We start from the raw sequence: 49,416 nt of genomic DNA on the forward strand, positions 1-49,416 counted from the left end.
CCCGCGCTCCCCCCCCCCCCCCCCCGGCGCGGCGGGGGTCCCCCACCCCCCCCGGGCCCCCCCCCCCCGGGGGGTGGGGGCGGGGGGGCCGCCATACGGCTGTGGGGTGAAGCCGTGGGGGAGTTCCAGGCGGTGCCTTGCCAGCAGGGGGGTGTCGCGGAGCAGGTCTCGGGTTGGGGCGTCGGCGACTATTCGGCCGGCGTCCAGGATCACCGAGCGTTCGCACAGCTCCGCCGCATACGGCAGGTCGTGCGTGACCATCAGCAGGGTTACCGGCAGATCGCGCAGGATCTCGGCCAGCTCACGGCGGGCCGCCGGGTCCAGGTTCGACGACGGCTCGTCCAGCACCAGGATCTCCGGGTGCATGGCGAGCACGGTGGCCACCGCCACCCGGCGACGCTGCCCGAACGAAAGGTGCTGCGGCGCCCGATCCCGGTGCTCGCTCATCCCCACCGCGGCGAGCGCCTCGTCCACCCGGGCGGACAACTCCGCCCCACGCAGACCCAGGTTCGCCGGCCCGAACGCCACGTCCTCCGCGACCGTGGACAGGAACAGCTGGTCGTCCGGGTCCTGAAAGACGATGCCCACCCGGCGACGCACCTCGGCCAGGGTGGCCCGGTCCGGCGTGACCGTCAGCCCGCCGACGCTCACGCTGCCCTCGGTCGGGGTGAGGATGCCGTTGAGGTGCAGCACCAGCGTGGTCTTGCCCGCGCCGTTGGGCCCGAGCAGCGCCACCCGTTCGCCGCGCGGCACATTGAGGTCCACCCCGTGCAGGGCGATGTGCCCATCCGGGTACGCGTACCGAACGCCACGAACGTCCAGCGAGACAGCGGTCTGCACGACACCGATCATGACAGCACGACGGCGGTGACGGCGACGGAGGCCGCCAACACCGGCACGGTCGCCGCGACCAGCCACTGACCGGCGGTCGCCGCACCGTCGCCCTGCCACACCGCGGGCATCCGCCCGGTGTAACCCCGGGACAGCATCGCCAGATAGACCCGCTCGCCGCGTTCGAACGCGCGCAGGAACAGCGCGCCGATCCCGGCGGCGAAGCCGCGCAGCTGCCACAGGAAGCGCGGGTCGTCACCTCGGGAGATCCGGGCCACCCGCATCCGCCGCGCCTCGCCGATCAGCACGTCGAGGTAGCGCAGCATGAACGTGGCGATCTGGGTGAGCACCTGCGGGCAGTGCAGCCGGTCCAGCCCCACGATCAGGTCCCGGGTGGTGGTGGTCGCGGCGAGCAGCAGCGAGGCGAGTACGCCCAGGGTGCCCTTGGCCAGGATGTTCCACGCCCCGTGCAGCCCGTCCTCGGACAGCCGCAGGCCCAGCACCTCGACCCGGTCGCCACTGCCGAGGAACGGCAGCGCGACGGCGAACAGCACGAACGGCAACTCGATCAGCGCCCGGCTGAGCAACCACCGCGGCCCCACCCGGGCCAGCGCCGCCACCGCCACCACCAGCAGGGCGAACGCGCCGAAGGCCCAGAACGCCGTACGTGGGGTGGCCACCACGGCGATCGTGAAGACCACCATCGCCACGATCTTGACCTCGGGCGGGAGCCGGTGCACCGGCGAGTCCGTCTCGCGGTACAGCACATGCCCGTGACCGGCACCCATTCCGCGTACCCCCTGCTCAGCCGTTGGCGTCGGCGTGGCGCCGGCCGTCGGTGGACGTCCCGGCGTCACCCTCGGCGGGCGTCGTCGCGTCACCGTCGGTCGGCGTGGTGCCCCGGCGGCGCAGCAGCCAGAAACCGCCGGCGCCGATCGCGAAGGTGACCAGCACCCCGAGAACGCCCGAGAGACCGGTGGAGACGAAGCTGTTCTGCACCCCGCGCACGCCGTAGTCGGCCAGCGGGCTGTCGGCCAGCTCGTGGTCTCGGGACTGCTGCGCCGGGCAACTGCCACCGACGATGTTGTCGTCGGCGTCAACGGTGCAGCCCTTGAGCAGGGAGGAGTCCAGCCCGTCCGGGTGGGACGAGGCGTAGTTGCTCACCACACCGGCGAGCAGCAGCGCGACCAGCAGGCCGCCGGCCAGGAAGGCCCAGGAGCGGTTCTTCATCGGACACCTCCGGCGACCGGGACGGTGGGGGTGGCGGGGGTACGCAGTGAGCGCAGCGCGTACACGAGGTCGGGGCGCACCTTCGCGACGGTGAGCACGGTGGTCGCGGTGATCAGGCCCTCGCCGATGCCGATCAGCAGGTGGACGCCGGCCATCGTGCCGGCCAGGCCGGCCAGGTTGCCGCCCAGGTCGGTGGTGCCACCCAGCCAGTACTGCAGGACGAAGCCCTGCGACGCGACCACCACGCTGAGCATCGCGGCGACGAACGCGGTCACGGCCAGGCCGGCCCGCGTGCGGGGCAGCACCCGCAGCAACACTGCGATCAGCAGGTACGCCGCGGCGGTGCCGAGCAACGCCATGTTGGTGATGTTGAGGCCGAGCATCGCCACGCCGCCGTCACCGAAGATCAGCGCCTGCACGACAAGCACCACGGACACGCAGAGCGCGCCGACCCACGGGCCGACCAGCATGGCGGCGAGCGCGCCGCCGAGCAGGTGACCACTCACGCCGGCCGTGAAGATCGGAAAGTTGAGCATCTGGACGGCGAAGATGAACGCCGCCACCAGGCCCGCCATCGGGGCCAGCCGGTCATCCAGGTCGCGCCGGCCGCGCAGAACGCAGAAAGTCAGCGCGGCGAGAGCGATCGCCGCGAAGATCGCTGCCACGGGACCATCGATGATCCCGTTCGAGATGTGCATCGCCAGTGTTTCCACGCGACCTCCCACACGTCAGCGGGCCCGACCGGGCCGGCGTGGGTCAGCCTATTTCCCAAGTCTCGTTGTTGCCAGAGTCTGGCAACAACGCATGTTCTTGATCACCCGCTCAGGTCGGGGCGGCTTCAGCCGGCGGCGCGCCGCCGACGTCGACACCGGCGGGTCCGGCGGTATCGTCGGGCCATGACTGCGCCCGACCGCCTCTCCCCCGGTGACCCCGCGCCCGAGTTCACCCTCGCCACCGACACCGGTGACCAGCTCTCCCTCGCCGACCTGCGAGGCCGCAAGGTGGTCCTGTACGCCTACCCGTCCGCGATGACCCCCGGCTGCACCAAGCAGGCCTGCGACTTCCGCGACTCGCTCGCCTCGCTCCAGGCCGCCGGCTACGAGGTCGTCGGCATCTCCCCGGACAAGCCGGAGAAGCTGGCGAAGTTCCGCGAGCGCGACGCGATCACCTTCCCGCTGGTGTCTGACCTGGACAAGGCGGTGCTGACCGCCTACGGCGCGTACGGCGAGAAGCAGCTGTACGGCAAGACCGTCACCGGTGTGATCCGCTCGACGTTCGTGATCGACGCCGACGGCAAGATCGAGCGAGCGCTCTACAACGTCAAGGCCACCGGGCACGTCGCCAAGCTCCGCCGCGACCTCGGCCTGGACTGACCTGTCGTACCGGGCCATTACGGTCCGTCAGTGGTCCGATACAAGTACACGCCCGAAGCGCTGGCCACCGCAGCCGCCGCCGCGCGCAACATCACCGAGGTGATGCGGCTGCTCGACGTACGCGTCAGCGGTGGCTCGCACGCGCACATCAGTCGTCAGCTCAAACGCTTCAACATCGACACGTCGCACTTCACGGGGCAGGCGCACAACCGAGGCGTGCGATGGCGGCGGATGTCCCCCACAGATCTGCTGGTAGTGCTGCCCGAGGGCTCTCGCCGGGTCCCGGGCTTCCGTCTCAAACGCGCCCTGGCAACAATCGGTCTCCCCGAGAACTGCGAGGTGTGCGGCACCGGTGCGATGTGGCAGGGAGGCAAGCTGACCCTGCACGTCGACCACATCAACGGCGATTTCCTCGACAACCGGCCGCGCAATCTCCGACTGCTGTGCCCCAACTGTCACAGCCAGACCTCTACGTACGCTGGTCAGCGACGGCCTGCCCTCGTCGAGCCCGAGGTGGTCTACGATCCTGATGCGGTTACTCCAACCGGCTTCCGGATAGGCAGGCGTTTGCCTTCCCGGCAAGAATGGCCGTGGACGCTGGTGGAGTACAGCATCAAGGGGCCGTAGCCCAACGGCAGGAGGCATGCGGTTTAGGTCCGCACCAGTGCGGGTTCGAATCCCGTCGGCCCCACCTCATCGTCGGCCTGACCAGGCGGCGCGGCGCGACGAGCCACAACTGTCGGGCGCGTCACGGTCGCGGGTCGTTTGCCTGGTCGTCGGGTCAGGATGGCGAGCGTGAGTCTGCGCTTCGTCCTCGACCCCGACCTGACCCCGCAGCTGCGCGCCGAGATCGTCGCCCTCTGGGTGGACGTCAGCAACGCGGGTGGCGCGGTCGGCTTCGTACCGCCGGTCACTACGGCCGACGTCCACGTCACCGCCCACCGGGCCTTCGCCGGTATCGCCGACGGACCGGACCGCATGCTGGTCGGGTACTCCGGCGACCGGCTGGTGGCTTTGCTGATCTTCAGTGACAACCGTTTCCCGCTCAAGGCGCACTGGTGTGTGTTGAAGCGGGTGATGGTCCACCCGGACACCCAGGGCAGCGGCTACGGCTCGGCGCTGATGGGTGAGGCCGCCCGGTTGGGCAGGGAGTTCGGCCACGAGGCGCTGCACATCACGGTGCGGGACGGGCTGGGGTTGGACAAGTTCTACGGCCACCTCGGGTATCGGGAGATCGGCCGGCTGCCGGGCGCGTTGCGGGTGGCCCCCGGTGACGACCGGGACGAGATCCTGATGTGGCTCGACCTGACGTCGGTCGACTGAGCAGTCAGCCCGCGCACGAACGGGCGTTCGCCCCGGCGGGGCGGGTGGTCGGCGTGTCGGTGGCTGGCGCACTCGCCCTCGCGACCTCGACCGGACGGCGGGCGGGCGTCGGCGTACCGGTGGGTCGGTTGCCGGGCGGCCGGGCCGACGCGGACGGGCGCGGGGTGGCCGCCACGACGCCGCGCGCGTACATCCGGACCGCGCTGTTCTGCACCTGGCCGGGTGCCATCCGGATGCCGCCGACGGTGGCCCGGTTTCCGTACACGTCGCTGATGCGGACGCTGAACGGGCCGGCCCCGGCGCCGGAGGCGATCAGCCAGTAGTTGTAGTCCTGCCGGGCGGCCGACCGCCACGGACCGCTGTCACCCTGCCGGACCTCGACGGAACGCAGTGGGTTGCCGTGGTTGCCGACGCGGACGGCGAACCACCACTGCGACGCGCCCTCCTTGATCCGGAAGGTGAGTGGTCCGGGCAGTGGCGGGTTGACCACCGCACGGTAGGTGACGGCGACGAGGCCCTGGACCGGGTCGGCGATCCGGGCGAACGCCTCGCGGGACAGATCGAGATGCCCCGGCGCACACTCCGGGCACTGGTCCATGATCAGCACTCGGACGGCGCCCTTCGGGCCGGTCACGTCGAGGAATCCACCACAGGCGGCACCGGCCGAGTACTCCGTCGGGCCGAGCGCGACGTAGAGCCGGTTGGCCGGGGCCGCCGGGTTCGAGCAGTTGCCGCCGGCGCCCTTCGAGTCGTAGAAGCTCGCCTTGCCGCTGTGCGTGGTGTTGCCGGTGGGCGGCGCGGCGGCGAGCGTCCGGCCGGCGGCACAGGCCGGGGCGGAGCCGGACCGCAGGGTCAGGGTGAGCCCGAGAGCCGCCGCGAGGACGGTGACGCCGGTGGCGACCAGCCAGGGCCTCGGGCCGGACGACGACGCCGGCCGGTCCTCGGGAGCTTGGTCCAGGTCGATGTCGATGTCGACAACGCTTCCGTCCGTCACGACGGCGATGCTGCCGGACCCGGGCGCGGGCGGACAAGCCGGCTAAGCCAAAGCTAAGGGAGCATCGACGGACGGTGACCGGAGCGTGCCCACAGCAGGACCAGCAGCGCCCCCGGTCAGGGCTCGATGACGACCGATGCCCCAACGGTCAACGGTCCCCTGTCGAGCGGCACCAGGTGCAGTCCGAAGAGGAGCTTCTGCTGGACGTTCCGGTGCCGTCCGAGTGTGCGCAGTGGCTCCTTCGTGCGTACCCCGGTCTCCTGGTCGGTCGTGGTCACCACGCAGCGGTCGCACGGCCCGGCGGCCCGGAACCGCCGGTCGCCGATGCGCAACTGCCGGCCGACCCAGTCGTCCTCGGCCCAGGCCGCGGCCCCGTCGACCACCAGGTTGGGCCGGAACCGGGCCATCGGCACCGGCTCCTCCCCCGCCTCGGCCAGCCAGTCGTTGAGGGCGTCGAGGGAAGCGGCGTTCGCCAGCAGCAGCGGGTAGGCGTCGGCGAAGCTGACCTGGTCGCCGGTGTCGTATTCGCGGTCCTCGGCGGCCAGGTGGCGGGTCGGCTGGGCCAGCCAGACCAGTCGGACCGGTCGGCCGAGCAGCGCGCCGAGCCAGTCGTCGGCGGCCGAACCGGCCGGTAGAGCGATGACCGGGAGCTTGCGGTTGCGGAAGGTCCGCACCGCGACCGGGTCGCCGCCGGCCGGCTCGGGCACGTCGAGGTCAGGCTGCCCGTCGGCGCGCAGCGACAGACCCCCCGGCCACACGCTGGCGCGCAGGCCGACCATCCGGGTGGTCTCCCGCTGGGTGACGCCGACACCGTCGGCGTCCACGACCATCCAGCGCCGGTCGCCGGACAAGCCCCACGGCTGCACGAACGCGCCGTCGTGGTCGAGCCGGTGACAACCCTTGACGGGGTACGTGTGGATCGACGTCAGCAGCACCCGGCTACCATGCCACGCCGATGCCGTCGCCGGGGTACCAGTGGTTGGCGGGGCTTTCCCGGTAGGCGAGGAACCGCCGGCCGGTGCGCTCGGCGTGCTCGGCGAGCACATTGGTGCTGGTGACGTTGTCGGTGAGCAGCACCGCGCCGGGGGCGAGCTTCGACTCGACGGCGTCGAACTCGCGCTTCTCGTGGGCACGGCTGTGGTCGCTGTCGTGCAGGAACAGGTCGACCGGGCGCTCCAGTGCGCCGATCGAGGCGATCGAGTCGCCGATCACCAGGTCGACGACCTCCGACCAGGGTGCGACCCGGGCGAGGTAGCCGGCCTCCGGGTTGATGTCCAGCGAGGTGACCCGACCCGGGTTCCCCTCCTGGGCATTGCGCAGCAGTGCGGCCGCCAGGACGCAGGTGCCCAACCCCTTGTCGGCGCCGGTCTCCACCACGTGCGCAGGTCGGGTGGCGCGGACGATCGCGTACCAGCCGATCCGGCGGGCGTAGCGGACCTGCTTGTCGGCGAGGCCACGGCGGGCGGCTCCGGCGGTGGCCTGCTCAATATGGTGTCTCAGCAGGTCATCGGACTCGATCTCGGCAAGGTAGCCGCGGACCTGCTTGACCGGGAGGTCGCAGACGATGCTGACGAACCAGGCCAGATGGTGGCGGCTGAGCTTGGTCAGCTCGTACGTGTAGTTGTGATGCTCCCGGGAGGTGACCAGCCACCGGGCCGAGATGCGCAGCACCTTGGCGTCGTGACGGGCGACCCGGGCGAGCCGCTTGGGGAAGGCGGCGACGGGGGCGAGCCGGGTACGGGCAATCGCCCGTCGGAGCTTCGTTGCGTCCACGGAAGGTTCATACCAGGTTCAGGCGAACGTTCGTCGGAGAAGTTTTTTGGTCAGGATGTGAAGCCGTATGGCCCGTACGGGGGTACGTGGCTGTAACCCGCAATCAGTAGCATCGCGGCATGCAGTATCGCCAGGAGTACGCGGAGCCCGAGACCCAGTTCCTTGACGTGCAGTCACCTGAGCCGACTGAGGCGACGCGTCCGCGGCGTCGCCGGTGGCGGAAGATCGCACTGATCACGTTTGTGGTCATTGCGTTGCTCGGCGGTGGTGGCATGGTCGCCGGAGGCCTCTACTTCCGTTCGATCAATTCGGGGATCGAACGTGTCGACGCGTTCGCAGGCGTGCCGGAGGAGTCGCGACCCCAGGTCGTCGCCGACGGTGCCATGAACATCATGATCCTCGGCAGCGACTCCCGCGATCCGGACAACAGCTCCGGCTCCCGGACCGACACCATCATCCTGGCCCACCTTCCGAAGGACCGGCAGAGCGCGCAGCTCATCTCGATTCCCCGGGACAGCTGGGTCAGCGTGCCGGAGTCGCCGCAGGGGCGGGGCGGCCGGGACGCCAAAATCAACGCGGCGTTCGCATGGGGTGGCGTTCCGCTGATGGTGCAGACCCTGGAGAAGTTCACCGGCGTCCGCATCGACCATGTGGCCATGGTGGACTTCGCCGGTTTCAAGGAAATCGTGGATGCCCTCGGTGGCATCGACATCACCGTGGACAAGGGCTTCACGTCGAAGCACTCGTTGAACCCGGACGGCCGGCGGGAGTTCGTCGCGGGACGGCAGACCATGGACGGGCCAACCTCACTGGACTACGCCCGCGAGCGGTACGCCTTCGCCGACGGCGACTTCACCCGGATCAAGCACCAGCAGCAGGTCATCAAGGCGATCCTGGACAAGGCCGCTTCCGGCGGCACGCTGGCAAGCCCCACCAAGTTGAACGGGTTCGTCCGGGCCACCGCCGATGCCGTCGCGGTGGACGAGTCGATGTCCCTGGTCGACCTGGCCATGCAGCTTCGGCACCTGCGCAGCGGCCAGCTCGGCTTCTTCACCTGCCCCACGACGGGCACTGGTCGAATGGGCACCGAAAGCGTCGTCCTCGTTGACAAGCCGAAGGCCGAGCGTGTCTTCGACGCCGTTCGTCGCGACTCGGTGGAGGATATCGCCACAGCAGTAAAGTAGGCAGACGAATTCGCCCCTTTGTCTATAGCGGCCGCTCTGACCTGGTCGTATCCTTCCTTCGCCCTTCGGCTTGATAATGCCTAGTCCGAAGGACTAACGGGGGAAAGGTTGACCATGACAGGTCATTCAACGACGAGCCATTCCGGCGCACCCGCACAATGGGCCGGTGAGTCCGGCCCGGCGGAACGCCCGGCCGGGCCGGCGACAGCGTCCAAGACCGCGCCGGCGCCTCGCCCCGGCCTGGAGACCACCGCGGTCCTGCCGTACGCCGGGTCCAGGACGTCGTCGCGGACGCGCTTGCTGCGGGCCTGGATGATGACCGTCCCGATCGACATCGCGGCGCTGCTCTTCCCGCTGGTGATCTCGCAGGACTACTGGCGCGGCACCCTCGTCAATGCTGGGCTCACCATGGCCATCTTCGCGGCCGGCGGGCTCTACCAGGCTCGCCGGCACGTGAGCATCCTGGACGAGCTGCCGAGCATCGTCGGGCGCCTGCTGGCGTCCGCCGCGGTGGTGGCCATCATCGCGGCGGAACGCCACTCGTCGGTTGAGTACGTCGGCGGTTTCATGCGTGGCGTCGCCATCTCCGCCGGTCTGGTGATCGTTGGCCGGGCGCTCAGCCGCGCACTTACCATCCTGGTGCGCAAGCGTCGTTGGGTGGAGCACAACGCCATCATCATCGGCAGCGGCCCGATCGCCTTGGAGCTGGCCCGGTTGCTGCGCCGCTACCCGCAGTACGGCCTGCGGTTCGTAGGCTGCGTCGACGTGACGGCGCAGCAGGATTCCGCGGCGCTCCCGCTCCTCGGCGGCCTCACCGAGCTCGAAAAGCTGGTCCGGGTGCTCAAGTGTGAGGTCCTGGTCATCGCCGACCCCGACTGCCCGGAGTCGGAGCTGATGGAAACTCTCCTGCGGCCCGGCAGCTCGCGCTGCGACCTGTGGGAGGTGCCGCGCCTGTGGGGGTCCCGCTCTCAGGGCGGGTACCCCGACCACATCGGGGCGATCCCCATCGTCAAGGTCAGTGACATCTCGCTCTCCGGTCCGCGCTGGGCGATCAAACGGGCGTCTGACGTGCTGTTCGCTGGCCTGGCCCTGTTCCTGCTGAGCCCGGTGCTGCTGCTGTGCGCGATCGCGACGTTCATCGACGGTGGGCGGGGCATCTTCTTCTACCAGGAGCGGATCGGCCGGTTCGGGAAGCCGTTCAATGTCGTCAAGTTCCGATCGATGCGCCCGGTCGACGAAACCGAGTCGCAGACGAACTGGTCGATCGCGAACGACCGACGGGTCGGCCCGATCGGGCGGGTCATGCGCCGCACGTCCCTGGACGAGCTTCCTCAACTGTGGAACATCCTGCGCGGCGACATGAGCGTGGTCGGGCCGCGGCCGGAGCGGCCGTACTTCGTGGAGAAGTTCTCGGCGGAGTACCCGAACTACGCGATGCGGCATCGGGTGCCGGTGGGGCTCACCGGGCTAGCGCAGGTCAGTGGTCTGCGCGGTGACACGCCGATCTCCGACCGGGCGCGGTTCGACAACTACTACATTGAGAACTGGTCGCTCTGGCTGGACGTCAAGGTCGTGCTCCGCACGGTCGCCGAGGTCTTCCGGGGCGGTGGCCGCTGACGGCCAACGTCACCGTGAGCTGAGCAGAGGCAGCAGGTGGGCCCGGTAGCCGCCTAGGTAGCGATCCGGGTCCCCAGCCAACACATGGGCGAGGACGGTGCCAAAGACGTCCCGGAAGTCCGTCGTCGCCTTGAGGTCGCCGTCGTCCAGATCGGCCAAGCTCGGCTGCTCGCCATAGAACCCACCAGCCACGCCGTGGCCGAGTACGAACACCGGGCCGGCCGTGCCGTGGTCAGTGCCGTCGGAGGCGTTCGCCCGGACCCGCCGGCCGAACTCGCTGTAGACCACGACGGTGACCCGGCGGCCAGCCTCGGTACGCCCCATCCGGTCCACAAAGCCGCTCAGCGCATTATCCAGGTGCCGCAGCAGCGTCTCCTGCCACACACGCTCGCCAGCGTGGGTGTCGAAGCCGCCGAGACTCACCGAGTAGACCCGCGTAGGGACCTGAGATTCGACACACCGGGCGACGAGCGCCAACTGGGCGGTGAGGGCGTTGTCACCACCTGTTCCGGTCGCAGCGACGCCCTCCCCGCCGGTGTGGCCCTGCTCGTCGGAACCGCTGCCTGCGGACTTCGTCACCACGCGGTTCATGGTGATGAGATCCGCGTAGGCGGCTGCGGCCCGCGCCTGCATCTCCGACTCACCGGGGTCGATCTGGCCAAGGGCCGAGACCACATCGGCCGAGACGCCGGGCGGCAGGGTGAGCCCTCGATAGCTCACGCAGGCGCCGATGCGGGACTTGCCCACCAGCATCGGAGGCAGGGCCGGCTCGAAGCTCACGGCCGTCTCGGTGGCAGCCTTCGTCCCGTCGAGCCACCGCCCCACCCAGCCGGTAGGGGCGGGAGTGCCGGGGGACGCGGTCTGCCAGATATCCATTGACTTGAAGTGACTCCGGTCCGGCTTCGGGTAGCCGACACCGAGAACGATGGCCAACTGCTTGGCGTCCCACAGTCGCTTCATCTCCCGAAGCATCGGGTTGAGGCCGAGCGTCTGGTCGAGCTGCAGCACCCGCGCCGGCCCGTACGCCAGCTCCGGCCGGGCGCTGTGGTAGGCCGCGTCCGTGTACGGGACCACGGTGTTGAGCCCGTCGTTACCGCCGTAGAGGGTGACCAGGACGAGCGTTGGCAAGCCACCCTCGGTGTCGCCAGCCTTGGCCTTCTCCGCAGTCCTGAGCAGCTCGTTGAAGCCCAGCACGCCCGCGCCGGCCGCCAACGCGCCCCCGCCGATCACCCCGGACGAGATGAGGAACCGCCGTCGAGTCAACGCATCCATGTCCACACACCCACTCTGGTCAGGTCACCAGATACTCGGGGCTGACCAGCCCGAGCGTCAGCTTCAGTCGGTCGTTTCGGGCGTCGCGCAGCACCGCGTACGTCCGGTCGGTCCATCGGTCGACGCAGAGCAGGTGCGCGACGGCCTCCGGCGTCAGCGGGCCTAGCCGTACCAGGTCGACGAGCATGCCCGCGATCGTCAGCCGCACCTGGGCGGCGGCCGAGGTCAGCCAGGCGGCACCCGCCGGCCACCCGCCGACACTGGGCGGAGCGAACGGACGCTGCCCCAACCCTTCCATGGCCCAGTAGATCTGCGTGAACACCTGGTCGGGCATCGCAGCCGGCCGGAGCCCCAGGTGACGCATGGCGCCGACGAGCCACTCGACCGGCTGCTGGACCATCGTCCCGCGGGTCTCCTGGAATGCCTCATCGGCGAAGAGCACCCTGAGCATCGCCATCGGCGCCGGGAACGCCGCCGCCATCGCCTCCCGGGTGCGTTCCGGGATCGGCCGGCTGGTGGAGGCGTAGCGGAACCACAATCGGGACGCGATGAACCGCTTGCAGGTCGGCTGCTGGAGCAGAAGGTCGACGAGGCTCTTGGCGTCAAAGTTCCCGGTAGCGCCGAGGATCGTCTTGCGGCCCGTGTCGCGGTGCTGGGGATCAGAAACCGGCGTCTCACGGTCGAGGATGACCCGCCAGCCCGCCAACGCGCGACCGGCCTCTTTGATGTCCCGTTCGGTGTATTGCCCGACACCGAGCATGAACAGCTCGAACAGCTCGCGGGCGAGGTTCTCGTTCGGCGCGGCCTTCTTGTTGTGCTGTCCGTCCAGCCAGTAGACCAGCGCCCGGTCGAGCACCATCCGGTGCGCCAGGTCGGCGAAGTCTCGCGCCTCTCGGAACGCGCGCAACTGGCCGAGCATGAGCTGAGGGCTGCGGACCTTCGCCACCGAGGTCGCCCAGTGACCGTGCCAGAAGAACAGCAGTTTCTCGACCGCCTGATGGTCGGCCACGGTCATCCGGTCGAGCCACCAACGCGCCAGGGAGATGGTCTGCTCCGTGCGACGCCGGTCACCCTCGGCTCGCTGGGCGTCGGTGGCCCGGGGCAGGAGCGTGAACGGATCGGGCCCCAGATTGGGCGTCGGTGCGCTGGTCGCGCCGACATCCGGGCCGGCCGGAGCTACGACACCGGACAGGGTCGATGCGTAACCGAGTCGACGTGCGGCACCTACCTCCGCTGCGGTGGGACCGAAACCGGCCCGCCTAAGCAGGAGGACGATGTCGTCGGTCATGCGTCCACAGTAAGGGAGCACCAGTGTTCCCCGCAGACGGGCCGATATCGGTCCCTCGTCGACACGAACTGACCGAAGAGCCATTTCATCCGCGTTACCCGGACACCCATCGGCTCCCAAATCTGGCCATACTGCGCGGACTTTCGTACCCTGCGGTGGTACCCGTCCAGACGGGCGCCAGGCCACCATTGACAGGAGGGTCGGCGTTGAGGTCTATTAACCCGGGTTTGACGGGCAGCCCTCGCTGCTGCCCGTCTGCGGGCGCGCCCGGCACAGCCCCGTTGGGCTGGCGGAGCGCGCCACACCGAACGGGGATCGGGAGGTAACGGTGGTGCGTCCCGTCATGCACGCACCACCGCTGCCGCGCGGTCTGCACACCTGCGGCCGCAGCGCAATCAAGTGGCCGGACGAATCCGGAAGAGACACGTGACGACACCACCTTCGCCCCCGGACCCTCTCTCCGGAGCCGGGTCGGCAGCACCGACGATTCTGATCCTCGGCACCGCCGAGTGGAACTCTCCGATCGCCACGAACCAGCACTACGTCGTACGGGAACTGGCCCGTGACTTCGACACCTACTTCGTGGAGTCTCTCGGTCTCCGGCGGGTGCGGCTCGACGCGAAGGACGTCGCCCGCATCGTCAAGCGACTGCGGCACTCGGTTGTCGGACACGAGAAGACGACTACCTACCGCCCCATTCCTGAGCGGGCCACGGTCATCTCGCCACTCATCGTGCCGATTCATCAGGCACCGACGCGGCTGCCCAACCGGCTGCTGCTGGAACGGGCCGTGGCCGAGTGGCGGCGCAGCCCGAGTCCGCGGATCCTCTGGACCTTCACCCCCGTTACGTACGGCCTTGAGCAGTACGCGGACTACACCCTCTACCACTGCGTCGACATCTTCCAGGCGTTCCCCGGCATCGACGGCTCGGCCGTGTCCGCTGGCGAACGGAGCCTCGCGGAGCGTGCCGACCTGACGATCGGCACCAGCGGGGCCGTTACCGCCCACCTGAACGACGTCGGGTTCAGCGAGATCCTCACCCTTCCAAACGTCGCCGAGGTCGACGTCTTCTCCGCCGGCAGCCAGCCGGCGGCCCAAAGGCGGCCCGCCGCGCTGTTCGCGGGCAACCTCACGCCACACAAACTGGACTTCGAACTGCTGCGGACGCTTGCCACCGCGCTTCAGGGGCACGGCGAGCTTCTCCTCGCCGGCCCGATCGCAGCGGGTGGAGGTGGATTCGACCGCGAGCTGGCCGAACTCGAAAGGCTCGGCGCCCGATACCTGGGAATGCTCCCGCTCGACCAACTCGCCGCCGAGGCGGGTACGTGCAGCGTGGGGTTGATCCCGTACTCGCTGAACGATTACACCGCCGGTGTCAGTCCCCTCAAGTGCTACGAATACCTTTCCTCCGGTCTGAACGTGATCAGCACCCCCATCCCGGACGTCGTGCAGGCGGCTCGGGCGACCGAACACATCACTGCCGCGACCTCAGCTGGCGCCTTCATCGACCAGGTGCTGGCCACGATCCGGCCCCCTTCGGACGACGTGCTCGCGGCCCGCGTCCAGTACGCCAGCGACTTCGGTTGGAGCTCCCGGGGAGGTCTCCTGCGCGACATCGCGAACCGGATGCCACGGCGCGCCGACGAGGTGGTGACGCGGCCGGCGGACGACGCCGGAAGGCCTCGTGGCTAGGGTCCGCTCAGCCGGAGCCTGGGCGATCGCGATCGGATCGGCGCCTTGGGCTGCGGCCTGCCTCGTTCTCTTCCTCGCCGTGCCGCAGTTCTACCTGTTGCCTAAGGGCAGCACGGACGTCGCGGCGTCAACGGTGGTCACCATCCTGCTGGTGCCGGGAGTGCTGTTGGCGGCCCGGCGCGACTCCGGTGTCGGCCTACTCCGCCTCGGCCTGTTCCGCGTCCTGATCGCCCTGCTCGTGGTACGGCTGCTCGCACTGGCCTGGTCGCCGGACCCGCGGGCCGGTCTGCCCTTGATCGCCCTGCTCGGCCAGTTCATCGTCACGCTGACGCTGATGCTCCAGGCCGTCCGCCAGGATCCCGGCCTGCTGCGCCGGATTGAACGTTGGTACTGGCCCTGGATCGTGGCCGAGGCAGTGCTCGTACTCATCTTCCGGGTCCTGCCCGGCGTGGAGGACGCGTTCCTGCGCTCGATCGCCGGGATCGTCAGCGGGCAGAACACCATCGCCGCCCTCTTTACGGGAAGTCCGAACAACGTCTTCGACGAGGCAAAGTCCGGCGGGGTGTTCGTCAACGCGAACGTCGCCGGGTTGTTCCTCGGTGTGAACGCGGCCGCCGCGTTCGCCGTCGCGACGATTACCGGCACCCGCTGGACGCGGATCGTGGGCTTTGTCGCGCTGGCGGCGGTGCCTGTCACCGGCTCGAAATCGGCCACGCTCCTCGCGGTCGCCCTGCCCGCTTCCGTACTCGCCGTTCAACGCTTCACTCGGGCCCGACGGACGGCCGAGTCGGGCCCGCCTCGGCATGGCAGTCACCGCCGCCCGTCGGGGCGCGCGAACCGCCGGCTGTCGCTCGGGCTCGTCGGCGCGGGTCTGCTCATCGTTGTCGTGGGCGTACTGCTCGCCGCCGATCTCGGCTTCGCTCAGGCGCTGGCCAAGTCCTTCGGCGACCGGACGGCTATCTGGGGCTTCGGTGCCGAGGCGTTCCTGCGGGATCCGCTCCTCGGCCTCGGTTACGGTGGCTGGGACGCTGGCTTCGGGGCGTACGCACGCGAACACGACATCTACCGCAGTTTCCCGCCGCACAACGTCCTCCTGGCGGCATGGGCCGCCACAGGCCTGGCTGGGCTGGTGCTGACCGCCGTGTTCTTCGCGCTCGCATTGCGGCTCGCCGTCCGGGCCGTGACGGCCGGCGGGGATCAGAATCGGACCTTCGCACTGTGGACCACCGCCGCGATCGCGTGGACGCTGATCCACGGGTTGGGCGACAACACCGAGATCTTCGGCGACATCCATCTCCTTCCTATCCTTTCGCTGCTGGTCGCCTACCTCCTGGTGGGCAACCGCGAGGAGCCGAACGACCATGCCACTGCCCACCGTCGGGATCCTGCGACATCAACAGTTCCTGCCGTCGGAGACGTTCATCCCGAACCAGGCCCTGGCGATGCGCACCTTCCGGCCGTTGTTCGTGGGCCGCGACCCGGTCCCGACCCGGCCGGGAACCGAGTCGGTTAGCGTCGCCGAGTTCGGCAGGTCCGCGATTCTGTCGTACACGCTGACCCGCCGCTCAGAGGCATTGGTTGGCGCCCTCGCAAAGCGTGGCACCGCATTGCTGCACGCCCATTTCGGCGTCGAGGGGGTGTACGCGGTTCCCACCGCGAAGGCGCTCGGAGTACCGCTGGTCACGACGCTGCACGGCTTCGACGTAACGGTCAGTCGGGCGAAGATGGTGACGTCAAAGAAACCCTCGTGGTTGAACTACGTCACCTGGCGTCACTCTCTCTTCGCAGAGGGTGCCGTGTTCATCTGCGTGTCCGAGCACATCCGACGACGCGCGGTGGAATGGGGCTACCCCGCCGAGCGGTGCCACGTCCTACCTATTGGGGTGGACATCGATGCCATCCAGCCGTCCGATCCCGTCGAGGCACCCCGGATCCTGCACGTAGCGCGGCTGGTCGAGAAAAAGGGGACGCAGTACCTGCTGCGGGCATTCGCCGAGGTACGCAAGGCGGTTCCGGCCGCCGAACTGGTGCTCATCGGCGAGGGTCCGCTGCGCGATTCCCTCAGCTCGCTTGCCCGGGAGCTCGGGGTTGAGGCGGGGGTGCGTTTCCTGGGTGCGCAGAAGCACAGTGACACCCTCCAGTGGTTGAGTCAGTCGACGCTACTTTGCCTGCCGAGCGTGACGGCCCAGGACGGTGACCAGGAAGGGCTGGGGATGGTCCTTCTGGAGGCGGCCGCCTCCGGTAAGCCGGTGGTCGGGACCCACCACGGCGGCATCCCCGAGGCGGTGACGGACGGGGCGAACGGCTTCCTGGTGCCCGAACGAGACGTCGCCGCGCTCGCAGACCGGCTGATCGAACTATTACGCGACAAGGATCTTTGTAAACGGTTCGGCAAGGTCGGACGGCAGACCGTCGAAAACCGGTTCAACCTGAGCCGACAGACCGACAAACTCGAGTCGTTGTATAGGGACCTATCGTGATCGAGTCAATTCTCATCCATTCCCGGTCAACGCCGCACCACCACACCGGTGGAATGGAAACTCTCGCCTGGCGGCTGGCCGCCGAATGGGCCCTGCACGTGCCGCGGGTGCAGATTGTCACCACGGCGATCCCGGGCCGGACCGGAAGGTTCACGGAGGACGGTGTCGAGGTGACTTCGTTGGCGGGCACCCGTCCCGGTCGCTACTCGCACGCCTGGTGGGAAGAGTCCCGAGCACACTGGGTCGCTACCGGAACCCCGCCGAGTGTGGTCTTCTCGGTAAGCGCCGGCTCCTACTCGGTGATCCGGGAGCGGGCCCGGCACCCCCGAACGCCGTTCGTGCTTCAGGTGCACGGCACGTCCGCCATGGAGTTGGGCTCAAAGCTGCGGGCACCCAGCGCTCGTTCCCTGGCCGGCACGCCCAAGAATGCCTTCGGCCTGGTCCGTGACCTGGCCCGGTACCGCGATTTCGACCGCCTCGTCGCGGTCGGCGAGAACGTGGTCGAGTCGCTGACCGCGGCACCCCAGAACTGGGCCGCGTCCCCGGGCAAGGTTCGCTTGATTCCCAACGGCGTCCGAGCCGAGGACCACGCGTTCGACAGCGCAGCCCGGGCCCGGATCCGACGCGAGCTGGGAATCGACGAAGAGACCGTGATCGTCGGCTGCGTCGGTCGCCTGCACGTGCAGAAGCGGGTCGATCGTGCGCTGCAAACGGCGGCGACCCTGCGCGACCGCGGCCTCGGTGGCCGGTACCGGTTCGTGATCGTCGGCGACGGCCCGGACGAGGGCAGGCTGCGGGGCGTGGTCCGCAAGCTCCAACTGGAGGACATGGTCCGGTTCACCGGACGCGTCGAGGCGGACGCGGTACGCGACTACTACTCCGCGGCCGACGTGTCACTGCTCACCACCGCACGTCTGGAAGGGCTCCCGATGGCGGTGCTGGAGGCGTTGGCGTCGGGCCTGCCTTGCGTCGTCACCGCCGGGTCAATCCGGTCGGAGGCGCTGAGCCGAGTGCTGCACGAGGTCGACACGCCGGATTCCGAAGCGCTCGCCGACGTGGTGCAGAAGGTGACCGCTGACCGGGGACCGCGCGCCAATCTACTGCCCCCCACCTTCCTCCTCGACCATTGCGCACGGGACTACCTCGCTGACTTCGCGCACCTGATCACACAGCGCCAGGACTGAGAATGGGCAAGGTCTTCTTCCGTCTGGTCCTCGGCGGCATCGCCGGCAAGATCCTCGGCCTGCTCCGCGAGGTCCTGCTGGCCGCGCTCTTCGGGGCGGGGCGGGTGGTGGCGGCCAACCGCATCGCGTTGACGGCGACGTTGATCCCTATCAACTTCTTCACCGCCGACGCTCTCTCCGCAGGGTTCCTGCCGCTGTACGTGCAGTACCGCCAGGAGCGGCCCGCGTTGGCTCAGGCGCTCTACCGTGCGGTACATCTGCTGTTGGCCGTCTTCTCCGTGGTTCTGGCAGTGGCCCTCATCTTCGGCCGGGACCTGTGGGTCGGGCTACTCGGGCCCGGGCTCGATCCACACACTGCGAGCATCGCGGCGACCATGCTCGGCATCGCCGCGCTGGGCGTGCCGTTCTACGTCCTGTACAACCTGTACACCCTTGTTGGCCTGGCAAACGACGACGTCCGCCTGATCAACCTCCGGCCCTCCTGCCAGAGCATCGGCCTGATCCTCGCCACGGTGATCGCCTGGATGACCGGACACGTGTCGGTGCTGGCATGGGGCTTCACCGTGCCGTACATCGTGCTGTGGTGCCTGGGCGCCTACTGGCTCCGACGCCGGGGCTATCTGCGCGAGGAGGGGGATGCACCCGGTCCCCGCCACCCGGACCGGGCAGCCACCAAGGTGGCGCTCGGGATGTTCTGGCGGCGGCTGCGGCCCCTGCTGCTGATTCCCGTGATCCTCCAGGGCTCGATCGGCGTCGAGCGGGCCGTCGGCTCACTACTCGGCGTAGAGGTGGTGGCGGCCACCGAGTACGCGCGTTTCGTGGTCGACTCGTGCATGGCTCTGCTCGCCGCGCCGCTGGGCCTGGCCGGCCTGGCTTCGTTCTCGCGTATGAAGGCCCATGAGGTGGGCGGCGGGCTCCGCCGCTTGATCCCACCGGTGATCCTGGTTGCCATCCCTCTCGCCCTGGTCCTCTCTCTGAACAGCCGGGGGATCGTTACCCTCCTGTATGCCCGAGGCGAGTTCGACAACCGGGCGGTGGACGTCTCGTCGGTGCTGCTGTTGGGCTTCGCACTCGGGATCTGGGCACACGTGCTCGGCTACACCTTTGTCAAGGTGCTGAACGCCCGAGGGTCCAACTTCCAGGTCGCGATCGTGATGGCGCTCTCCTTCGGCATACCCATCGCGTTCAACCTGCTGCTGTACAAGCAGTGGGGCGCTTTCACGATCGGTGCCGCTTCGTCGCTCGGCGGCGTTCTGATGTTCCTCATCTCGGCACGGTTGCTGTCGGTGCTGGGTTTCAGCATGCGTCTGCTCGCCATTGCGCTGCCCGGCGCGGCCGCCGCCGCTGCCGCCGGATACCTGTTGGCCGGCCCCGGGCTGCTGCGCCTCATCGCGTCCTGCGTGGCCATCCTGCTGATCTGGGTCGGCTATGTGGCGGCCGTGCCCCAGCTTCGGCGTACGTTCCTGTCATTTGTCCTCAAGAAGCTCGGTCGCGGCGCCGACGAGACTTCCCAGGAGGACCTGGTGGCGATCAAGTGAGGAATTCATGACTGCGCAGACCGGTCTGATGACCGGGATGAACGGCACTCCGGACCGTCCCGCCCTGCCGCCCGAGGTAGCTCCCCGCGAGACCGCATCTGGTCCGTCGCGCCGCCCTCGCGGCGACCGCCTCTACATCCTGGATCTGTTGCGCTTCTGCGCCGCCCTCGCGGTACTCGGCTTCCACGTGTTTGTCGACAACGACAACCGTGGAGCCTGGGGCAGGAGCGTGACTGGGATCTTCGGCGATCCCATCGTCACCGTTTTCCGCTACGGCTGGATGGGCGTCGAGTTCTTTTTCGTCATCAGCGGGTTCGTCATCTGCATGAGCTGTTGGGGAAGGTCGGTCGCCGACTTCGCCGTTTCACGGGTGACCCGCCTGATGCCCGCGTATGTCCTCGCGGTGCTGGCAACCTCGGCCGCCCTCACGCTGTGGCCGCTCGAGAGCGGTTCGCCACAGCCGTCGCACGTCCTCATCAACGCGACGATGCTGCAGACCTTCGTCGGCGTTCCCAATATCGACTCGGTGTACTGGACCCTCTTCGTCGAGCTGAAGTTCTACCTTCTCTTCGCGGTCGTCGTGTGGTTCGGGCTGACCTACAAACGTGTCGTGCTCTTTTGCGTGCTGTGGATGACCGCAGCCCTTTACGCCGAGTACTCGCAGGTCAAACCACTGATCCAGTTCTTCGAGGCGGGCTTCGCCCCATACTTCATCGCCGGCATCGCGCTGTACCTGATCTACCGGTTCGGCCCGAACCTGGTGTCCTGGGGGATCCTCGGCACGTCCATGGTCATCGGCGTGATCACACTGGGGCGGCGGGTGGAGGGACAGAACGCGGAGCGAACTGTCATCTCGTTCGAGGTCGCGCTCCCCGTGATGTTCTTCTTCTTCGCGCTGATGGTGGCGGTGGCGCTGGGCTGGTTCTCCTGGCTCAGGTGGAGTGGTCTGACGGTCATCGGGGCACTCACGTACCCGGTGTACCTGCTGCACATGCAGTTCAGTCGGATAGTCGTGAACCGGTTCCACGACTCGGTATCGCCGTGGCTTCTTGTGGCCGGTTTCCTGGCCGGCGTGCTCCTGCTCGCGTACCTGACTAACCGGTTCGTGGAGCGGCCACTCGCCAAAGTGCTCCGACGAAAGCTGCGCGAGGGCTTTGCGCAGATCAGCGTGCAATCGGCGACCAGTAAGACCCCCAGCGAACAGCGGACGGCGAGCAGCGATCGATAGGGCCGTCCGGTTCGGCCGGACGCCGCAAGTCCCCTGCCATGAGGAGCTAACAGTGGTAGACCACTTTTCCGCCGTCCCCCACCCCGGCGCGACGCGCCCGCTCGACCACCTGGCGAGCGCTCGTGTCGCGCTCGTCCACGAGTGGTTCGGCGCCACCGGCGGCTCGGAGAACGTCTTCCGGCAGATCAGCAACCTGCTGCCCGACGCTGAGCGTTTCGTGCTCTGGAAGGACCACGACGCCGTCGAGCCCAACCTGCGGGAGTCGTGGATGGCGCGGACACCGCTGCGCCGGTCGAAAGCCGGGGCGTTGCCGTTGATGCCGCTGGTGTGGCGGACGCTCAGCCAGGAGCGGTTCGACCTGGTGATCTCATCCAGCCACGCCTTCGCCCACACCGTGCGCCTCGGTTCCTCGGAGCACACCCGCTACCTCAGCTACGTGCACTCCCCCGCCCGGTACATCTGGAGCCCTAACTTCGACGGGCGGGGCTCCAACCCATTGCTGACGGTGCCACGGCGCGTGCTGCAGACGGCCGATGTCCGGCTCAGCCGCCACGTACACGGTTACGCCGCCAACTCGGAGGAGGTGCGGGCCAGGATCGCCCGCTACTGGCGGCGCGACGCGGTCGTCATCAATCCGCCGGTGGACGTCGACTACTTCGCCTCGGCACCCGTCGAGGACCAGAATCAGGCACGGGAATACCTGCTCGGGGTCGGGCGATGGATCCCGTACAAGAACTTCGATTTGATCATCCAGATCGCCGAGGCGGCCGGCCTGCCGGTGGTCATCGCCGGCTCGGGTCCAGAGGAAAGCGCGTTGCGGCGTGCCGCGGAGCGGGTCGGGGTGCCGGTGACATTCGAGGTGCGGCCCTCGAAGGAGCGGCTTCGCCAGCTCTACTGGGGTGCGCGGGCTCTGCTGTTCCCGGTTCACGAGGATTTCGGCATCATCCCGGTCGAGGCCCAGGCGTGTGGCACTCCGGTGGTGGGTCTTCGTCGCGGTGGCCTGCTGGAAACCGTCGTTGACGGAGAAACCGGCTTCCTCGTCGACTCCGTCGACCCGCAGAGCTTCGTGCCGCTGGTCCAACGGTTGTCGGAGCTGTCGCAGCACCGCATCCGAGCACACGCCAACGGATTCTCGGAGCAGCAGTTCGCGGCGCGGATGACGGCCTGGATCGCCGACGCCGGACGATGAGTGCCGATGGCGCGGATGTGCGGGCCACGCGCACGCACATCCGCGTCAACGTCAGAAGATGAGGACGTCCCGCAGGTAGCTCGCGATTCGGCGCAGCTGGTTGGCCTCCTGCGCCGGACCGGTCAACCGCAGCACGAACTGCCGGTCGGTGACGCCATCCGGGCCGCCACGGTAGTAGGCGACGACGACCAGACCGTGTCGCTGCTCGCCGTCGGCGTTGATGAGCGCCTCGCCGTAGGTGGTGGCTTGGCCGCTGCGGACCCACCGCGCGCCCCACGCCTCCTCGGCCATCCGCATGGCGGACTGGCGCCGCTCGTCACACGGCTGCGGGCAGTTCCGAACGATCAGCTCGCCGCCCATCGTCCCCGCCCCAGAAGCCGCCTGCCCGCAGTTGTACTTGGCGAACCCCTCGGCCTGGCCGCCCAGCGTGCAGGTCCAATCCAACGGGACCTTGACCGGGAAGCCGAGCCCTTCGAGGTTGGTCAACGTGCGCACGTTGTCCCGCTCGTTGAACCTCGGCCACTGGGGCGGCCATTTGCCTCCCTGCGGCGGTTCGATGCCGGGCAACTGCGGCGGTGCGGCCGGCATCGAGGGCGGCGCGGCAGTGGCGGTGCCCGCAACATCCGTCGGCTTGCCGTCCGAGCCCTTCCAGAGCGCCACGCCGCCGGCGCCGGCCAGTACCACCAGGACCAGGGCGGCGATTCCGACCCAGAGGCCGGTCCGACGGCGCTGCGGCGCGGACGGGGTGATGCGGCGGGCCGGTGAGACGAACGTGTCGGCGCCCGGCCCACTCGTCGGCGCTATGAAGGCGGCCGGTGGTGACGAGGTCACCGCAGCCGGCGAGGCGGGTACGCCGGAGATCGGGTGCGGGGCTGCGGGCACCAGCTGACCCGGGATCGGGCCCGTCTGCACGGCCCACGGGGCCTGAGGTCCACCGGAGACCGGCTGCGGCGGGGCCGAGACGGGCGGCGCGGACACCAAGGGCGGCGCGGACACCAGCGGTGGGGCGGACGTCGGTGGGGCGGCCGTCGGGGCGGGTGTGTAGTCGACGCCGAGGGCTCGGAACAACTTTTCAGCACCGGGGCCGGCCTCGGCCGGATAGGCCACCCACGGCGCGGCGACGGAGAAGTCGGCGTACGTGTAGGGGACCGGGTCGGGCGACTGGGCCAGCAGGTCGGCGGCCCCAGCGAACGCCTCGCGCCAGCCGGGTGTGGCGGCAACGGTGGCGTCGAGCACCGCCACGGTGACGAACCGGCCCTGCTCGTCGATCGCGGCCCACGCCTTCCCCACCGGTGACCCGCCGAGCGCGTGGGTGAACCTGTAGGGGCCTTCCGGCTGCATGCGCACTCCTCCGTTGAACCGCCGTGCGGATAGTACCGACCGTCGTCCAACCCGGCCGGCCCCGGCCGGTGCCCTTTGGCGGGTGGGCCGCCCCTTGCTTCGTGAAAGTTTCTATGCATAGAGTCAGCTCATGAATGAGGGAACTGACGCGGCACCCGCTGACCGGGTGCTCGACCTGTTCCAAGGGGTGCGGCTCACCCCCACCCAGCGCCGGATCGCGCACTGCCTCGTGCAGCACGCCCCCGCCGTGGCGTACCTGTCCGCCGCCGAGGTCGCCGAGTTGGCCGGGGTCAGCCAGCCGTCGGTCACCCGGTTCGCCGTCGCGCTCGGCCACGACGGCTACCCGGCCCTGCGCCGCCGGCTGCGTGACCTGACCGCCGCCGCTCCCGGCGGGTCGGCGGACGGCGGCAACGAACTCCAGCAGGCGGTACGCGCGGAGATGAGCAACCTGGACCGGCTGGCCGGTCAACTCGCCGACCGGGATCGGATCGCCGAGATTGGGCGGCTACTCGCGGAGAGCCGCCCGCTGCCGGTGCTCGGCCTGCGCGCCGCCGCGCCGCTGGCCGCGTACTTCGCCTACTTCGCGGCCAAGGTGCACCCGGACGTACGGGTGCTCGACGACGGCGGCAGCCTGCTCACCGACCGCCTGGAGCAGGCAGCCGAGGCCGGGGCGTCCGCCGTGCTCGCCTTCGTGCTGCCCCGCTACCCCCGGGAGACCCTGGACGCGCTACGCGACGCCCGCGCCGCCGGGCTGACCGTGGTGGCGATCACCGACTCGCCGGTCAGCCCGGCCACCGAGCACGCCGACGTGGTGCTTCCCGCAGCGGTCGGCGCGCAGCTCGTCTTCGACCTGCACACCGCCCCGATGACCCTGGCCATGGTGCTGTTGCAGGCGATCTGCGACGCCGCGCCGGCCGACACCCAGCGCCGATTGGAGGCTTTCGAAGCCTCCGCGGCCCGCCGTCAGTTGTTCCTCGGTTGACCGGAGGAGACCAAAGATGACCCAGCCCGTCCGTGCCGCTCGGGGCAGCCAGCTCACCACCCGCGGGTGGCCGCAGGAGGCAGCCCTGCGGATGTTGATGAACAACCTCGACCCCGAGGTGGCCGAACGCCCCGACGACCTGGTGGTCTACGGCGGCACCGGCAAGGCGGCGCGGGACTGGCCGTCGTACCACGCGTTGGTCCGCACGCTGACCGACCTGCGCGAGGACGAGACGATGCTGGTGCAGTCGGGCCGCCCGGTCGGTGTCATGCGTACCCACGAGTGGGCGCCCCGGGTGCTGCTGGCCAACTCCAACCTGGTCGGCGACTGGGCGACCTGGCCGGAGTTCCGCCGGTTGGAGCAGCTCGGCCTGACCATGTACGGGCAGATGACCGCCGGCTCGTGGATCTACATCGGCACCCAGGGCATCCTCCAGGGCACCTACGAGACGTTCGCGGCCGTCGCGGCCAAACGATTCGCGGGCACCCTCGCGGGCACGCTGACGCTGACGGCCGGCTGCGGTGGGATGGGCGGCGCGCAGCCGCTCGCGGTCACCATGAACGGCGGCGTCTGCCTGATCGTCGACGTGGACCGGACCCGCCTCGACCGGCGGGTGCACGACCGCTACCTGGACGAGGTAGCCGACTCCCTGGACGACGCGATCGAGCGGGTCCGCGCGGCGAAGCGGGATCGCCGGGCATTGAGCGTCGGCGTCGTCGGCAACGCCGCCGAGGTCTTTCCGGAGCTGCTGAGCCGTGGCGTCGAGATCGACATCGTGACCGATCAGACCAGCGCGCACGACCCACTGGCGTACCTGCCGGTGGGGGTGGAGCTGGCCAACGCCCGTGACTACGCGGCTGCGAAGCCGGCCGAGTTCACCGACCGGGCCCGGGCGTCGATGGCGACGCACGTCGAGGCGATGGTCGGCTTCCTCGACGCCGGCGCCGAAGTGTTCGACTACGGCAACTCGATCCGGGGCGAGGCGCAGCTCGGCGGCTACGAGCGCGCCTTCGACTTCCCCGGTTTCGTGCCCGCGTACATCCGGCCGTTGTTCTGTGAGGGTAAGGGTCCGTTCCGGTGGGCGGCGCTCTCCGGCGACCCGGCCGACATCGCGGCCACCGACCGGGCCATCCTGGAGCTGTTCCCGGAGAACGAGTCCCTGGCCCGCTGGATGCGGCTGGCCGGCGAGCGGGTCGCCTTCCAGGGCCTGCCGGCCCGGATCTGCTGGCTCGGCTACGGCGAGCGGGACAAGGCGGGTGTGCGGTTCAACGAGATGGTCGCCTCCGGCGAACTCTCCGCCCCGGTCGTGATCGGCCGGGACCACCTGGACACCGGCAGTGTCGCCAGCCCGTACCGGGAGACCGAGGGGATGGCTGACGGCTCCGACGCGATCGCCGACTGGCCGCTGCTCAACGCGCTGATCAACACGGCCAGCGGCGCTTCCTGGGTGTCCATCCACCAGGGCGGCGGCGTGGGCATGGGCCGGTCGATCCACGCCGGGCAGGTCTGCGTGGCCGACGGCACCGCGCTGGCCGGGCAGAAGATCGAGCGGGTGCTCACCAACGACCCGGCGATGGGCGTCATCCGGCACGTCGACGCCGGCTACGACATCGCCCGCGAGGTCGCCGACCGCACTGGCGTCCGGGTCCCGATGACCGAGGGACCCGCGTGACCGACAACCTTCCCGCCCGGTTCCGGGCTCTCTGGGACGACATCGCGCCGGTCGGACGGGACGCCGACAGTGGTGGCTACCTGCGGTACGCGTTGACGGAGCCGGAGCTGGAGCTGCGGGCCTGGTTCCGCGCGCAGGCCGAGCATCGCGCCATGCCGGTCACCGAGGACGGCAACGGCAACCTCTTCGCCCACTGGGGTGACCCGGAGGCCTCCGACGCGGTGCTCACCGGCAGCCACTTCGACTCGGTGCCGCACGGCGGGGCGTACGACGGGCCGCTCGGCATCGTCAGCGCTTTCCTCGCCGTGGATGAGCTTCGCGCCGCCGGCGTCACCCCGATCCGGCCGCTGGTGCTGGCCGCGTTCGTCGAGGAGGAGGGTGCGCGTTTCGGCGTACCGTGCCTGGGGTCGCGGCTACTCACTGGCGCGCTGCCGCCGGAGCGTGCTGCCGGCCTGCGCGACGCGGCCGGGGTGAGCTTCGCCGAGGCGCTCGGCGACCGGCCGACGGGCGCCCGCCCGGAGTTGCTGGGCCGGTTCGGCGCCTTCGTGGAGCTGCACGTCGAGCAGGGCCGCGCGCTCGCTGAGACGGACGCGCCGGTCGCGGTGGCGAGCGCGATCTGGCCGCACGGTCGGTGGCGCTTCGAGGTCGTCGGCGAGGGCAACCACGCGGGCACCACCCGGATGGTCGACCGCCGCGACCCGATGCTCACGTACGCGTTCACGGTGCTGGCGGCCAACAAGGAGGCCCGGCTGCGCGGCGCACACGCCACCGTGGGCCGGGTCGCCGTCGAACCCAACGCCACCAACGCGATCCCGTCGAAGGTGACCGGCTGGCTGGACGCCCGGGCCGCCGACCCGCAGACCCTCGCCGGGCTGGTCGACGCGGTGCGGGGCAAGCTCGCCGAGCGGGCCCGCCGCGACGGTACGGAGGTGACCGTCACCGAGGAGTCGGCCACCCCGCTGGTCTCCTTCGACGGCGGGCTGGCCAAACGGCTGGCCACGCTGCTCGACGCGCCGGTGCTGCCCACCGGGGCGGGGCACGACGCCGGGGTGCTCGCCGCGCACCTGCCCACCGCGATGCTCTTCGTGCGCAACCCGTCGGGGGTGTCGCACTCCCCCGCCGAGGCCGCGACCGACGACGACTGCGCCGCCGGGGTACGGGCGCTGGCCCGGGTGCTGGAGGAGCTGACATGCCGATGACTCCGACCCGCTGGCTCGCCGAGTACGCCTGGCTGCCCGAGCACACCGAACCGACACCCGACGTGCTGATCGAGGTCGAGGGCGGCCGAATCACGGCGCTCACGCCGCTCGTCGGGGCCGGAGGTCCAGCCGCCGGAGTGGACGTGTACGCCGACGCCGTGCCGCTGCCCGGGTTGACCCTGCCTGGCCTGTCCAACGTGCACTCGCACGCGTTCCACCGGGCGCTGCGCGGGCGGACCCACGGCGGTCGGGGCGACTTCTGGACCTGGCGCGACCAGATGTACGCCATCGCGGACCGGCTGGACCCGGACACCTACCTCGCCCTGGCCCGAGCCGTGTACGCCGAGATGGCCCTCGCCGGGATCACCTGCGTGGGCGAGTTCCACTACCTGCACCACCGGCCCGACGGCGGCGCCTACGACGACCCGAACGCGATGGGCGCGGCGCTGGTGGAGGCCGCCGCGCACGCCGGGATCCGACTCACCCTGCTGGACGCCTGCTACCTCACGTCCACTGTGGATGGTCAGGCGCTCGCCGGGCCGCAGCGCCGCTTCGGCGACGGTGACGCGGCCCGCTGGGCGGAGCGGGCGGCAGCGTTCCAGCCGATGGACTCACACGCCCGGGTCGGCGCGGCCGTGCACTCGGTGCGGGCGGTCCCGGCCGATCAGCTCCGCACGGTCGCCGACTGGGCCCGGGAGCGGCAGGCGCCACTGCACGTGCACCTCTCCGAGCAGCCCGCCGAGAACGACGAGTGCCGGGCCGTGCACGGGCGCACGCCCACCGCGCTGCTCGCCGAGCACGGCGTGCTCGGGCCGGACACCACCGCCGTGCACGCCACGCACCCGACCAGCGCCGACCTCACGCTGCTCGGCGAGAACCGGACCGGGGTGTGCCTCTGCCCGACCACCGAGCGGGACCTCGCCGACGGGATCGGCCCGGCCCGGCGGATGGCCGACGCGGGGATCCGGCTGAGCCTGGGCAGCGACAGCCACGCCGTGATCGACCTGTTCGAGGAGGCCAGGGCGGTGGAGCTGGACGAGCGGCTACGCACCCGCCGCCGCGGCCACTTCACCCCGGTCGACCTGTTGACGGCGGCCAGCGCCGCCGGGCACGTCGCGTTGGGCTGGGCCGACGCCGGAAGGATCGCCGTCGGCGCCCGCGCCGACCTGGTCACGGTACGACTGGACAGCGCCCGCACCGCCGGGGTGCCACCGCTGGGCGTGTTCTTCGCGGCGTCCGCGGCGGACGTCGAGCAGGTCGTGGTCGACGGCCGGGTGGTGGTGTCCGAGGGCCGGCACCTGACCGTGGACGTGCCGACCGAGTTGTCGGCGTCGATCGAGGCAGTGACACCAACATGAGCAGTCTGCTGGTCGACAACATCGGGGAGCTGGTCACCAACGGTGCCGGCCGGGGATCGCTGGGCATCCGCCGCGACGCGGCCGTGCTGGTCGAGGAGGGCCGGGTCGCCTGGGTCGGGCCGTCCACGCACGCGCCGGCCGCCGACCGTCGAATCGACGCCGGTGGGGCCGCCGTCCTGCCCGGCTTCGTGGACAGCCACGCCCACCTGGTCTTCGCCGGCGACCGCGCCGCCGAGTTCGCCGCCCGGATGGCCGGCCAGCCGTACACCGGCGGTGGGATCCGGACCACGGTCGGCGCGACCCGGGCCGCCACGGACGACGAGCTGCGGGCCACCGTGCGCCGGCTGCGCGGGGAGGCGCTGCGCCAGGGCACCACCACCATGGAGATCAAGAGTGGGTACGGGCTGACCGTCGCCGACGAGGCCCGCTCGCTGCGGATCGCCGCCGAGGCCAGCACCGAGACCACCTTCCTCGGCGCGCACGTGGTGCCCGCCGAGTACGCCGACCGCCCCGACGACTATGTCGGGCTGGTCTGCGGGCCGATGCTGGCCGCCGCCGCACCGCACGCGAAGTGGATCGACGTGTTCTGCGAGCAGGGCGCCTTCGACGTCGACCACGCCCGGGCGATCCTGGCCGCCGGTCAGGGCGCCGGGCTGGGCGTTCGCATCCACGCCAACCAGCTCGGCCCCGGCCCGGGGGTGCAGCTCGGCGTGGAGCTGGACGCGGCCAGCGTCGACCACTGCACCCACCTCAGCGACGCCGACGTGGCCGCGCTGGTCGGCACGGCCCACAGCGACGGGTCGGGGACCCGCACGGTGGCGACCCTGCTGCCCGGTGCCGAGTTCTCCACCCGCTCGCCCTACCCGGACGCTCGCCGGCTGCTCGACGCCGGTGTCACCGTCGCGCTGGCCACCGACTGCAACCCTGGCTCCTCGTACACCTCGTCTATGCCGTTCTGTGTGGCCCTCGCGGTCCGCGAGATGCGGATGACCCCGGCCGAGGCGGTCTGGGCCGCCACCGCCGGCGGCGCGCAGGCACTGCGCCGCGACGACATCGGCGTGCTCACCCCCGGCGCCCGCGCCGACCTGATCGTGCTGGACGCCCCCTCGTACCTGCACCTGGCCTACCGGCCCGGTGTTCCCTTGATCCGCCAGGTCCTGCTCAACGGAGTGCCGCAATGACGACCGTGACCATCCAGCCCACCGGAATCTCCGCCGACGACGTGCTCGCGGTCGCCCGCGGCACCGCCAAGGTCGTCCTCGACCCGGCCACGATCGACGCCATGGCGACCAGCCGGGCCATCGTCGACAGCATCGAGTCGTCCGGCCGCCCCGTCTACGGGGTCTCCACGGGCTTCGGGGCGCTGGCCAACACCTTCATCGCCCCGGAGCGACGGGCCGAGCTGCAACACGCGCTGATCCGCTCGCATGCCGCCGGGGTGGGTGCCCCCATGCCGCGTGAGGTGGTCCGGGCGATGATGGTGCTACGCGTACGGTCTCTCGCCCTGGGCCGCTCCGGGGTCCGCCCGCTGGTCGCCGAGGCCCTGATCGACCTGCTCAACCACGACATCACCCCCTGGGTGCCGGAGCACGGTTCACTGGGTGCCTCCGGCGACCTGGCACCGCTGGCGCACTGCGCGCTGGTGCTGCTCGGTGAGGGCTGGGTCCTCGGCCCGGCCGGCGAGCGGCAGGACGCGGCCGACGCGCTGACCGCCGCCGGAATCAAGCCGATCGAGCTGGCCGCCAAGGAGGGGCTGGCGCTGATCAACGGCACCGACGGCATGCTCGGCATGCTGCTGCTGGCCATCCACGACGCGGCGCACCTGTTCGCCATGGCCGACGTGACCGCCGCGCTGGCCATCGAGGCGATGCTCGGCTCGGAGCGGCCGTTCCTGCCCGAGCTGCACGCCATCCGGCCGCACCCCGGCCAGGCGGCATCGGCGGCGAACATCCACCGGCTGCTGCAGGACTCCCGGGTGATGGACTCACACCGCGACGACCTGGCGCACGCCGTGCAGGACGCGTACTCGATGCGCTGTGCGCCGCAGGTTGCCGGCGCGGCCCGCGACACCCTGGACTTCGTCCGCACGGTCGCGGGTCGGGAGCTGGTGTCCGTGGTGGACAACCCGGTGGTGCTGCCGGACGGCCGGGTCGAGTCGACCGGCAACTTCCACGGCGCGCCGCTCGGCTTCGCCGCGGACTTCCTCGCCATCGCCGCCGCCGAGGTGGGCGCGATCGCCGAGCGCCGGGTGGACCGGCTGCTCGACGTCACCCGCTCCCGGGAGCTACCGGCGTTCCTCTCCCCCGACGCCGGGGTGAACTCCGGGCTGATGATCGCCCAGTACACGGCGGCGGGGATCGTCGCCGAGAACCGTCGCCTGGCCGCCCCGGCCTCGGTGGACTCGCTGCCCACCAGCGGCATGCAGGAGGATCACGTCTCGATGGGCTGGGCGGCGGCCAAGAAGCTGCGCACGGTTCTGGACAATCTGACCAGCCTGCTCGCGGTGGAGCTGCTGGCCGGCGTACGCGGCCTTCAGCTGCGCGCCCCGCTGGAGCCGTCGCCGGCCGGCCGGGCGGCGGTCGCCGCACTGGGCGGGGCAGCCGGTCAGCCGGGTCCGGACGTGTTCCTCGCCCCGGTGATGGAGGCGGCCCGCGCGGTGCTGGCCGGCCCGGAGCTGCGCGCCGCCATCGAACGGGAGGTCGGCCCGCTCGGCTGATCTCCGCGGGGTCGCTGTCGTCCGCCGCGGGTCAGGCGGCGGGCGGCAGCACCTTGGCAATCAACTTGGCCAGCTCGCGCAGCGCCTTGCCGCGGTGGCTGATCGCGTCCTTCTCCGCCGGGGTCAGCTCAGCGTTGGTCCGGTCCTGCCCGTCACCCAGGAAGATCGGGTCGTAGCCGAACCCACCATCACCGCGCGGAGCACGCAGCACCCGCCCGGACTGCCGGCCGTCGACGAGGTGCTCCTTGCCGCCGGGCAGCACCAGGGCCACCGTGCAGACGAACGAGGCCGCCCGGTGCTCGTCGGGCACATCGGCGATCTGGTCCAGCACCAACTGAAGGTTGGCCCGGTCATCGCCGTGCTGGCCGGACCACCGGGCGCTGAACACCCCCGGCATCCCGTTGAGTGCGTCGACCGCGAGCCCGGAGTCGTCAGCGATGGTCAGAAGCCCGCTCTGACGGCAACCCTCCCGTGCCTTGATCAGCGCGTTCTCGCCGAAGGTCAGGCCGGTCTCCGGCAGCTCCGCGTACTGCTCGACGTCGTCCAGGCCGAGCAGGGCGATCCGCTGCGCGCCGAGCGCGCCGTCCAGGATCCGCTGGAGTTCCACCAGCTTCTTCCGGTTACGGGTGGCGAGCAGGACCTTGTTCATGCTGAACCACCTTTGTTCGCGACTGCGGGGCTCGCAAGCTCACTCCTCGCGCTCACGAGAGAGCCTTCCGCTGGGCTTCGGCCAGATCCGCGCACCCGGCGACGGCCAGGTCGAGCAGACTGTCGAGCTGCTCCCGGGCGAACACGCCCGCCTCACCGGTGCCCTGCACCTCGACGAAGTCACCCGCACCGGTGCACACCACGTTCATGTCCACCTCGGCGACGACGTCCTCCTCGTAGCAGAGGTCGAGCCGTGCCTCACCGGCGATGATCCCCACGCTGACCGCGGCCACCGACCGGTGCATCACCTTCTCCGGCTTGCCGGCCAACGCCTTGCGGGCGGCAAGCCAGCCCACCGCGTCGTGCAACGCGACGTACGCGCCGGTGATCGCGGCGGTCCGAGTGCCGCCGTCGGCCTGGAGCACGTCGCAGTCGAGCACCACCGAGTTCTCACCGAGCGCCTTGAGGTCGATGCTGGCCCGCAGGCTGCGGCCGATCAGCCGGGAGATCTCGTGAGTGCGGCCACCGACCCGGCCCTTGACGCTCTCCCGGTCGGAGCGGGTGTTGGTGGCCCGGGGCAGCATCGCGTACTCGGCGGTCACCCAGCCGAGCCCGGAGCCCTTGCGCCAGCGGGGCACCCCCTCGGTGACGCTCGCCGTGCAGAGCACCCGGGTGCCGCCGAACTCGACGAGCACCGAGCCCTCCGGATGGGTGCTCCAGCCTCGGGTCAGGGTCACCGGTCGAAGTTGAGAGGGCCCTCGCCCGTCAGGTCGCGCCATGCCTGCACCCTATGCGGTGCGGTGGTCCACCTCGCTCGGGGTGTCCCGGCCAGACTCCGCGCCGGGCACGCGGTGCTGGGTCAGACGTCGTAACTCGCGCCGGGGCGGACCACGTCGATCGGTCCGGTGTACGCGGCGGCGGCCGACTCCAGCGTGTGCGCCTCGCTGCCCCAGGCGGCCACCAGATGGGTGAGCAGCAGCCGGCCCACCACGGCCTTGGTCGCCGTCTCGCCGGCCTCGCGGCCGGTCAGGTGCAGATCCGGCGGATTGTCCACACCGTCGAGGTAACTGGCCTCGCAGAGGAAGACGTCGGCGTTCTGGGCCAGCCGCAGCAGCGCGTCGCAGGGTGCCGTGTCCGACGAGTAGCACAGCGACCGACCGCTGTGCTCCAGCCGCACGCCGTACGTCTCGACGGGGTGGTTGACCCGGTCGACGGTGACCGTGAACGGACCGATCGGGAAGGTGCCCGGCTCAAGGGCGTAGAACTGGTAGACGTCCTCCACCGTCCCGTCGTCTCCGTACGCGGCACCGAGCCGGTCCGGTGCACCGGAGGGCGCGTACACCGGCAGCGCCGGGTAGGGGCCTTCCGGGGCGTACCGGCGGACCACCACGTACGTCACGGCGTCGAGGATGTGATCACAGTGCAGGTGGGTCAGCAGGATCGCGTCCGGGGCGTGCAGCCCCGCGTACCGCTGGAGGCTGGACAGCGACCCTGAGCCGAAGTCGACCAGGAGCCGAAAACCGTCGGCCTCGACCAGGTAGGCCGAGCAGGGCGACTCTGGGCCGGGAAAACTGCCGGCACATCCAAGGACGGTCAGTCGCATCGAGTTGTCTCGCTGTCACTGTCAGTAGCATCCATGCCGGCCATCGCCCCAGTCATGATCTCTACCGACGCGTGCGTCACGCTGCGCAGCCTACGCCGGGCCACCCGGCGGCAAGAATCATCCAAAGGAAGTTGTCACGAACGTGACACCCGCTCACGGTGCGGCGGACAGCGTACGGGCCGTCGACGCACATCGACGGCCCGTACGCGGAAAGACCGATTCGGTCAGGCCCAGAGCTGCCCCTCCAGGGCGTCCTCGGCATCGGCCAGCGTGCCGCCGTACGCGCCGGTGGACAGGTACTTCCAGCCGCCGTCCGCGACCACGAAGGCCACGTCGGCTCGATGGCCGTCGCGGACCGCCTCGTGCGCCACCGCGAGCGCGGCATGCAGGATGGCACCGGTGGAGAAGCCGGCGAAGATGCCCTCCACCTCCACGAGTTGGCGGGTGCGCAGCACCGCGTCCCGGGTGCCGACCGAGAAACGCCGGGAGAGCACCGAGGCGTCGTAGAGCTCCGGCACGTACCCCTCGTCAATGTTGCGCAGGCCGTAGACCAGCTCGCCGTAGCGCGGCTCGGCGGCCACGACCTGAATGCCGTCGACCTTCTCCCGCAGGTAACGCCCGGTGCCCATCAGGGTGCCGGTGGTGCCCAGCCCGGCCACGAAGTGCGTGATGGTGGGCAGGTCGTGCAGCAGCTCCGGCCCGGTCGTCTCGTAGTGCGCCCGCGCGTTGGCCTCATTGCCGTACTGGTAGAGCATCACCCAGTCGGGGTGCTCCGCGGAGATCTGCTTGGCAGTGGCGACCGCCTGGTTGGAGCCACCCGCCGCCGCCGAAAAGATGATCTCGGCCCCGTACATCCGGAGCAGCTGGACCCGCTCGGTGGAGACGTTCTCGGGCATGACGCAGACCAGCCGGTAGCCGCGCATCTTGGCCACCATCGCCAACGAGATGCCGGTGTTGCCACTGGTCGGCTCGAGGATGGTGTCACCCGTCCGGAGCCGGCCGGCCTCCTCCGCCGCGCGGACCATGAACAGCGCCGCGCGGTCCTTGATGCTGCCGGTGGGGTTCCGGTCCTCCAACTTGGCCCAGAGCCGCACCGGAGGGGCCCCGTCGGGCACCGTCGGGGAGAGCCGGGGCAGGCCGACCAGCGGCGTACCCCCGCTGGAGTCGAGCAGGCTGTCGTACCGCGCCATGGCGGCCGACCTCAGCGAGCCGCGACGGCGCCGCGCGCCACCGCGGTCGCGGCGCTGTGTGAACTGATCGCCGCAGCGGCGGCGAAGCCGAACGCGCCGCCGGCCACGGCCGGCAGGATCGTGACGCTGTCGCCGTCGGAGAGCTTGGCGTCCAGTGCGCCGAGGAAACGGACGTCTTCGTCGTTGACGTAGACGTTGACGAAGCGGTGCAGCGAGCCAGCCTCGGTGATCAGCCGGCCGCGCAGGCCACCGTGCCGGGAGTCCAGGTCGGTGAGCAGGTCGGCGAGGGTGTCGCCGGTGCCGTCGACGACCTTCGCGCCGCCGGTGTAGCTGCGCAGGATGGTGGGGATGCGAACCTCAATGGCCATGATGTCGAGCTCCTCGATCGGGTGTGCCTACGGTGACGGGACGAGACGGGTGCGAACGCTGACGGGTCAGCGGCCGGAACACTCGTAGTCGACCGTCGCCGGGCTCTGCCCGAACATGTAGGACTGGACGGCGTGCGGGTCGACGCCGGCCTCCACGACCTGGACCGGCTCCTCGGTGACCACACCGTCGACGATCCGGAACGACCGGATCTCCTCCGAGTCGGGCTCGCGGGTCGAGATGAGCAGGTAATGCGCGCCCGGCTCGCCGGCGAAGGAGACGTCCGTCCGCGACGGGTACGCCTCGGTGGCGGTGTGCGAGTGGTAGATGACCACGGGCTCCTCGTCCCGGTCGTCCATCTCTCGCCACACCCGCAGGTGCTCCATCGAGTCGAACTCGTAGAAGGTCATCGACCGCGCGGCATTGTCCATCGGGATGTGCCGGGTCGGGGTGTCGCTGCCGACGGGACCGGCGACCACGCCGCACGCCTCGTCGGGGTGGTCCCGGCGCGCGTGGGCGACGATCGCGTCGATGATCGACCGGTCGATGCTCAGCACGAGTACCAGCCTAACGCCTGAAGAGCACGGGTCGAAGTGGTGCCGGTCACGCCTAGTCGATCAAGGCGTTGAGCAGCGACTCCTGTAAATATCCGAGGTACGCGTAGACCGAAAGCTGGAACACCCGACTGGAGGCCGGGTCCTCAGCGACCGCGTCGTCGAGCTCCTCACCCAGGTCCGTGCCGTCCTTGATCTCCAGTCGGACGCCCATCGCCAGCCGGGCGTCGTTCAGCGCCCGCAACCACGCCTCGGCCGCCTCGGCATCCAGGCGCACCTCACCACCGGCATCGTCGGGCAGCGCGGCCAGGATCGCCCCTGCCTGATCGATCTTCGCGGTCTTCAGATCACCCTCGGTGTAACGGCGGAACTCCGCGGTGCCGGGAGCGTCCTCCGGGTAGACCGCCGGAAAGAGCCGACCGACGACCGGATCGGTGTGGTCGAAGCCGTCCGTGAGTAGGCCGACCACCTCGGAGGCGACCTTGCGCAACACCCGCACCTCGTCGACGGCGAAGGTGGCGACGTAGCGGCCGGCCTGGCGACGGAACATGCTCATGAGCGGTCCACCGTCGCCCACAGCCCGTACGCGTGCAACTGCGACGCGTCGTGCTCCATCCGCTCCCGGGCACCGGTGGAGACCACGGCACGGCCCTTGTGGTGCACGTCCAGCATCAGCTGCTCGGCCCTCTCCCGGCTGTAGCCGAAAAGCTTCTGGAAGACCCAGGTCACGTACGTCATCAGATTGACCGGGTCGTCCCACACGATCGTCACCCACTGCCGGTCGGACGCCGGCACCTCGTCGGTGGCCGGCGTCTCGACCGGTGCAACCTGCGGAGCCGCCATGCCCCCCATCGTGCCACCGGTTTCCCGGAACCGAGGAACCGGAACGCCGGCCCGGCGTGGATCGCCCACCCCGGGTGCCGCTGAACCACCCCGAACGTCATCGGACGCGCGGTGCGGTGCGGACCCGGACCGAGGGGCGACCACGCCGTCAGGCGAGCAGGATGCCGTGATCGACTGCATCGGAGAGCACCACGCCCAGCGAGAGGCGGATCACCTCGAACCGTCGGGAGATCTCCCGGGACAACCCCAGCTCGACCTCCCGTAGCGCCCGCTGGGACCAGGCCCGCGCCGCGTTGTGATCGTCGTTGCCGGGCGTACGCCACTGCTGCCAGCACCCGCCGGAGAGCGCCACCGCGATCGGCGGAAGCACCTCGTCGCGGAACGTCGTCGGATAGCTGGCGAGGGCGTCGATCGCCTCCGGGCCGGTCAGCGCGGCCACTCCGGCTGTGCTGGTGATCAGCAGGACCTTGTCCAGCTCATGGCCGGGCCGGTGATCGGCCAGGCCGTACTGCACGGCGGTGGCGATCCGCCGCCGCACGCCTTCGACCGGCGGAGCGCCGAGCACCCGGGCCGCGACGTCGGTCACGATGCCCCGCACCGCCTGGTCGCACTGCGCGGTGGCCAACAGCGACAGCGCCGCCATCTCCCGATCCAGTAGGTCCGGCAGGCCCGCACAGCCGACTCCGAACACGATCTCCTGAACCGCCCGCAGGTGGATGTTCGCCAGTTCCAACGCGAGGTGCTGGCGGATCCGCTGCGCACACGAGCGGGTGAGCCGGTCGAGCTGCTCGGACCAGTCCCCCGGATCGGCGGCCACGGCGACCCTGCCGTGCTGGCCCGGCAGCACCGGCGGATCGACGCTGGCCCGCTGCAACCCCTCACGCGACGACCAGCCCACCAGCGCTCTGCGCAGGTCGGCGGCGGAGTCGGCGTCGTCGACCGGGAACCACAGCGCGCCGGCCAGCGCCGGCACCGCCGCCAGCAGGGCCGCCCGGTGTGCCGCCACGGTCACCGCGACCGCGTCCACATCTGTCGCCCCACCCCGGACCGACGGAACGGACGCCCCCGAGGCCTCCGTAGTCGCCGCGCCGTCGGCCAGCGGGGCCCACCCGGCCGCGCCGGGGGTGACCGCGAAGACGACCTCCACCGAGGTCGGGGCGACCTCGGCGAGCAGGTTCAGCTCAGCGGCGGTGAACGCCTGGTCGGCGGCGATCACGAAGAGCAGCGCGCCGGCCCGGCCCACCGCGTCGAGCAGCACCCGGTTGCCGGCCACGCCGAGCGTGGCGGTGTCGGGAATGTCGATCAGAGTGAAGTGCCGTAGCAGTGGCTCGGGCACGCTCAGCTCGACCCGCCGGGGCGGACGGGCCAACGCGGGGCCCGCGGCGTCCCGGTCCGCGCCGTACGAGTGCGGCTGGCGGTAACCGGGCACGAACGCGGCCCGCGTGGACGCCTTGGCGTTCCGCACCACCAACCAACTGCCCGCCGGCACGGTGAGCATGACCGGGTCGAGCCTGAGCAGGGTGGCGAGCACGGCACGCCGCTCGGCACCGGCCGGACCGACGGCGACCACGCCGAGCGGCTCCTCCGGGGCGGCGGCGGTCACGCCCACCCGGGTGGGCAGCGGGCCGCAGCTGGGCAGGTCGATTGGGCCGACCGTGTCGTCCGACGAGTCGACCGAGCGGAGAGGGCCCTGCTTCATCAGGTGGCCTCCCGTTGCAGACGACCGGGTCCCCGGTCGCGTGGCAGATCCGGCGAAGGAACCCGGATGCCCGAAGACTACGTGCGGGCGGACGACCGGGCGAAACACCCCTGATACTCAGGGGTAATTGTGCGACTACTCAACTTCGTTGTGTGACGGTGCGAGCGCGGACAGGATTCGATCGATATGCTGCGCGGATGAGTCGATGGAAGTTCGTCGGCCGAACCGACGAGCTGAACCGCCTCCTGGCGGCGGTGACCGGCGAGGCAGGCCGAGGGCTCTTCTTCAGCGGCAGCGCGGGCATCGGCAAGAGCCGACTGTTGCGCGAGGGCGTGAGCACGTTGCCCACCGAGCGGTTCGCGATCTGGTCCATCGCGGCCAGCGCGACCACTGCCGCGCTGCCGTTCGGCGGGCTGGTGCAGGTGCTTCCGGCCGAGCAACCCCAGGGCCTCTCCCCCGCCGGCATCCTGCGCTGGGCGCTCAACGTGTTGCAACAGCAGGCGGCTGGCCGACGGATCGTGCTCGCCATCGACGATGCCCACCTGCTCGATCCACCCTCGGCGGCGCTGGTGCACCTGGTCGCCCGCGCGGAAAACGCCACCGTGGTCGGCACCCTGCGCGACGGTGAACAGATCCCGCTGCCGATCCGCGCACTCTGGACCGACGATCTGGTCGAGCACGTCGAGCTGACCCCGATGCCACAGGCGGAGACCGCCGGCCTGCTGGCGGCGATCCTGGGTGGTCCGGTCGACGCCGGCTCCGCCGACCGGCTCGGCCAACTCTCGGCAGGCAACCCGCTGCTGCTGCGGGAGCTGGTGCACGCCGCCAACGGCAGCGCGGAGTTGAAGCAGACCTACGGGATCTGGAAGTGGACCGGGCGACTGGAGCTGGCACCCAGCCTGACCGACCTGATCGACACCCGGGTCGGGAAGCTCACCGACGGCGTCCGCGCGGTTGTCGAGTTGGTGGCGTTCGGCGAACCGCTCGGCCTGCACCTCCTCAAGCAGGCCGCCGACCAGGCGGACGTCGAGATGGCCGAGGAACGCGGGCTGATCAGTGTGGTCCAGCACGACCGGCGGACCAACGTCCGGCTGGCTCACCCGCTCTACGGCGAGGTGATGCGCCGCCGTTGCCCGGTCAGCCGCACCCGCCGACTCCAGGCCCACCTCGCGGAGCTGCTCGAGCAGGTCGGCAAACGCCGCCGCGACGACCTGCTGCGGGTGGCGGTCTGGCGACTCGACTCGGGCACCGCACAGGACCCGGCCCTGCTGGTGGACGCCGCGATGCAGGCGTTCACCCGCTACGACGTGCCGCTGGCGACCCGCCTGGCGCGTGCCGCGCTGAATGCCGACGGTGGCTCCGACGCGGCGGAGCTGCTGGCCACCATCCTGATGTTCGCCGACAGGCCCGACGAGGCGATCGGCGTCCTCGACGCGGTAACCCCCGAGCCCGGCGACGAGCGGCGACTCTGCCGCTGGCTGACGGTGCGGGGGATGGTCAGCTACTGGGGGCTGAGCCGGGAATCCACAGTGGAGGAGATCGCGAGCCGGGCCGAGCAGCTCAGCGACTCAGCCGACCGGTCCCGGGTGCACGCCTTCGAGGCGACCATGCGGCTGCACCGACTGGACACGACCGCCGCCGTGCGGCTCAGCCAACGCGTACTGGACCGGCCGGCGGCCGGCGTCGCCGCCCGCGAGCTGGCCCGCTGCACCATCGCGTACGTCCAGGCCGCGCAGGGCCAGCTGACCCACAGCGGTACGGCGATCGCCCAGGTGCACTCCGCCGCGGCCACCTGGCGCACCGACATGCCATACCTGCAGTTGGCCCTGGAACTCGCCCGGGGCACCAGGCTCATGCTCACCGGCGACCTGGCCGGGATCGACGCGATCGTGGCCGACGAGTTCGCCGACCTCGCCGGCGCCGGCGACTTCCGTCTCGGCACCGGCTACCTGGCCATCCTCCAGGCGTACGCGGCCCGGCTGCGCGGGCAGAGCGACGCGGCCATGCGAACCTCCCTGGGTGCCTGCGCGGTGCTGGCCACGAGCCGGGTCTATGCCGGTCTGGCCCAGGCCGAGCGTGCCCAGTCGGCGGCGCTGCGCGGTGACGCCGCGCAGGCGGCTGCGGCGATGGCCGAAGCGGACCGCACCCACGCGCCGGGCATGGCTGTGCTCTACCCGTGGTTGGAGCAGGCCCGGGGCGCGACGCTCGCCGCGTCCGGTGACCTGCCGGGCGCGGTCAAACAGCTCGGCGACCTGGTGGACCGGCTCCGCTCGGACGGCTTCGCCGGGCATGAGGTGCACGTCCTGCACGATCTCGTCCGGTTGGATCAGGCTGGCATGCCGATCGGGCCCACCTGCTCCGATGGTGGCCGGCGCACCGTCGCGCAGCGCCTCGCCGAGCTTTCCGAGCGGGTCGACGGGGCGCTGCCGCCGCTGCTGGCCCGGCACGCGCGCGCCGCGGTGACCGACTCCGCCACGGATCTGCTCGCGGTCGCCGACGACTACGCCACGTTGGAGCTGACCGTGTACGCGGCCGAGGCCACCTCCCAGGCCGTGCAGCGGTTGCGCCGGCAGCACTCGGCGGCGGCAAACGATGCCCGGGAGCGCCTGGCCGGGATGCTCGGGCGCTGTGACCTGATCCGGACGCCGGCGCTGCACGCGGGTGCGCCGGTGCTCACCGAGCGGGAGTGGCAGGTGGCACGCCTCGCCGCGCACGGCGCGTCAAGCCGGGCCATCGCGGAGCGGCTCTACCTCTCGGCACGCACGGTGGAGAACCACCTCCAGCGGATCTACGCCAAGCTCGGCGTGACCGGCCGGGCCGAGCTGTGGGCAGCGCTGCGCTCCATCCCGGGCCACGAGGGCAGCGACGCGGGCTGAACCTTAGGCTGGGGCGGTGAGCACCTACCGCCCCGCGCTGCTGACCGACCACTACGAGCTGACCATGGTCAGCGCCGCACTGAAGGACGGCACCGCCGACCGCCGGTGCGTCTTCGAGGTGTTCAGCCGCCGGTTGCCGAGCGGCCGCCGGTACGGCGTGGTCGCCGGCACGGTCCGGCTGATCGAGCTGATCCGCGACTTCCGGTTCGACCCCACAGAGGTCGACTTCCTGCTCCGGACCGGGGTCGTCGACGAGGCGGCGGCGGCCTGGCTCACGGACTACCGCTTCACCGGTGACATCGACGGGTACGCCGAGGGTGAGCTGTTCTTCCCCGGTTCGCCCATCCTCACCGTCTCCGGCGGATTCGCCGAGTGCGTGGTGCTGGAGACGCTGGTGCTCTCCGTGCTCAACCACGACAGCGCGGTGGCGGCCGCGGCAGCTCGGATGGTGACCGCGGCGCGTGGCCGGACGCTGATCGAGATGGGGTCGCGTCGGGCCCACGAGGAGGCGGCGGTCGCCGCGGCGCGGGCCGCGTACCTGGCCGGGTTCCGGTTCACGTCCAATCTCGCCGCCGGTGCGCGCTACGGCATTCCGACGGCGGGCACGGCCGCTCACGCGTTCACCCTGCTGCACGACGACGAGCGGGCGGCGTTCGCCTCGCAGGTCGCCACGCTGGGCAAGGACACCACGCTGCTGGTCGACACGTACGACATCAGCCAGGGCATTCGCAACGCGATCGCGGTGGCCGGGCCCGAGTTGCGGGCGATCCGGATCGACTCGGGCGACCTGGCGGTGATCGCTCAGCAGTCCCGGGAGCTGCTCGACTCGTTGGGCGCCACCGAGACCAAGATCATCGTTTCTGGTGACCTGGACGAGTATGCGATCGCCTCGCTGGCCGCCGAACCGGTGGACATGTACGGCGCCGGCACGGCCGTGGTCACCGGCTCCGGAGCACCGACCGCCGGGTTGGTCTACAAGCTCGTCGAGGTCGAGGGGCGGCCGGTGGTGAAGCGCTCCGAGCACAAGGCGACCATCGGCGGCCGGAAGGTCGCGGTCCGCCGGCACAAGCCGACCGGCACCGCCACCGAGGAGATCATCGTCCCGCAGGGCGTACCGGACCGGCAGCCCAACGACCGCCTGCTCCAGCACTCGTACGTGGTCGCCGGCGAGCCGGTGTCGCTACCCACCCTCGACGAGTCACGGGAGCACCTGCGCGAGTGCCTGATCTCCATCCCGTGGGAGGGGCTGAAGCTCTCGGCCGGCGACCCGGCCGTGCCGGTCACCGTCGTACCCGCTGGCTGAGTAGATCCGACCATGAGGAGAGGGAACCCCCAATGACCAACGCGCTGATCATCGTGGACGTGCAGAACGACTTCTGCGAGGGCGGCTCGTTGGCCGTCGTCGGCGGCGCGGGGGTGGCCGCGGGCATCTCCCGGCTGCTCGCCTCCGAGCCGGACCGGTGGGCGCACGTGGTCGCCACCAAGGACTACCACGTCGACCCGGGCGCGCACTTCGGCGATCCGCCGGACTTCGTGGAGTCCTGGCCACGGCACTGCGTGGTCGGCACCAGCGGTTCGGAGTTCCACCCCGACCTGGACACCGGTCGGGTCGAGGCGATCTTCCACAAGGGCGAGCACGCGGCGGCGTACTCCGGGTTCGAGGGGCACGCCGACGACGGCGAGTGCCTGGCCGACTGGCTGCGCCGGCACGACGTGGACCAGGTGGACCTGGTCGGCATCGCCACCGACCACTGCGTCCGGGCGACGGCACTGGACGCCGCCCGGGAGGGTTTCACCACCACCGTGCTGCTCGAGCTGACCGCCGCGGTCGCTCCGGCGACCACCGACGTGGCACTACGCGCCATGGACGGCGCCGGGGTGACCCTGCACGGCCAGCCTGTGATCAGGGCCGCATGAGCCGCTAATTGGTTGGCCATCGGGCCGCCGCCGGTCGAGGATGTGGCCGGAGGTACGGACCCACGTGAACATGAAGCCTTACCGGCAGGTGCTCGCCCTACCTGGCCTGCGGTCGCTGCTGCTGGTCGCCGTCCTCGCCCGCATCCCGCTCACCGCGACCGGGGTGACGCTGACCTTCCACGTGGTGTTCGACCTTGATCGGGGCTATGGAGCCGCTGGCCTGGTGGGTGCGGCCATCACCGTGGGCGCGGCGATCGGCGGGCCGTTACTCGGCCGACTGGTGGACCGACGTGGCCTGCGCCCGGTGCTGGTGCTCACCGCGATCGCCGAGGCGATCTTCTGGTCCACCGCGCCCTCACTGCCGTACTCCCTGCTACTGCCGGCCGCCTTCGTGGCCGGCTCCCTGGCCCTGCCCATCTTCTCCGTGGTCCGTCAGTCGATCGCCGCGCTGGCTCCGGAGGACCAACGCCGCCCGGCGTACGCACTGGACTCGATGTCGGTGGAGCTGTCCTTCATGATCGGCCCGGCGTTGGCGGTGGCCCTGGTCACCGCGATCTCCGCGCAGACCACCATGTACCTGGTGGGCGGCGGCATCGTCTCCGCCGGGATCGCCCTGTGGCTGGTCAACCCACCGATCCGCGGTGCCGCCGAGCCCACCGGCCCGCAGCGTCGAGTGCAGCGCCGGGAGTGGCTGACACCCCGACTGCTCGCCGTGCTGGCGCTCAGCGCCGCCGCGACCCTGGTGCTCGGCGGCACCGATGTAGCGGTGGTCGCCGTGCTGCGGGCCAGCGGCGAGGTCGGCTGGACCGGCGCGGTTCTGGCCATCTGGGCGGTCGCCTCGCTGGCCGGCGGGTTCGCCTACGGGGCTGTCCACCGCTCGTTCTCCCCGCTGGCACTGACCGCCGCACTCGCCCTGTGCACCATCCCGGTCGGGCTGGGCGGTGCGCACTGGTGGCTGCTGTGCCTGGCGCTGATCCCGGCCGGCGCGCTCTGCGCGCCGACCATCGCGGCCGGCTCCGACGCGGTCAGCCGCCTGGTTCCAGCCGAGGTACGCGGTGAGGCAATGGGCCTGCACGGATCGGCGGTCACCGTCGGCATCGCGATCGGCGCGCCGCTCGCCGGCGCGGTGATCGACGCCAGCGCGCCGCTCTGGGGCTTCGTGGTGACCGGCGCGCTCGGCGCACTGGTCACCCTGGTGGTGCTCCCGATCGAGCTGCGCCGCCGCCGCAGGGCCGACGCCCTCGCACTGCCGACGCCCGCCGAGCGCGACCTCGCCCCTGCCACCCGCTGACGGCTGCCGTGCCACTCCGGCTGAGTCGGGGTGACCACGTCGCCGCCGGCAGCGAGAGCGGCATGCCGCGGTGGCCCGCGATGTCTGGCGGCCCAGCGCGCCCGCCCGCCGGGCCGGGTGGCTCGCTGGCGGCACGCACGCTCACACCGGTTATGCCTGTGAGTCATAAATACGCCTCACAGGTATAACGCTCGTCAGCACCATGCCCGGGGGATCCCCGCCGGCCAAGCCAGGCCGGGCCGAGCCAGACCGGGCCAAGCTGGGCTGAGCTGGGCCAGGGCTGGGCGGGCCGGGCTGGGCCGGGCTGGGCTGGGCTGGGCTGGCTGTTGAGGCGGTCCTGGCCGGGGCGGAGGACGAGGACGGACATGCGACGAGCGCCGCTCCCGGTGATCCCGGAGGCGGCGCCCGTCGTACTGCCGAGCTTGAGCGTCAGTGCCGATCGATGTCGCTGGCGGTGTCCTCGCGGTAGCTGGCCCCGCCGTCCGACTCGCTGGTGAGCGGCTTGGCGCCACCCTCCGGCGGGCCGGCCAGGCTCTGGCCGCCGGCGGCCAGCTCCGGGAACTTCGCGTCGAACGCCGGCCGCTCGGAGCGGATCCGGGGCATCTTGTCGAAGTTGCGCAGCGGCGGTGGGCTGCTGGTCGCCCACTCCAGCGAGTTGCCGTGACCCCAGGGGTCGTTCACCTCGACCACCGGGCCGGTCTTGTACGACTTCCAGCAGTTGTAGATGAACGGCAGCGTGGAGATACCGGTGATGAACGCGCCGACCGTGGAGATCATGTTCAGCGTGGTGAAGCCGTCACTGGGCAGGTAGTCGGCGTACCGGCGGGGCATGCCCTCGTTGCCGAGCCAGTGCTGCACCAGGAACGTGGTGTGGAACCCGATCATGGTGAGCCAGAAGTGCACCTTGCCCAGGCGCTCGTCGAGCATCCGGCCGAACATCTTCGGGAACCAGAAGTAGATGCCGGAGAAGACCGCGAACACGATCGTGCCGAAGAGCACGTAGTGGAAGTGCGCCACCACGAAGTACGAGTCCGACACGTGGAAGTCGATCGGCGGGCTGGCCAGCAGCACGCCGGTGAGACCACCGAAGAGGAAGGTGACCAGGAAGCCGACCGCCCAGAGCATGGGCGTCTCGAAGCTGATCTGGCCCCGCCACATGGTGCCGATCCAGTTGAAGAACTTCATACCGGTCGGCACGGCGATCAGGTAGCTCAGGAAGCTGAAGAACGGCAGCAGCACCTGGCCGGTGGCGAACATGTGGTGCGCCCAGACGCTCATGGAGAGCGCGGCGATCGCGACGGTCGCGGCGACCAGACCCTTGTAACCGAAGATCGGCTTGCGGGAGAAGACCGGGATGACCTCGCTGATGATGCCGAAGAACGGCAGCGCGACGATGTAGACCTCGGGATGCCCGAAGAACCAGAACAGGTGCTGCCAGAGCATTGGCCCACCGGTCGCCGGGTCGTACACGTGGGCGCCGAGGATGCGGTCCGCGGCGAGCGCGAACAGCGCGGCGGCCAGCAGCGGGAAGACCAGGATCACCAGAAGGCTGGTGACCAGGATGTTCCACGTGAAGATCGGCATCCGGAACATGGTCATGCCGGGCGCGCGCAGGGTCAGCACCGTGGTGATCATGTTTACCGCGCCGAGGATGGTGCCCAGGCCGGAGATGGCCAGACCCATGATCCACATGTTGGCGCCGACACCTGGCGAGTGCTCGACGCTGCTCAGCGGCGCGTACGCGAACCAGCCGAAGTCAGCGGCGCCACCCGGGGTGATGAAACCGGCGGTCGCCATCGTGCCGCCGAACAGATACAACCAGTAGGCGAAGCTGTTCAGCCGCGGGAAGGAAACGTCGGGCGCGCCGATCTGGATCGGCACGATGTAGTTCGCGAAGGCGAACACGATCGGCGTCGCGAAGAACAGCAACATGATCGTGCCGTGCATCGTGAAGAGCTGGTTGTACTGCTCGGGCGACAGGAACTGCAGCCCGGGTCGGGCCAGCTCAGCCCGCATGATCAGGGCCATCAGGCCACCGATCATGAAGAACACGAACGCCGTGATCATGTACATGATCCCGATTTGCTTCGCGTCCGTGGTTCGCAGCAGCCGCGCGATGGCCGACCCCTTGACCGGCTCCCGGACCGGCCAGGGCCGGGTCACGACCGGCTTGGGTGCGACGGTGGTCACGAGTGGCCTCCGGTTCTCGGTTGTCCCGCTCGGCACACGCTGGTTATCGGCGGGCCGTCATCCGCAAGGAGGATAGTCCCCGGCAGGTCGCAGCGCCGCGTGGGGTGGCGTGACACGATCTACAACGGGCCTACAGCGGGCCGAGCAGTAGCCGGTAGTGCTCCCCGAAGATCCGGCCGCCGCGTCCGCGCAGCAGTGGGTCGCGCAGCGCCGGCGGCACGTCCCTGGTCCGGTTGCGGTCCCGGGTCCGGTCCCGCACCCATCGGGTACGCGGACGGCGACGACTCTCGTACGCCACCAGGGCCGCCTCCACGCTGCCGGCGGCACGCAGCGACTCGGCCAGCACCACGGCGTCCTCCAGTGCCATGGCCGCGCCCTGGGACAGGGTCGGCGCGGTGGCGTGCGCGGCGTCGCCGACCAGCAGCACCCGTCCCCGGTGCCAGCGGCCCAACTCCACCTCGTCGGTGATCCCGACGTGCACCTCGTCGAGTGCTGCCAGCACCTCGGGCACCGGGCCGCGGTAGTCGGCGAAGAGTTCGCGCAACCGGGCCAGCGGGTCGGCGGGCTCCTCGGTGCCAGCCTCGTCGGCGTACAGGTGCAGGCGCCCGGCACCGATCGGCACCATCAGGAACCCGGAGCGCTGGCCGAGCAATGCGGTCCACTCGGTGACCGGCGGGCCGTCGCGCAGGACGGCCCGGTAGACCACCTGCCCGACCGGGCGAGGCGGACCGCCGAGTGCGGCCAGCGCGCGGACCGAGGAGCGCGGTCCGTCGGCACCGACGACCAGGTCGTACTCGCCGGCGGTGCCGTCGGTGAAGGTGACGCCGACCGCGCCCGGGAGCAGGTCCAGGGTGCGGACCTCGGCGCCGTGCCGGACAGCGCCGCCAGCGCCGCTGAGCAGCACCCGGTGCAGGTCGCCTCTGGGCAGCGCCCGACATTCGCCGACGCCGGCCCAGAGGGTGTCGAGGTCGACCTCGCACAGTTGCGCGCCGTCGGCGTCGAAGAACCGCTGCCGGTGGATCACCTGCCCGAGCGGACGCACCGGGTCGTGCAGGTCGAGCCGGTGCAGCGCACGAGCGGCATTGCCGGGCAGGTAGAGGCCGCTTTCCGTGGACTCCCCCGGTGGCAGCTTGTCGGTGACGTCCGGCCGGAAGCCCGCCAGGCGCAGCGCCCGGGCCACGGCCAAGCCGGCGATGCCCGCGCCGACGACGAGGATGCGCAGGGGGGAGCCACCCATGGTGGTGTACGCCTCCGGAGGGGGAGCGGCACGCGTTGGAGGCAACACGCTACTCGGAGCGATCGGTGCACGCCAGAGTCCGATCGGCCCGCCCGGAGCCGCTCGTCGGCGCCCCGTACCGCTTAGCTGGCCGTCCTTCGCCGCCCGTCCGGCGGGGGCATGGCAATCCTCACAATTCACCGGTTTGACCCGTACGGTTGCATCGCAGTTTCAGACATGTAAATGTGTCGTTGAGCGTGGGAGCGCTCCCGCACCGCCCCGACCCATCCGGCGCCCGGCACGCGCCGAGTCAAGGAGCGTCATGAAACGTCAACTTCGGGCCCTGGCGGCCGCCGGGCTGCTAATCACCAGCTCACTCGTCGCCGTGGCCCTCGGAGGCAACGCCTCCGCCGACACCCAGATCTGCGAACAGTACGGATCGACTGTCATCCAGAGCCGCTACGTGGTGCAGAACAACCGCTGGGGCACCACCGCCCAGCAGTGCATCAACGTCACCGGCAGCGGCTTCGAGATCACCACCCTGAACGGCAGCAGCCCCACCAACGGGGCGCCCACGGCGTACCCCTCGGTCTTCTTCGGTTGTCACTACACCAACTGCTCCCCCGGCACGAACCTGCCGATCCAGGTGAGCCAGATCAGCAGCGCCACCAGCAGCATCAGCTACCGGTACGTCAGCGGCGCCACCTACAACGCGTCGTACGACATCTGGCTGGACCCGTCGCCCAAGCGGGACGGGGTGAACCAGATGGAGATCATGATCTGGCTCAACCGGCAGGGCCCGATCCAGCCCATCGGCTCGGTCGTCGGCACGACCAACCTGGCCGGCCGCACCTGGGAGGTGTGGCGGGGCAGCAACGGCTCCAACAACGTCATCTCCTACGTCGCGCCGTCGGCGATCTCCAGCCTGAACTTCAGCGTGCTGGACTTCATCAACGACGTCCGCAACCGGGGCGCGATCACCAACTCCTGGTACCTGACGAGCATCCAGGCCGGCTTCGAGCCGTGGCAGGGTGGCGTCGGCCTCGCGGTGACCTCGTTCTCGGCCGCCGTCAACGGCGGGGGCGGTCCCACCAATCCGCCTCCCACGACCCCGCCGCCGACGACCCCGCCGCCGGGTGGCTCGGGCTGCGCGGTGAAGTACACGGCGAACTCGTGGAACAACGGCTTCACGGCCGACGTGCAGATCACCAACACCGGCTCCAGCGCGCTCAACGGTTGGACGCTGACCTACGGCCTGCCCGGCGGTCAGCAGGTCACCAACGCGTGGAACGCCACGGTGAGCCAGAGCGGGTCCACGGTGACCGCACGGAACGTGGGCCACAACGGTTCCGTTCCACCCGGGGGCACCGCGAGCTTCGGCTACCAGGGCACCCTGAGCGGGTCGTACTCGTCACCGACGAGTTTCTCGCTCAACGGGGCAACCTGCTCCCGCACCTGAGGACGACGGTCGGTGGGGCCACCCGCCGCTGGTGCCGCTGATCGCCGGTGGTGTGCTGACAGTCGGTCTGGCCTGGTTCGCCGGCCCGGACGCGCTCAGC

Annotated in this window: 43 protein-coding genes, 1 tRNA gene and 1 pseudogene; 24 read left to right on the forward strand and 21 right to left on the reverse strand. The window is 70.5% G+C overall.

What is annotated here, in order from left to right; translation table 11 throughout:
• Nucleotides 1-99 precede the first annotated feature (99 nt).
• From ABZT18_RS29855 to ABZT18_RS29870, 4 genes and pseudogenes are all read right to left on the reverse strand, one after another.
• Nucleotides 100-852, reverse strand: a pseudogene (locus ABZT18_RS29855) (ABC transporter ATP-binding protein); the annotation flags it as partial.
• Nucleotides 849-1,619 carry a cobalt ECF transporter T component CbiQ gene (gene cbiQ, locus ABZT18_RS29860; RefSeq protein ID WP_354996373.1) on the reverse strand — a complete coding sequence of 257 codons (771 nt, stop codon included), beginning with the start codon at nucleotides 1,617-1,619 and terminating at the stop codon, nucleotides 849-851. The pseudogene ABZT18_RS29855 and the gene cbiQ, both read right to left, overlap by 4 nt.
• 16 nt (nucleotides 1,620-1,635) lie before the next feature.
• Nucleotides 1,636-2,061 (reverse strand): PDGLE domain-containing protein, encoded by a 426-nt coding sequence (locus tag ABZT18_RS29865; RefSeq protein ID WP_354996372.1) that lies wholly within the window; start codon nucleotides 2,059-2,061, stop codon nucleotides 1,636-1,638.
• The gene (locus ABZT18_RS29870) at nucleotides 2,058-2,774 is read right to left on the reverse strand and encodes an energy-coupling factor ABC transporter permease (protein ID WP_354996371.1); all 717 of its coding nucleotides are present in this window, start codon (nucleotides 2,772-2,774) and stop codon (nucleotides 2,058-2,060) included. The genes ABZT18_RS29865 and ABZT18_RS29870 overlap by 4 nt, the downstream gene beginning before the upstream one ends.
• Before the next feature lie 183 nt (nucleotides 2,775-2,957).
• Here ABZT18_RS29870 and bcp point away from each other — a divergent pair, with 183 nt between their 5' ends.
• The 4 genes from bcp to ABZT18_RS29890 all read left to right on the forward strand — a co-directional run bounded on the left by bcp (nucleotide 2,958) and on the right by ABZT18_RS29890 (nucleotide 4,757).
• Nucleotides 2,958-3,434, forward strand: a complete 477-nt coding sequence (gene bcp, locus ABZT18_RS29875) for a thioredoxin-dependent thiol peroxidase (protein ID WP_354996370.1) — start codon at nucleotides 2,958-2,960, stop codon at nucleotides 3,432-3,434.
• A 30-nt stretch (nucleotides 3,435-3,464) separates the two neighbouring features.
• Nucleotides 3,465-4,061, forward strand: a complete 597-nt coding sequence (locus tag ABZT18_RS29880; protein ID WP_354996369.1) for an HNH endonuclease — start codon at nucleotides 3,465-3,467, stop codon at nucleotides 4,059-4,061.
• A tRNA-Leu gene (locus ABZT18_RS29885) sits at nucleotides 4,052-4,125 on the forward strand. The genes ABZT18_RS29880 and ABZT18_RS29885 overlap by 10 nt, the downstream gene beginning before the upstream one ends.
• A 104-nt stretch (nucleotides 4,126-4,229) precedes the next feature.
• Nucleotides 4,230-4,757 carry a GNAT family N-acetyltransferase gene (locus ABZT18_RS29890; protein WP_354996368.1) on the forward strand — a complete coding sequence of 176 codons (528 nt, stop codon included), beginning with the start codon at nucleotides 4,230-4,232 and terminating at the stop codon, nucleotides 4,755-4,757.
• Between the two features lie 4 nt (nucleotides 4,758-4,761).
• Here the strand turns inward: ABZT18_RS29890 and ABZT18_RS29895 are convergent, their stop codons facing one another.
• The 3 genes from ABZT18_RS29895 to ABZT18_RS29905 form a co-directional block, all read right to left on the reverse strand.
• On the reverse strand, nucleotides 4,762-5,751 hold the full coding sequence (locus ABZT18_RS29895) for an expansin EXLX1 family cellulose-binding protein (RefSeq protein ID WP_354996367.1): 990 nt from the start codon (nucleotides 5,749-5,751) through the stop codon (nucleotides 4,762-4,764).
• A 116-nt stretch (nucleotides 5,752-5,867) separates the two neighbouring features.
• Nucleotides 5,868-6,686 (reverse strand): MOSC N-terminal beta barrel domain-containing protein, encoded by an 819-nt coding sequence (locus ABZT18_RS29900; protein ID WP_354996366.1) that lies wholly within the window; start codon nucleotides 6,684-6,686, stop codon nucleotides 5,868-5,870.
• A gap of 4 nt (nucleotides 6,687-6,690) precedes the next feature.
• Nucleotides 6,691-7,524, reverse strand: coding sequence for a class I SAM-dependent methyltransferase (locus ABZT18_RS29905; RefSeq protein WP_354996365.1), 834 nt, complete (start codon nucleotides 7,522-7,524; stop codon nucleotides 6,691-6,693).
• 272 nt (nucleotides 7,525-7,796) lie between these two features.
• On the opposite strand from ABZT18_RS29905, the gene ABZT18_RS29910 reads away from it, so the two are divergent.
• Both ABZT18_RS29910 and ABZT18_RS29915 read left to right on the forward strand, forming a co-directional pair.
• Nucleotides 7,797-8,708, forward strand: a complete 912-nt coding sequence (locus ABZT18_RS29910) for an LCP family protein (RefSeq protein WP_354996378.1) — start codon at nucleotides 7,797-7,799, stop codon at nucleotides 8,706-8,708.
• Nucleotides 8,709-8,822: 114 nt separating this feature from the next.
• The gene (locus tag ABZT18_RS29915; RefSeq protein WP_354996364.1) at nucleotides 8,823-10,325 is read left to right on the forward strand and encodes a sugar transferase; all 1,503 of its coding nucleotides are present in this window, start codon (nucleotides 8,823-8,825) and stop codon (nucleotides 10,323-10,325) included.
• A gap of 9 nt (nucleotides 10,326-10,334) precedes the next feature.
• On the opposite strand, the gene ABZT18_RS29920 is transcribed toward ABZT18_RS29915, so the two are convergent.
• Nucleotides 10,335-11,597, reverse strand: a complete 1,263-nt coding sequence (locus ABZT18_RS29920; RefSeq protein WP_354996363.1) for a DUF1501 domain-containing protein — start codon at nucleotides 11,595-11,597, stop codon at nucleotides 10,335-10,337.
• A 19-nt stretch (nucleotides 11,598-11,616) separates the two neighbouring features.
• Nucleotides 11,617-12,885, reverse strand: coding sequence for a DUF1800 family protein (locus ABZT18_RS29925; RefSeq protein ID WP_354996362.1), 1,269 nt, complete (start codon nucleotides 12,883-12,885; stop codon nucleotides 11,617-11,619).
• A gap of 426 nt (nucleotides 12,886-13,311) precedes the next feature.
• On the opposite strand from ABZT18_RS29925, the gene ABZT18_RS29930 reads away from it, so the two are divergent.
• The 7 genes from ABZT18_RS29930 to ABZT18_RS29960 all read left to right on the forward strand — a co-directional run bounded on the left by ABZT18_RS29930 (nucleotide 13,312) and on the right by ABZT18_RS29960 (nucleotide 22,196).
• On the forward strand, nucleotides 13,312-14,577 hold the full coding sequence (locus ABZT18_RS29930) for a glycosyl transferase family 1 (RefSeq protein WP_354996361.1): 1,266 nt from the start codon (nucleotides 13,312-13,314) through the stop codon (nucleotides 14,575-14,577).
• A gap of 79 nt (nucleotides 14,578-14,656) precedes the next feature.
• Entirely contained in the window at nucleotides 14,657-16,090 is a 1,434-nt protein-coding gene (locus ABZT18_RS29935) for an O-antigen ligase family protein (RefSeq protein ID WP_354996360.1), read from the forward strand.
• Nucleotides 16,020-17,057, forward strand: coding sequence for a glycosyltransferase (locus tag ABZT18_RS29940; protein ID WP_354996359.1), 1,038 nt, complete (start codon nucleotides 16,020-16,022; stop codon nucleotides 17,055-17,057). The genes ABZT18_RS29935 and ABZT18_RS29940 overlap by 71 nt, the downstream gene beginning before the upstream one ends.
• A complete protein-coding gene (locus ABZT18_RS29945; RefSeq protein WP_355253031.1) occupies nucleotides 17,054-18,241 on the forward strand; it encodes a glycosyltransferase family 4 protein in 1,188 nt (395 codons plus the stop codon). The genes ABZT18_RS29940 and ABZT18_RS29945 overlap by 4 nt, the downstream gene beginning before the upstream one ends.
• Before the next feature lie 2 nt (nucleotides 18,242-18,243).
• Nucleotides 18,244-19,779 (forward strand): lipid II flippase MurJ, encoded by a 1,536-nt coding sequence (locus ABZT18_RS29950; RefSeq protein WP_354996357.1) that lies wholly within the window; start codon nucleotides 18,244-18,246, stop codon nucleotides 19,777-19,779.
• A 7-nt stretch (nucleotides 19,780-19,786) separates the two neighbouring features.
• Nucleotides 19,787-21,007, forward strand: coding sequence for an acyltransferase (locus tag ABZT18_RS29955; RefSeq protein WP_354996356.1), 1,221 nt, complete (start codon nucleotides 19,787-19,789; stop codon nucleotides 21,005-21,007).
• A gap of 52 nt (nucleotides 21,008-21,059) precedes the next feature.
• Nucleotides 21,060-22,196: a glycosyltransferase gene (locus ABZT18_RS29960; RefSeq protein WP_354996355.1), complete on the forward strand. Its 1,137-nt coding sequence runs from the start codon at nucleotides 21,060-21,062 to the stop codon at nucleotides 22,194-22,196.
• A 51-nt stretch (nucleotides 22,197-22,247) separates the two neighbouring features.
• Here ABZT18_RS29960 and ABZT18_RS29965 read toward each other — a convergent pair whose 3' ends face one another.
• Entirely contained in the window at nucleotides 22,248-23,537 is a 1,290-nt protein-coding gene (locus ABZT18_RS29965; RefSeq protein ID WP_354996354.1) for a hypothetical protein, read from the reverse strand.
• A 130-nt stretch (nucleotides 23,538-23,667) separates the two neighbouring features.
• On the opposite strand from ABZT18_RS29965, the gene ABZT18_RS29970 reads away from it, so the two are divergent.
• Genes ABZT18_RS29970 through hutH form a run of 6 tightly spaced genes read left to right on the forward strand, consistent with a single transcriptional unit; the run spans nucleotide 23,668 to nucleotide 31,464 of the window.
• Nucleotides 23,668-24,519: a MurR/RpiR family transcriptional regulator gene (locus ABZT18_RS29970; protein WP_354996353.1), complete on the forward strand. Its 852-nt coding sequence runs from the start codon at nucleotides 23,668-23,670 to the stop codon at nucleotides 24,517-24,519.
• Between the two features lie 16 nt (nucleotides 24,520-24,535).
• Nucleotides 24,536-26,191, forward strand: coding sequence for a urocanate hydratase (hutU, locus tag ABZT18_RS29975; protein ID WP_354996352.1), 1,656 nt, complete (start codon nucleotides 24,536-24,538; stop codon nucleotides 26,189-26,191).
• Entirely contained in the window at nucleotides 26,188-27,390 is a 1,203-nt protein-coding gene (locus tag ABZT18_RS29980; protein ID WP_355253034.1) for an allantoate amidohydrolase, read from the forward strand. Before hutU ends, ABZT18_RS29980 begins: the two co-directional genes overlap by 4 nt.
• Complete coding sequence (locus ABZT18_RS29985) at nucleotides 27,381-28,748, forward strand: formimidoylglutamate deiminase (protein WP_355253037.1); 1,368 nt, start codon at nucleotides 27,381-27,383, stop codon at nucleotides 28,746-28,748. Before ABZT18_RS29980 ends, ABZT18_RS29985 begins: the two co-directional genes overlap by 10 nt.
• Entirely contained in the window at nucleotides 28,745-29,929 is a 1,185-nt protein-coding gene (gene hutI, locus ABZT18_RS29990) for an imidazolonepropionase (protein WP_354996349.1), read from the forward strand. Before ABZT18_RS29985 ends, hutI begins: the two co-directional genes overlap by 4 nt.
• The gene (gene hutH, locus ABZT18_RS29995) at nucleotides 29,926-31,464 is read left to right on the forward strand and encodes a histidine ammonia-lyase (protein WP_355171094.1); all 1,539 of its coding nucleotides are present in this window, start codon (nucleotides 29,926-29,928) and stop codon (nucleotides 31,462-31,464) included. The genes hutI and hutH overlap by 4 nt, the downstream gene beginning before the upstream one ends.
• Nucleotides 31,465-31,495: 31 nt before the next feature.
• On the opposite strand, the gene rdgB is transcribed toward hutH, so the two are convergent.
• From rdgB to ABZT18_RS30040, 9 genes are all read right to left on the reverse strand, one after another.
• Nucleotides 31,496-32,113 (reverse strand): RdgB/HAM1 family non-canonical purine NTP pyrophosphatase, encoded by a 618-nt coding sequence (gene rdgB / locus ABZT18_RS30000; protein ID WP_354996347.1) that lies wholly within the window; start codon nucleotides 32,111-32,113, stop codon nucleotides 31,496-31,498.
• Nucleotides 32,114-32,165: 52 nt separating this feature from the next.
• Nucleotides 32,166-32,891: a ribonuclease PH gene (gene rph / locus ABZT18_RS30005; protein WP_354996346.1), complete on the reverse strand. Its 726-nt coding sequence runs from the start codon at nucleotides 32,889-32,891 to the stop codon at nucleotides 32,166-32,168.
• An 80-nt stretch (nucleotides 32,892-32,971) separates the two neighbouring features.
• Nucleotides 32,972-33,715, reverse strand: coding sequence for an MBL fold metallo-hydrolase (locus ABZT18_RS30010; protein ID WP_354996345.1), 744 nt, complete (start codon nucleotides 33,713-33,715; stop codon nucleotides 32,972-32,974).
• 224 nt (nucleotides 33,716-33,939) lie between these two features.
• Entirely contained in the window at nucleotides 33,940-34,905 is a 966-nt protein-coding gene (locus ABZT18_RS30015; RefSeq protein ID WP_354996344.1) for a pyridoxal-phosphate dependent enzyme, read from the reverse strand.
• Nucleotides 34,906-34,916: 11 nt separating this feature from the next.
• Nucleotides 34,917-35,273: a MoaD family protein gene (locus ABZT18_RS30020; protein WP_355253040.1), complete on the reverse strand. Its 357-nt coding sequence runs from the start codon at nucleotides 35,271-35,273 to the stop codon at nucleotides 34,917-34,919.
• 66 nt (nucleotides 35,274-35,339) lie between these two features.
• Nucleotides 35,340-35,828 (reverse strand): M67 family metallopeptidase, encoded by a 489-nt coding sequence (locus ABZT18_RS30025; RefSeq protein WP_354996342.1) that lies wholly within the window; start codon nucleotides 35,826-35,828, stop codon nucleotides 35,340-35,342.
• Nucleotides 35,829-35,880: 52 nt separating this feature from the next.
• Entirely contained in the window at nucleotides 35,881-36,381 is a 501-nt protein-coding gene (locus tag ABZT18_RS30030) for a DUF2017 domain-containing protein (RefSeq protein WP_354996341.1), read from the reverse strand.
• Nucleotides 36,378-36,668, reverse strand: coding sequence for an ATP-dependent Clp protease adapter ClpS (clpS, locus tag ABZT18_RS30035; RefSeq protein ID WP_179782374.1), 291 nt, complete (start codon nucleotides 36,666-36,668; stop codon nucleotides 36,378-36,380). The genes ABZT18_RS30030 and clpS overlap by 4 nt, the downstream gene beginning before the upstream one ends.
• Nucleotides 36,669-36,816: 148 nt before the next feature.
• Nucleotides 36,817-38,367 carry a hypothetical protein gene (locus tag ABZT18_RS30040; protein WP_354996340.1) on the reverse strand — a complete coding sequence of 517 codons (1,551 nt, stop codon included), beginning with the start codon at nucleotides 38,365-38,367 and terminating at the stop codon, nucleotides 36,817-36,819.
• A gap of 197 nt (nucleotides 38,368-38,564) precedes the next feature.
• Between ABZT18_RS30040 and ABZT18_RS30045 the strand changes: the two genes are divergently transcribed.
• The 4 genes from ABZT18_RS30045 to ABZT18_RS30060 are packed head-to-tail and all read left to right on the forward strand — an operon-like array spanning nucleotide 38,565 to nucleotide 44,451.
• Entirely contained in the window at nucleotides 38,565-41,243 is a 2,679-nt protein-coding gene (locus tag ABZT18_RS30045) for a LuxR C-terminal-related transcriptional regulator (protein ID WP_355253043.1), read from the forward strand.
• A gap of 16 nt (nucleotides 41,244-41,259) precedes the next feature.
• The gene (locus tag ABZT18_RS30050) at nucleotides 41,260-42,546 is read left to right on the forward strand and encodes a nicotinate phosphoribosyltransferase (RefSeq protein ID WP_355253046.1); all 1,287 of its coding nucleotides are present in this window, start codon (nucleotides 41,260-41,262) and stop codon (nucleotides 42,544-42,546) included.
• Nucleotides 42,547-42,578: 32 nt separating this feature from the next.
• Nucleotides 42,579-43,160: an isochorismatase family protein gene (locus ABZT18_RS30055; RefSeq protein ID WP_354996337.1), complete on the forward strand. Its 582-nt coding sequence runs from the start codon at nucleotides 42,579-42,581 to the stop codon at nucleotides 43,158-43,160.
• Between the two features lie 40 nt (nucleotides 43,161-43,200).
• Nucleotides 43,201-44,451 (forward strand): MFS transporter, encoded by a 1,251-nt coding sequence (locus ABZT18_RS30060; RefSeq protein WP_355253049.1) that lies wholly within the window; start codon nucleotides 43,201-43,203, stop codon nucleotides 44,449-44,451.
• 429 nt (nucleotides 44,452-44,880) lie between these two features.
• On the opposite strand, the gene ctaD is transcribed toward ABZT18_RS30060, so the two are convergent.
• Together ctaD and ABZT18_RS30070 are read right to left on the reverse strand one after the other, a co-directional pair.
• Nucleotides 44,881-46,641 carry a cytochrome c oxidase subunit I gene (gene ctaD, locus ABZT18_RS30065; protein ID WP_354996335.1) on the reverse strand — a complete coding sequence of 587 codons (1,761 nt, stop codon included), beginning with the start codon at nucleotides 46,639-46,641 and terminating at the stop codon, nucleotides 44,881-44,883.
• A 130-nt stretch (nucleotides 46,642-46,771) separates the two neighbouring features.
• Complete coding sequence (locus ABZT18_RS30070) at nucleotides 46,772-47,878, reverse strand: FAD-dependent monooxygenase (protein WP_354996334.1); 1,107 nt, start codon at nucleotides 47,876-47,878, stop codon at nucleotides 46,772-46,774.
• Nucleotides 47,879-48,179: 301 nt separating this feature from the next.
• Between ABZT18_RS30070 and ABZT18_RS30075 the strand changes: the two genes are divergently transcribed.
• On the forward strand, nucleotides 48,180-49,316 hold the full coding sequence (locus tag ABZT18_RS30075; protein WP_355253052.1) for a cellulose binding domain-containing protein: 1,137 nt from the start codon (nucleotides 48,180-48,182) through the stop codon (nucleotides 49,314-49,316).
• Nucleotides 49,317-49,416: the final 100 nt, after the last annotated feature.

It is taken from the genome of Micromonospora sp. NPDC005291 (genome assembly GCF_040607415.1).
Taxonomy (GTDB): Bacteria; Actinomycetota; Actinomycetes; order Mycobacteriales; family Micromonosporaceae; genus Micromonospora.

What these genes read in the sequence shown, in the direction of transcription:
- ABZT18_RS30045 (WP_355253043.1), top strand. Translation starts at nt 38,565, where the DNA reads ATGAGTCGATGGAAGTTCGTCGGCCGAACCGACGAGCTGAACCGCCTC.
- ABZT18_RS29920 (WP_354996363.1), bottom strand. Translation starts at nt 11,597, where the DNA reads ATGGATGCGTTGACTCGACGGCGGTTCCTCATCTCGTCCGGGGTGATC.
- ABZT18_RS30040 (WP_354996340.1), bottom strand. Translation starts at nt 38,367, where the DNA reads ATGAAGCAGGGCCCTCTCCGCTCGGTCGACTCGTCGGACGACACGGTC.
- ABZT18_RS29950 (WP_354996357.1), top strand. Translation starts at nt 18,244, where the DNA reads ATGGGCAAGGTCTTCTTCCGTCTGGTCCTCGGCGGCATCGCCGGCAAG.
- ABZT18_RS29865 (WP_354996372.1), bottom strand. Translation starts at nt 2,061, where the DNA reads ATGAAGAACCGCTCCTGGGCCTTCCTGGCCGGCGGCCTGCTGGTCGCG.
- ABZT18_RS29925 (WP_354996362.1), bottom strand. Translation starts at nt 12,885, where the DNA reads ATGACCGACGACATCGTCCTCCTGCTTAGGCGGGCCGGTTTCGGTCCC.
- rph (WP_354996346.1), bottom strand. Translation starts at nt 32,891, where the DNA reads ATGGCGCGACCTGACGGGCGAGGGCCCTCTCAACTTCGACCGGTGACC.
- rdgB (WP_354996347.1), bottom strand. Translation starts at nt 32,113, where the DNA reads ATGAACAAGGTCCTGCTCGCCACCCGTAACCGGAAGAAGCTGGTGGAA.
- ABZT18_RS29955 (WP_354996356.1), top strand. Translation starts at nt 19,787, where the DNA reads ATGACTGCGCAGACCGGTCTGATGACCGGGATGAACGGCACTCCGGAC.
- bcp (WP_354996370.1), top strand. Translation starts at nt 2,958, where the DNA reads ATGACTGCGCCCGACCGCCTCTCCCCCGGTGACCCCGCGCCCGAGTTC.
- ABZT18_RS29970 (WP_354996353.1), top strand. Translation starts at nt 23,668, where the DNA reads ATGAATGAGGGAACTGACGCGGCACCCGCTGACCGGGTGCTCGACCTG.
- hutU (WP_354996352.1), top strand. Translation starts at nt 24,536, where the DNA reads ATGACCCAGCCCGTCCGTGCCGCTCGGGGCAGCCAGCTCACCACCCGC.
- cbiQ (WP_354996373.1), bottom strand. Translation starts at nt 1,619, where the DNA reads ATGGGTGCCGGTCACGGGCATGTGCTGTACCGCGAGACGGACTCGCCG.
- ABZT18_RS29965 (WP_354996354.1), bottom strand. Translation starts at nt 23,537, where the DNA reads ATGCAGCCGGAAGGCCCCTACAGGTTCACCCACGCGCTCGGCGGGTCA.
- ABZT18_RS29940 (WP_354996359.1), top strand. Translation starts at nt 16,020, where the DNA reads ATGCGCACCTTCCGGCCGTTGTTCGTGGGCCGCGACCCGGTCCCGACC.
- ABZT18_RS30055 (WP_354996337.1), top strand. Translation starts at nt 42,579, where the DNA reads ATGACCAACGCGCTGATCATCGTGGACGTGCAGAACGACTTCTGCGAG.
- ABZT18_RS29915 (WP_354996364.1), top strand. Translation starts at nt 8,823, where the DNA reads ATGACAGGTCATTCAACGACGAGCCATTCCGGCGCACCCGCACAATGG.
- ABZT18_RS29985 (WP_355253037.1), top strand. Translation starts at nt 27,381, where the DNA reads ATGCCGATGACTCCGACCCGCTGGCTCGCCGAGTACGCCTGGCTGCCC.
- ABZT18_RS30015 (WP_354996344.1), bottom strand. Translation starts at nt 34,905, where the DNA reads ATGGCGCGGTACGACAGCCTGCTCGACTCCAGCGGGGGTACGCCGCTG.
- ABZT18_RS30060 (WP_355253049.1), top strand. Translation starts at nt 43,201, where the DNA reads ATGTGGCCGGAGGTACGGACCCACGTGAACATGAAGCCTTACCGGCAG.
- ABZT18_RS30020 (WP_355253040.1), bottom strand. Translation starts at nt 35,273, where the DNA reads ATGGCCATTGAGGTTCGCATCCCCACCATCCTGCGCAGCTACACCGGC.
- ABZT18_RS30010 (WP_354996345.1), bottom strand. Translation starts at nt 33,715, where the DNA reads ATGCGACTGACCGTCCTTGGATGTGCCGGCAGTTTTCCCGGCCCAGAG.
- ABZT18_RS30075 (WP_355253052.1), top strand. Translation starts at nt 48,180, where the DNA reads ATGAAACGTCAACTTCGGGCCCTGGCGGCCGCCGGGCTGCTAATCACC.
- clpS (WP_179782374.1), bottom strand. Translation starts at nt 36,668, where the DNA reads ATGGCGGCTCCGCAGGTTGCACCGGTCGAGACGCCGGCCACCGACGAG.
- hutI (WP_354996349.1), top strand. Translation starts at nt 28,745, where the DNA reads ATGAGCAGTCTGCTGGTCGACAACATCGGGGAGCTGGTCACCAACGGT.
- ABZT18_RS30070 (WP_354996334.1), bottom strand. Translation starts at nt 47,878, where the DNA reads ATGGGTGGCTCCCCCCTGCGCATCCTCGTCGTCGGCGCGGGCATCGCC.
- ABZT18_RS30030 (WP_354996341.1), bottom strand. Translation starts at nt 36,381, where the DNA reads ATGAGCATGTTCCGTCGCCAGGCCGGCCGCTACGTCGCCACCTTCGCC.
- hutH (WP_355171094.1), top strand. Translation starts at nt 29,926, where the DNA reads ATGACGACCGTGACCATCCAGCCCACCGGAATCTCCGCCGACGACGTG.
- ABZT18_RS29910 (WP_354996378.1), top strand. Translation starts at nt 7,797, where the DNA reads ATGGTCGCCGGAGGCCTCTACTTCCGTTCGATCAATTCGGGGATCGAA.